Source organism: Burkholderia sp. AU45274 (assembly GCF_030482505.1).
Taxonomy (GTDB): domain Bacteria; phylum Pseudomonadota; class Gammaproteobacteria; order Burkholderiales; family Burkholderiaceae; genus Burkholderia.
In genome coordinates this window covers 111,808-169,478 of the sequence record NZ_JAUJQE010000006.1, presented here as the reverse complement: position 1 = coordinate 169,478, position 57,671 = coordinate 111,808, and the positions used below count along the sequence as shown (strand labels likewise).

45 protein-coding genes and 1 riboswitch (2 of these 46 only partly in view) are annotated in these 57,671 nt (G+C 68.9%); of the genes, 26 read left to right on the top strand and 19 right to left on the bottom strand.

All coding sequences use genetic code 11. The features are described from left to right. From QZM35_RS22655 to QZM35_RS22635, 5 genes are all read left to right on the top strand, one after another. On the top strand, positions 1-312 hold the final stretch of the coding sequence (locus QZM35_RS22655; protein ID WP_089424930.1) for an ABC transporter permease. The gene continues 513 nt to the left of window position 1, outside the view; the window shows 312 of its 825 coding nt (coding positions 514-825); its start codon lies off the left edge, out of view; its stop codon occupies positions 310-312. 10 nt (positions 313-322) lie between these two features. Then, complete coding sequence (locus QZM35_RS22650) at positions 323-1,225, top strand: ABC transporter permease (protein WP_089424929.1); 903 nt, start codon at positions 323-325, stop codon at positions 1,223-1,225. Positions 1,226-1,238: 13 nt separating this feature from the next. Further along, positions 1,239-2,270, top strand: coding sequence for an ABC transporter ATP-binding protein (locus QZM35_RS22645; RefSeq protein WP_301776789.1), 1,032 nt, complete (start codon positions 1,239-1,241; stop codon positions 2,268-2,270). An 84-nt stretch (positions 2,271-2,354) separates the two neighbouring features. Beyond that, positions 2,355-3,179 carry a phosphodiesterase gene (locus QZM35_RS22640; protein ID WP_089424927.1) on the top strand — a complete coding sequence of 275 codons (825 nt, stop codon included), beginning with the start codon at positions 2,355-2,357 and terminating at the stop codon, positions 3,177-3,179. Positions 3,180-3,371: 192 nt separating this feature from the next. After that, the gene (locus tag QZM35_RS22635; protein ID WP_301776788.1) at positions 3,372-4,571 is read left to right on the top strand and encodes an MFS transporter; all 1,200 of its coding nucleotides are present in this window, start codon (positions 3,372-3,374) and stop codon (positions 4,569-4,571) included. Between the two features lie 21 nt (positions 4,572-4,592). Here the strand turns inward: QZM35_RS22635 and QZM35_RS22630 are convergent, their stop codons facing one another. After that, a complete protein-coding gene (locus tag QZM35_RS22630) occupies positions 4,593-5,801 on the bottom strand; it encodes an EamA family transporter (protein ID WP_089425874.1) in 1,209 nt (402 codons plus the stop codon). 505 nt (positions 5,802-6,306) lie between these two features. Between QZM35_RS22630 and QZM35_RS22625 the strand changes: the two genes are divergently transcribed. Continuing rightward, positions 6,307-6,660, top strand: coding sequence for a type II toxin-antitoxin system RelE/ParE family toxin (locus QZM35_RS22625; RefSeq protein WP_089424925.1), 354 nt, complete (start codon positions 6,307-6,309; stop codon positions 6,658-6,660). Then, positions 6,657-6,938, top strand: coding sequence for a helix-turn-helix domain-containing protein (locus tag QZM35_RS22620; RefSeq protein ID WP_301776787.1), 282 nt, complete (start codon positions 6,657-6,659; stop codon positions 6,936-6,938). The genes QZM35_RS22625 and QZM35_RS22620 overlap by 4 nt, the downstream gene beginning before the upstream one ends. Before the next feature lie 80 nt (positions 6,939-7,018). Here the strand turns inward: QZM35_RS22620 and QZM35_RS22615 are convergent, their stop codons facing one another. The 3 genes from QZM35_RS22615 to QZM35_RS22605 form a co-directional block, all read right to left on the bottom strand. Next, positions 7,019-7,807 carry a molybdopterin-dependent oxidoreductase gene (locus tag QZM35_RS22615; protein ID WP_089425873.1) on the bottom strand — a complete coding sequence of 263 codons (789 nt, stop codon included), beginning with the start codon at positions 7,805-7,807 and terminating at the stop codon, positions 7,019-7,021. 29 nt (positions 7,808-7,836) lie between these two features. Next, positions 7,837-8,469 carry a cytochrome b/b6 domain-containing protein gene (locus tag QZM35_RS22610; RefSeq protein ID WP_089430823.1) on the bottom strand — a complete coding sequence of 211 codons (633 nt, stop codon included), beginning with the start codon at positions 8,467-8,469 and terminating at the stop codon, positions 7,837-7,839. A gap of 93 nt (positions 8,470-8,562) precedes the next feature. Further along, positions 8,563-8,838: a pentapeptide MXKDX repeat protein gene (locus tag QZM35_RS22605; protein ID WP_011351498.1), complete on the bottom strand. Its 276-nt coding sequence runs from the start codon at positions 8,836-8,838 to the stop codon at positions 8,563-8,565. Positions 8,839-9,109: 271 nt separating this feature from the next. Beyond that, a riboswitch (TPP riboswitch) is annotated at positions 9,110-9,226 on the top strand. Positions 9,227-9,350: 124 nt separating this feature from the next. Between QZM35_RS22605 and thiC the strand changes: the two genes are divergently transcribed. From thiC to QZM35_RS22580, 5 genes are all read left to right on the top strand, one after another. Continuing rightward, positions 9,351-11,282 carry a phosphomethylpyrimidine synthase ThiC gene (gene thiC / locus QZM35_RS22600; RefSeq protein ID WP_048024440.1) on the top strand — a complete coding sequence of 644 codons (1,932 nt, stop codon included), beginning with the start codon at positions 9,351-9,353 and terminating at the stop codon, positions 11,280-11,282. Between the two features lie 239 nt (positions 11,283-11,521). Next, positions 11,522-11,734, top strand: a complete 213-nt coding sequence (locus QZM35_RS22595) for a glycine zipper 2TM domain-containing protein (RefSeq protein ID WP_069247576.1) — start codon at positions 11,522-11,524, stop codon at positions 11,732-11,734. Between the two features lie 217 nt (positions 11,735-11,951). Beyond that, positions 11,952-12,206 (top strand): hypothetical protein, encoded by a 255-nt coding sequence (locus QZM35_RS22590; protein ID WP_089424922.1) that lies wholly within the window; start codon positions 11,952-11,954, stop codon positions 12,204-12,206. A 152-nt stretch (positions 12,207-12,358) separates the two neighbouring features. Continuing rightward, positions 12,359-13,285, top strand: coding sequence for a DMT family transporter (locus tag QZM35_RS22585; protein ID WP_089424921.1), 927 nt, complete (start codon positions 12,359-12,361; stop codon positions 13,283-13,285). 453 nt (positions 13,286-13,738) lie between these two features. Further along, positions 13,739-15,019, top strand: coding sequence for an EAL domain-containing protein (locus QZM35_RS22580; RefSeq protein WP_089430820.1), 1,281 nt, complete (start codon positions 13,739-13,741; stop codon positions 15,017-15,019). A gap of 58 nt (positions 15,020-15,077) precedes the next feature. Here QZM35_RS22580 and arfB read toward each other — a convergent pair whose 3' ends face one another. The 4 genes from arfB to recC are packed head-to-tail and all read right to left on the bottom strand — an operon-like array spanning position 15,078 to position 24,839. Then, positions 15,078-15,482: an alternative ribosome rescue aminoacyl-tRNA hydrolase ArfB gene (arfB, locus tag QZM35_RS22575; protein ID WP_011351491.1), complete on the bottom strand. Its 405-nt coding sequence runs from the start codon at positions 15,480-15,482 to the stop codon at positions 15,078-15,080. Continuing rightward, positions 15,479-17,797 carry an AAA family ATPase gene (locus QZM35_RS22570; protein WP_174974962.1) on the bottom strand — a complete coding sequence of 773 codons (2,319 nt, stop codon included), beginning with the start codon at positions 17,795-17,797 and terminating at the stop codon, positions 15,479-15,481. Before QZM35_RS22570 ends, arfB begins: the two co-directional genes overlap by 4 nt. Then, a complete protein-coding gene (recB, locus tag QZM35_RS22565; protein WP_301776786.1) occupies positions 17,794-21,504 on the bottom strand; it encodes an exodeoxyribonuclease V subunit beta in 3,711 nt (1,236 codons plus the stop codon). The genes QZM35_RS22570 and recB overlap by 4 nt, the downstream gene beginning before the upstream one ends. Next, a complete protein-coding gene (gene recC / locus QZM35_RS22560) occupies positions 21,501-24,839 on the bottom strand; it encodes an exodeoxyribonuclease V subunit gamma (RefSeq protein ID WP_301776785.1) in 3,339 nt (1,112 codons plus the stop codon). The genes recB and recC overlap by 4 nt, the downstream gene beginning before the upstream one ends. A gap of 182 nt (positions 24,840-25,021) precedes the next feature. On the opposite strand from recC, the gene QZM35_RS22555 reads away from it, so the two are divergent. Further along, positions 25,022-27,313: an FUSC family membrane protein gene (locus QZM35_RS22555; RefSeq protein ID WP_301776784.1), complete on the top strand. Its 2,292-nt coding sequence runs from the start codon at positions 25,022-25,024 to the stop codon at positions 27,311-27,313. A 290-nt stretch (positions 27,314-27,603) separates the two neighbouring features. Further along, positions 27,604-28,971, top strand: coding sequence for an amino acid permease (locus QZM35_RS22550; protein ID WP_089424915.1), 1,368 nt, complete (start codon positions 27,604-27,606; stop codon positions 28,969-28,971). A 146-nt stretch (positions 28,972-29,117) separates the two neighbouring features. Here QZM35_RS22550 and QZM35_RS22545 read toward each other — a convergent pair whose 3' ends face one another. Then, on the bottom strand, positions 29,118-29,279 hold the full coding sequence (locus QZM35_RS22545) for a hypothetical protein (RefSeq protein WP_006476417.1): 162 nt from the start codon (positions 29,277-29,279) through the stop codon (positions 29,118-29,120). 243 nt (positions 29,280-29,522) lie between these two features. On the opposite strand from QZM35_RS22545, the gene QZM35_RS22540 reads away from it, so the two are divergent. Genes QZM35_RS22540 through QZM35_RS22530 form a run of 3 tightly spaced genes read left to right on the top strand, consistent with a single transcriptional unit; the run spans position 29,523 to position 33,010 of the window. Next, positions 29,523-30,566, top strand: coding sequence for a Fe(3+) ABC transporter substrate-binding protein (locus QZM35_RS22540; RefSeq protein ID WP_301776783.1), 1,044 nt, complete (start codon positions 29,523-29,525; stop codon positions 30,564-30,566). 31 nt (positions 30,567-30,597) lie between these two features. Further along, positions 30,598-32,232, top strand: coding sequence for an iron ABC transporter permease (locus tag QZM35_RS22535; RefSeq protein ID WP_301776936.1), 1,635 nt, complete (start codon positions 30,598-30,600; stop codon positions 32,230-32,232). Positions 32,233-32,236: 4 nt separating this feature from the next. Next, the gene (locus QZM35_RS22530; protein WP_089472450.1) at positions 32,237-33,010 is read left to right on the top strand and encodes an ABC transporter ATP-binding protein; all 774 of its coding nucleotides are present in this window, start codon (positions 32,237-32,239) and stop codon (positions 33,008-33,010) included. A 68-nt stretch (positions 33,011-33,078) separates the two neighbouring features. Here the strand turns inward: QZM35_RS22530 and QZM35_RS22525 are convergent, their stop codons facing one another. The 4 genes from QZM35_RS22525 to QZM35_RS22510 form a co-directional block, all read right to left on the bottom strand. Continuing rightward, positions 33,079-33,549: an Lrp/AsnC family transcriptional regulator gene (locus tag QZM35_RS22525; RefSeq protein ID WP_006484401.1), complete on the bottom strand. Its 471-nt coding sequence runs from the start codon at positions 33,547-33,549 to the stop codon at positions 33,079-33,081. A gap of 253 nt (positions 33,550-33,802) precedes the next feature. After that, on the bottom strand, positions 33,803-34,444 hold the full coding sequence (locus tag QZM35_RS22520; RefSeq protein ID WP_174974957.1) for an NAD(P)-dependent oxidoreductase: 642 nt from the start codon (positions 34,442-34,444) through the stop codon (positions 33,803-33,805). 129 nt (positions 34,445-34,573) lie between these two features. Then, positions 34,574-35,029, bottom strand: coding sequence for an Rrf2 family transcriptional regulator (locus tag QZM35_RS22515; protein ID WP_089424909.1), 456 nt, complete (start codon positions 35,027-35,029; stop codon positions 34,574-34,576). Between the two features lie 90 nt (positions 35,030-35,119). Then, positions 35,120-35,548: a hypothetical protein gene (locus QZM35_RS22510; RefSeq protein ID WP_089424908.1), complete on the bottom strand. Its 429-nt coding sequence runs from the start codon at positions 35,546-35,548 to the stop codon at positions 35,120-35,122. 193 nt (positions 35,549-35,741) lie between these two features. Between QZM35_RS22510 and QZM35_RS22505 the strand changes: the two genes are divergently transcribed. The 7 genes from QZM35_RS22505 to QZM35_RS22475 all read left to right on the top strand — a co-directional run bounded on the left by QZM35_RS22505 (position 35,742) and on the right by QZM35_RS22475 (position 49,168). Beyond that, a complete protein-coding gene (locus tag QZM35_RS22505; RefSeq protein ID WP_301776782.1) occupies positions 35,742-36,077 on the top strand; it encodes a hypothetical protein in 336 nt (111 codons plus the stop codon). A gap of 264 nt (positions 36,078-36,341) precedes the next feature. Next, a complete protein-coding gene (locus QZM35_RS22500) occupies positions 36,342-37,535 on the top strand; it encodes an ammonium transporter (protein ID WP_089430812.1) in 1,194 nt (397 codons plus the stop codon). A 190-nt stretch (positions 37,536-37,725) separates the two neighbouring features. After that, positions 37,726-39,690, top strand: coding sequence for a PhoX family phosphatase (locus tag QZM35_RS22495; RefSeq protein WP_301776781.1), 1,965 nt, complete (start codon positions 37,726-37,728; stop codon positions 39,688-39,690). A 586-nt stretch (positions 39,691-40,276) separates the two neighbouring features. After that, positions 40,277-41,101 carry an IclR family transcriptional regulator gene (locus QZM35_RS22490; RefSeq protein ID WP_089424904.1) on the top strand — a complete coding sequence of 275 codons (825 nt, stop codon included), beginning with the start codon at positions 40,277-40,279 and terminating at the stop codon, positions 41,099-41,101. A 252-nt stretch (positions 41,102-41,353) separates the two neighbouring features. Beyond that, positions 41,354-42,724 (top strand): MdtA/MuxA family multidrug efflux RND transporter periplasmic adaptor subunit, encoded by a 1,371-nt coding sequence (locus QZM35_RS22485; RefSeq protein ID WP_089430811.1) that lies wholly within the window; start codon positions 41,354-41,356, stop codon positions 42,722-42,724. A gap of 15 nt (positions 42,725-42,739) precedes the next feature. Further along, positions 42,740-45,853 (top strand): MdtB/MuxB family multidrug efflux RND transporter permease subunit, encoded by a 3,114-nt coding sequence (locus QZM35_RS22480; RefSeq protein WP_089424902.1) that lies wholly within the window; start codon positions 42,740-42,742, stop codon positions 45,851-45,853. Between the two features lie 6 nt (positions 45,854-45,859). Further along, complete coding sequence (locus QZM35_RS22475) at positions 45,860-49,168, top strand: efflux RND transporter permease subunit (RefSeq protein WP_089424901.1); 3,309 nt, start codon at positions 45,860-45,862, stop codon at positions 49,166-49,168. 120 nt (positions 49,169-49,288) lie between these two features. On the opposite strand, the gene QZM35_RS22470 is transcribed toward QZM35_RS22475, so the two are convergent. From QZM35_RS22470 to QZM35_RS22450, 5 genes are all read right to left on the bottom strand, one after another. Further along, on the bottom strand, positions 49,289-49,981 hold the full coding sequence (locus QZM35_RS22470; protein WP_301776780.1) for a helix-turn-helix domain-containing protein: 693 nt from the start codon (positions 49,979-49,981) through the stop codon (positions 49,289-49,291). Further along, the gene (locus QZM35_RS22465; RefSeq protein WP_089424899.1) at positions 49,974-50,936 is read right to left on the bottom strand and encodes an AraC family transcriptional regulator; all 963 of its coding nucleotides are present in this window, start codon (positions 50,934-50,936) and stop codon (positions 49,974-49,976) included. The genes QZM35_RS22470 and QZM35_RS22465 overlap by 8 nt, the downstream gene beginning before the upstream one ends. Before the next feature lie 31 nt (positions 50,937-50,967). Continuing rightward, entirely contained in the window at positions 50,968-52,059 is a 1,092-nt protein-coding gene (locus QZM35_RS22460; RefSeq protein ID WP_301776779.1) for a porin, read from the bottom strand. Positions 52,060-52,147: 88 nt separating this feature from the next. Next, positions 52,148-54,352, bottom strand: a complete 2,205-nt coding sequence (locus QZM35_RS22455) for a xanthine dehydrogenase family protein molybdopterin-binding subunit (protein WP_174974950.1) — start codon at positions 54,350-54,352, stop codon at positions 52,148-52,150. Further along, complete coding sequence (locus QZM35_RS22450) at positions 54,336-54,776, bottom strand: (2Fe-2S)-binding protein (RefSeq protein ID WP_089424896.1); 441 nt, start codon at positions 54,774-54,776, stop codon at positions 54,336-54,338. Before QZM35_RS22450 ends, QZM35_RS22455 begins: the two co-directional genes overlap by 17 nt. A gap of 251 nt (positions 54,777-55,027) precedes the next feature. Between QZM35_RS22450 and QZM35_RS22445 the strand changes: the two genes are divergently transcribed. Then, positions 55,028-55,411: a VOC family protein gene (locus tag QZM35_RS22445; RefSeq protein ID WP_011351471.1), complete on the top strand. Its 384-nt coding sequence runs from the start codon at positions 55,028-55,030 to the stop codon at positions 55,409-55,411. 79 nt (positions 55,412-55,490) lie between these two features. Here the strand turns inward: QZM35_RS22445 and QZM35_RS22440 are convergent, their stop codons facing one another. After that, a complete protein-coding gene (locus QZM35_RS22440; protein WP_301776778.1) occupies positions 55,491-56,999 on the bottom strand; it encodes an NYN domain-containing protein in 1,509 nt (502 codons plus the stop codon). A 283-nt stretch (positions 57,000-57,282) separates the two neighbouring features. On the opposite strand from QZM35_RS22440, the gene QZM35_RS22435 reads away from it, so the two are divergent. Beyond that, positions 57,283-57,671, top strand: partial view of an NAD(P)H-binding protein gene (locus QZM35_RS22435; protein ID WP_089472438.1) — the 5' portion only. It continues 241 nt past the right edge of the window; 389 of the gene's 630 nt are visible here — the first part of the coding sequence; its start codon is at positions 57,283-57,285; the stop codon falls past the right edge of the window.

The following is a 57,671-nucleotide window of genomic DNA, read 5'->3' as shown; positions in this document are numbered from 1 at the left end:
CTCGAGGAAGCCGCGCGTTCGCTCGGCGCATCGCCGTGGCGCATCTTCGTCGACATCGTGCTGCCCGCGCTCGCGCCCGGGCTGATCGCGGCCGGCGCGATCTGCTTCGCGACCGCGATGGGCGCGTTCGGCACCGCGTTCACGCTCGCCACCGACCTGAACGTGCTGCCGATGACGATCTATACCGAGTTCACGCTGAACGCGAACATCGCGACGGCGGCCGGCCTGTCGATCGTGCTCGGCATCGTCACCTGGGCCGTGCTCGCACTCGCGCGCCGCTTCACCGGCCACACCGCCGCCGCCGCGGCCTGAGGATTCCTGCATGCAATCGCTTTCCGGCTCTTCCGCGCCGTCGCCGTCGCCGGCTCCCGCTCCCGTGCAGGCGAGCGGCGTCGCCCGCCGCGCGCCGCGCGTCACCGGCGCGCGCGCGATCGCCGTGCTGCAATGGGGCGTCACGCTGCTGCTGTGCGCGTTCCTGATCGTGCCGGTCGTGATGTCGGTGCTCGCGGGCCTCACCGTCAACTATTTCCGCGGCCTGTCGAGCGGCCTCACGCTGCGCTGGCTCGAACAGGTGTGGCAGCAGTATCACGGCTCGGTCGCACTGTCGCTTTACGTGGCCTTCGCGACGCTCGCGATCGTGCTCGCGGTCGGCGTGCCGGCCGGCTACGCGCTCGCACGCAGCAAGAGCCGCGCCGCGCGCGCGATCGAGGAGGCGCTCGTGCTGCCGGTCGCGCTGCCCGGCCTTGCATCGGCGCTCGCGCTGCTGGTCGTGTACGGCGGCTTCACCGCGTTCCGGATGAGCCTGTGGTTCATCGTCGTCGGCCACGTCGTGTTCACGCTGCCGTTCATGGTGCGCGCGGTGGCGGCCGTCGCGGCCGGCGCCGACCTGCGCACGCTCGAGGAAGGCGCGGCCAGCCTGGGTGCGTCGTTCGTCACGCGCTTCGTCACGATCGTGCTGCCGAACCTGCGCCCCGGCATCGTCGCGGGTGCGCTCGCGGTGCTCACGCTGTCGATCGGCGAATTCAACCTCACGTGGATGCTGCACACGCCCGACACCAAGACGCTGCCGGTCGGGCTCGCCGACACGTATGCGTCGCTGCGCCTCGAAGTCGGCAGCGCGTACACGATCCTGTTCCTGCTGATGACGCTGCCGCTGCTCGTCGCAATGCAGTGGCTCGGCGTCGATCCGTCCGGCACGCGGGCACTCAAGAAGCGCCCGCGCTGAATTTCTCGCAGACATGAAACTCGATTCCACTCCCATCACCCTCACCCGCTGCGCGAAGACGTTCCGCGGCACGCGCGTGCTCGAGCCGCTCGACCTGTCGATCGGCGCGGGCGAAACGCTCGTGCTGCTCGGGCCGTCGGGCTGCGGCAAGACCACGACGCTGCGCCTGATCGCGGGCCTCGATACGCCGGACGCCGGTGGCACGATCGCATTCGGCCATGACGACGTGACCGCGCTGCCGATCGAGCGCCGGCAAGTCGGCATGGTGTTCCAGAACTACGCGCTGTTTCCGAACCTGACGGTGCGCGGCAACGTCGGCTACGGGCTGAAGATCCGCAAGACCGAGCCGCGCGCGCTGCGCGAGCGCGTCGACGAGCTGCTCGCGATGATGCGGCTCGACGCGCATGCGGACAAGCCGATCGACCAGCTGTCGGGCGGCCAGCGCCAGCGCGTCGCACTGGCCCGCGCACTGGCGGTGCGACCGCGCGTGCTGCTGCTCGACGAGCCGCTGACCGCGCTCGACGCGAAGCTGCGCGACACGCTGCGTCGCGAGATGAATGCGCTGCTGCGCGAACTCGGCGTGACGACGGTCTACGTGACGCACGACCAGGCCGAAGCGATGGAGCTCAGCGACCGCATCGTCGTGATGGGCGCGGGCCGCATCGAGCAGATCGGTACGCCGCGCGACATCTACTACCACCCGGCCAACCGCACGGTCGCGCAGTTCATCGGCACGCTGAACCGGCTCGCCGGGCAATGGCGCGACGGCACGCTGGTGACCACGGGCGGCGCGATCGCGACGCCGCACGCCGCCGACGAGTGGTTCTTCCGCCCCGAGGATGCGCAACTGGCCGATCCCGCGCATGCGCCGTTGCGCGGCGCAGTGAGTGCATGCGCGTTCCTCGGCGAGCGCACGCGGCTCACGATCGAGCACGCGGCCCCCGACGCGCTCGTGATCGACGTGCCGGGCCGCATCGCACTCGCACGCGGCACGGCGGTCGGCCTCACGGTCGCGCCCGAAGGCCTGATCGCGCTCGGCGCCTGATCCGTCCTTCCGGCATCATTCATGCAGCACCCCACCGCGGCGCACGACGCCGCGACAACAATCAGACAATTCCGAGGAACGACGATGCTGCTTGCTCAAATCAGCGATCTCCACATCAAGCGTCCGGGACAGCTCGCGTACCGGCGCGTCGACACCGCGGCCGCGCTCACGCGCTGCATCGAAAAACTGAACGCGCTCGTGCCGCGCCCGGATGCGGTGCTCGTCACCGGCGACCTGACCGATTTCGGCCACGACGAGGAGTACGGCAACCTGCGCGGGCTGCTCGCCGCGCTCGAGATTCCGTACTACCTGATGATCGGCAATCACGACGACCGCGCCGGGCTGCGCCGCGCGTTCGCCGATCGCGCCGAGCTGCAGGCGGGCGAATTCGTGCAATACACGCTCGACATCGGCGCGGTGCGCGTGCTCGCGCTCGATTCGCAGGTGCCGGGCGCAAGCTACGGCGACCTGTGTGACGCACGGCTCGCCTGGCTCGCCGCGCAACTCGACGCGGCGCGCGACCGCCCGGTGATCGTCGCGCTGCATCACCCGCCGTTCGCGTCGGGAATCGGCCACATGGACAAGCTGCGCCTCGCGCCGGCCGCCTCCGCGAAACTCGACGCGCTGCTGCGCGGCCATCCGAACGTCGAGCGCGTGCTGTGCGGCCACGTGCATCGCACGATGTTCACGCGCTTCGGCGGCACGCTCGCCGCCGCGGTGCCGTCGCCTGCGCATCAGGTCGCATTCGACCTGCGGCCCGACGGGCCTTCCGCATTCCGGCTCGAACCGCCGGCGTTCGCGGTCCATCACTATGTGCCCGACGCGGGGATGACGTCGCATCACGTGTATGTCGACGAAGGGGCCGGGCCCTATCCGTTCTATGAACCGACGGGTGAGCTGGTCGACTGACGGGTTGACGCACGCACGATGACGGGCAGCGGCCGGCCGGTTACACAGATTTGGCCGGTTTGGCCGATCTGCCCCCGTCCGGCAGGATTCCCGTCGCTCCGGTATGATCGGCAGCCTCGACGGCGCCCCGCCCGCCTGCGCACCCGACGCGTGCGCCGCGCGCTGCGCCGCCCCACTTCCGTTCGCGCAGCCATGTCCACCGCCTCCACCGACCGTCCGGCCGACGCCGCCTCGCCCCACTATTCGCGCAGCCTGCTGTTGCTGCTCGCGACGATCGCGGGGGTGTCCGTCGCGAACATCTACTACAACCAGCCGCTGCTCGACAGCTTCCGCTCGGCGTTTCCCGACGGCGCCTCGTGGATCGGCGCGGTGCCGACCGCGACGCAGCTCGGCTATGCGGCCGGCATGTTCCTGCTCGCGCCGCTCGGCGACCGCTTCGACCGCCGCGGGCTGATCCTGATGCAGATCGCCGGCCTGTCGGTCGCGCTGATCGTCGCGGCCACCGCGCCGTCGCTGGCCGTGCTTGCCGTCGCGAGCCTCGCGATCGGCGTACTCGCGACCATCGCGCAACAGGCCGTGCCGTTCGCCGCCGAGATCGCGCCGCCCGCCGAACGCGGGCATGCGGTCGGCACCGTGATGAGCGGCCTGCTGCTCGGCATCCTGCTCGCGCGGACGGCCGCCGGCTTCGTCGCCGAGTATTTCGGCTGGCGCGCGGTGTTCGCCGCGTCGGTCGCGGCGCTCGTCGCGCTCGCCGCCGTGATCGTGCTGCGGCTGCCGCGCAGCTCGCCGACGTCGACGCTGTCGTACGGCAAGCTGCTCGGCTCGATGTGGCATCTGGCGATCGAATTGCGCGGGCTGCGCGAGGCATCGCTGACGGGTGCCGCGCTGTTCGCGGCATTCAGCGCGTTCTGGCCCGTGCTGACGCTGCTGCTCGCCGGCGCGCCGTTCCATCTCGGCCCGCAGGCCGCCGGCCTGTTCGGGATCGTCGGCGCGGCGGGTGCGCTCGCGGCACCGTACGCGGGCCGCTTCGCGGACAAGCGCGGCCCGCGCGCGATCATCTCGCTCGCGATCGCGCTGCTCGCGCTCTCGTTCGTGATCTTCGCGCTGTCGGGCTCGAGCCTCGTCGGGCTCGTGATCGGCGTGATCGTGCTGGACGTCGGCGTGCAGGCCGCGCAGATCTCGAACCAGTCGCGCATCTATGCGCTGAAGCCCGAGGCGCGCAGCCGCGTCAACACGGTGTACATGGTGTGCTATTTCATCGGCGGCGCGCTCGGCTCGTCGGCCGGCGTCGCCGCATGGCACGCGTTCGGCTGGATCGGCATGTGTGCAACCGGGCTGATGTTCACCGCGCTCGGGGGATGGTTCCACCATCGCGGCGGCCGGCGCGACTGAGCGCGACCGGCCACGGCCGCGTCACGCGTCGGCGCGGGGTGCGGCCGGTTCGGCGGCGGGTGATGGAGCGAACGCCGGTGCCGGTTCGGCGATGGGCGGCGTGGCGAACGCCGGTGCGGGTTCAATGACCGCGGCAGGATCCATCACGGCAGCCGGCGTCGGCACGGCCAGCGGAACGGCGGAAGGCGCCAGGATCGGCGCCGCCTCCGGCACCGCGATCTGTTCGGGCGCCGCTGCAGCCTCCGCCGTCGACGCAGCCGCCACGGCCGCCGAGCTGGCAGCCGCCGCGCGCGCCGCGGGCCGGCGCGCCGGATCGAATACGAACGACAGCCCGACGCTGCCGAGGATCGCGACGGTCGCGACCACCGTCGCCATCGTCACCGGCTCGCCAAGCAGCAGCGCACCGAGCGCGACCGCGACGATCGGGTTCACGTACATGCAGCTGCTCGCGATGATCGGGCTCGTGTGGCGGATCAGGTAGCCGTACGCGACGTACGCGGCCATCGTGCAGAACACCATCAGGTACAGGAACGCGAACACCGGCCCCACCATCAGGTGCTCGACGCGCTCGCCGACCAGCCACGCGACGAGCGTCGAGATCATGCCGCCGAGGCCGATCTGCAGCGACGTCGACAGGAACAGGTCGGACGGCAGCTTGAGCCGCGTCGCGAGATGCGCGCCACCGGCCCAGAACAGGGCGCCGGCCAGCACGCAGATCGTGCCGAGCGCCGAATTGTGCGCGGCCGCGCCGCCCGAGTTCAGCACGACGATGCCGACCATCCCGAGCGCCACGGCCGACCACTCGCCTTTCGTGACCGGCCGCCCGGCAACTGCGGCGATCACGGTCGCGAACAGCGGCACCGTGGCCACCATCACCGCGGCCGAGCCGCTGCTGACCAGACTGATCCCGAGCGCGATCGTGCCGGACGACAGCGCGACGAGCATCGTGCCGACGATCCCCGCATTGCGGATTTCGAGCAGCGTCGGCCATTCGGGCTTGCGCCGCAGCGCGAAGATGAACAGGCCGATCCCGCCGAGCAGGTTGCGCAGCCCCGACAGCAGCAGCGGCGGGAACGACTGCAGCGCGAAATGCAGGCCGCTGTAGGTCGAACCCCAGACGAAATAGATGAAGACGAGCGCCAGCGCGACGCGACCGCCGCGGCTTTGCGGCAGCCGGATCCGGAACGAGAAGCGGGCGAAGAAATCGAGGAGGCGGTCGAGCGGCGTCATCGAGCAGCCTGCCCGCACGTCACGCCGCGTGCTCCGCTGAAAGGCGCCGGCGATGCCGGCAAACGGCCCTGGCGGGACCGGGAAGGCAGAGCGAACGTGCGGAACGACATGGCAGTGCGAACGGCGACGAAAGAGAACCGGCAAGCGGCGGCAGAGGGACAAAAAAAACGCGCGCAACCGTTTCGGCTGCGCACGCTCGGCATTATGGCATCAAGGATTCGAAAGCATCGTCGGACCAGTCTGAAAGGATCGCGAATGATGTTTCCGCGCGACATTTCCCGGCCGGCGGGCGGGTGAAATCGGGGGCCGGATACGCGACGCGCGTGCGTTGCCAGGGTGTCAATCCGACCCGCCATCCACGCCATCCGTCGCGATCGAGTCAGCCATCGGCCGAACGGCCAGTCCTGCACGCCGGCCCGCGCTTCCCCCTTATCGTGACGGTCGGCTCACGCGCGTCATGCGCTGGACGACCTTCCTTCGACACCCGTACCGCCCATACAAAATTTTGTATAATCCAACCATTCTCCCGCCGAAGCCTGTTGTCTTCGTCGGCAGCGCGCTAGCGGATCTTCGCGGCTTTCCGCTGCCCGCACGACGCGAAGCCGGCCACCAGATCGACCAGGTACAACGCGGGTTCGCGCCCGACGACTGGAAGCCGATGCGCACCGTCGGCATCGGCGTGCGGGAAATTCGCCTGCGCGATGCAAGCGGCGCGTTCCGGATCATTTACGTCGCGACATTCGCCGACGCCGTCTACGTGCTGCACCGCTTCCGGAAGCAAGCGGCGCGCACGACCAGGGCCGATATCGAACTGGCCGCCCGGCGCTATCGCGCGCTGACGATGGAGAGGAAACGATGACCAACGACCGTCATTCAAGCGTCTGGGACGCAATCGAGGGCCAGCCGGCTGAAGCCGAGAACATGAAGCTGCGATCCGAACTGATGATCGCGCTCAAGCAGCGCATCGCGCAGCTCGAGCTCAGTCAGGCCCAGGCTGCGGAACAACTGGGCGTCGCGCAGCCGCGCGTCTCCGACCTGATGCGCGGCAAGATCAACCTGTTCGGGCTCGACGCGCTCGTGAACATGGCGGCGGCCGTCGGCCTGCGCGTCGACCTCCAGGTGCGCGAATCCGCGTGACGCGTCACGTGCGATGCCGCGATGCCCGACGCATCGCGGCACGCGCATGCGCCGCCACCTCCCGCCGCCAACCGCACCGCTCACGATCCGCCGAACCAGTTGTACCCCTGGTCGACCCAGTAGCCGCCCGGAAACGTATCGGTCACGAAGATCTCCATGATGTGCTTCGGATTCTTGTAGCCGAGCTTGGTCGGCATCCGCAGCTTCATCGGGAAACCGAACTCCGGCGGCAGCCGCTGGCCGTCGTAGTCGAACGCGAGCAGCGTCTGCGGATGCAGCGCGGTCGGCATGTCGATGCTTTCGTAGTAATCGTCCGCGCACTTGAAGCCGACGTACTTCGCCCGCGTGTCGGCGCCGGCGCGGGCGAGAAACGCGCCGAACGGCGTACCGCCCCAGCGGCCGATCGCACTCCACCCTTCCACGCAGATATGCCGCGTGATCTGTTCCGCGTGCGGCAGCGCATACAGTTCGTCGAGCGTCCACACGCGCTTGCCCGTCACGCGGCCGGACAGCACGAGCCGATACGTCGACGCGTCGACGTGCGGCACGTCGTCGATCCCGTAGTACGCGTTGAACGGGAACGGTCGCGTGATGTCGGCTTCGGTGTAGGTCGGCGCGAGCCGCTCGCCGCTGAACAGCCAGGCCTGCACGCGGTCGTTCATGCGCGACACCGTCTCGAGGAACGTGTTGACCGACGCGTCGTCCTTCAGCGTGCAGCCGGTCAGCATCGTCAGCCCGCCGAGCGTCAGCACGCGCCGGTTGAACAGCCGCCGCGACGGCATCTCGAGCTCGCGGCGCACGTCGAGTTCGAGCGACTTCCGGTCGAGCGTCCAGCGCGAACCGTCGCGCTTGGTTTCGGATTCCGACATGATGATTTCCTTCACCCGAGGTTGACGGGTCAGCGCCCGCGCAGCATCGCGAGCAGCGAGCGCGGCACCAGCAGCGCCATCGCGACGTGAACGGCAATGAATGCGACGAGCAGCGACATCGCCCAGAAGTGCACGACTCGCGCGTTGTCGTAGCCGCCGAACAATTCGCGCAGCAGCGGGAATTGCACGGATTTCCAGATCGTGAGCCCCGACAGCACCAGCACGACGAGATCGACAATCGCGGTCAGGTAGGCGGCGCGCTGCACCGCGTTGTAGACGCTCAGGTCGGCGTGCGACAGCCGCCCGCCCAGCGCGGCACGGATGTCGCGCCAGATCGACGCCGGCGTGACGGGCAGCATCTTGCGCGCGAGGCGCCCCGTCGCGATCGACATCGTCAGGTAGAACAGTCCGTTGAAGACGAGCAGCCACATCGCCGCGAAATGCCATTGCAGCGCGCCGCCGAGCCAGCCGCCGATCGTGATCCCGTGCGGGAACGTGAACGGCGGATAGATCGGCGACGCGTCGTAGATGCGCCAGCCGGACAGCACCATCAGGATCGCCGCGAGCGCGTTGAGCCAGTGGCTCGCGCGCACCCACAGCGGATGGATCGGGCGCGCGGGCGGCGTGGCGGCCGCGCGCCCGGTGGCGGGAACGGTTTGCATGATGAAGACTCCCGGAATGAGTCAACGGGACGGGACGCGATGCGGGCGGCCGCCGTGCGACGCACGCGCCGGCCGCGCCGCGTCCGCCTTTCGTCAGTTCGACGGCGCCATCTTGTCGCCCGACGGCTTGCCCATCTCGTCGTGCGACATCGCGTCCTTCTTCATCGCGTCTTTCTTCATCGCATGCTTCTTCATGCCGTCCTTCTTCATCGCGTCATGGCCCATTGCATCCTTGGCCATCGCGTCGTGGCCCATCGCGTCCTTCGACATCGACGAGCCCGGCTGCGACATCGCATCGTTCTGCGCATACGCGCCCGTGGCGATCGTGGCGAAAGCGGCGACGCAAGCGGCAATCAGTACTTTTTTCATGACATCTCTCCAAAACAACATGGGTTTAAGGAGCCGAATAGACGGACGACGTCGCGGGAAATGACAGCCGCTGCGAAAATTTTTTTTGAAGTTGCGCGAAAGCGCGTCATGCTGCACCGCATTGCGTGGCCGGCCCAGCCGGGAGGCCATGCGGCGGCGACACGCGCTGCCATTTCGACGGGCCACCGTGCCGCCCGCCATGCTGCGGCCGCACCGAGGCAGCCGATCCTCTCCCGGTTGAAACCGCCGCCAAGCCAGTGTATCGTGTGCCCTGCTAACGCGGGGGTCCTGCAATGCGCCCGGTCAAACAGCCGGCATTGCGGGTGAGAAATACCCTTTGAACCTGATCTGGATAATGCCAGCGCAGGGAAGCGTACGGATTTCGCCGCCATCCTTCTGACGAAATCCGCCGCCTCACCAAGCCTCGTCTCCTGCTTAGCTCGAGCCCCACATACGTCAAGGGCTCCGGGCAAGCGCCGAAGCGCCTGTCCGGCGCTCACACAGGAGATTGCATGAACGCCAATCCGAAGTTTCTGTCCGCCGACGCTCATGTCGATGCCGCGGCCGTCGCCCCGCTGCCGAATTCCCGCAAGGTCTATGTCACCGGCTCCCAGCCCGACATCCGCGTGCCGATGCGTGAAATCACGCAGGCCGACACGCCGACCGGCTTCGGCGGCGAAAAGAATCCGCCGATTTACGTGTACGACACATCGGGCCCCTACACCGATCCGGACGCGAAGATCGACATCCGCGCGGGCCTGGCCGCGCTGCGTCAGGGCTGGATCGAGGCACGCGGCGACACCGAAGTGCTCGGCGGCCTGTCGAGCCAGTACGGCCTCGAGCGCGCGGCCGACCCGGCCACCGCCGACCTGCGGTTCCCGGGCCTGCACCGCAACCCGCGCCGTGCCCAGGCCGGCAAGAACGTCACGCAGATGCACTACGCGCGCCAGGGCATCATCACGCCGGAAATGGAATACATCGCGATCCGCGAGAACCAGCGCCGCGCCGAGTACCTCGAGAGCCTGAAGGCGAGCGGCCCGAACGGTGCGAAGCTCGCCGCGATGATGGGCCGCCAGCACCCGGGCCAGGCGTTCGGCGCAGCGGCCTTCGGCGCGAACGCACCGGCCGAGATCACGCCGGAATTCGTGCGCTCGGAAGTGGCGTGCGGCCGCGCGATCATCCCCGCGAACATCAACCACCCGGAATCCGAGCCGATGATCATCGGCCGCAACTTCCTCGTGAAGATCAACGCGAACATCGGCAACTCGGCCGTCACGTCGTCGATCGGCGAGGAAGTCGACAAGATGACGTGGGCGATCCGCTGGGGCGGCGACACGGTGATGGACCTGTCGACCGGCAAGCACATCCATGAAACGCGCGAGTGGATCATCCGCAACAGCCCGGTGCCGATCGGCACGGTGCCGATCTACCAGGCGCTGGAAAAGGTCAACGGCAAGGCCGAGGATCTCACCTGGGAAATCTTCCGCGACACGCTGATCGAACAGGCCGAGCAAGGCGTCGACTACTTCACGATCCATGCGGGCGTGCGCCTGCAATATGTGCCGCTCACCGCGAACCGGATGACCGGCATCGTGTCGCGCGGCGGCTCGATCATGGCGAAGTGGTGCCTCGCGCATCACAAGGAAAGCTTCCTGTACGAACACTTCGAAGAGATCTGCGAGATCATGAAGGCGTACGACGTGAGCTTCTCGCTCGGCGACGGCCTGCGCCCCGGCTCGATCTACGACGCGAACGACGAAGCGCAGCTCGGCGAACTGAAGACGCTCGGCGAGCTCACGCAGATCGCGTGGAAGCACGACGTGCAGGTGATGATCGAAGGCCCCGGCCACGTGCCGATGCAACTGATCAAGGAGAACATGGATCTCCAGCTCGACTGGTGCAAGGAAGCGCCGTTCTACACGCTCGGGCCGCTGACCACCGACATCGCACCGGGCTACGACCACATCACGTCCGGCATCGGCGCCGCGATGATCGGCTGGTTCGGCACCGCGATGCTCTGCTACGTGACGCCGAAGGAGCACCTGGGCCTGCCGAACAAGGACGACGTGAAGGAAGGCATCATCACGTACAAGCTCGCCGCGCACGCCGCCGATCTCGCAAAGGGCCACCCGGGCGCGCAGGTGCGCGACAACGCGCTGTCGAAGGCGCGCTTCGAGTTCCGCTGGGAAGACCAGTTCAACATCGGCCTCGATCCGGACAAGGCGCGCGAATTCCACGACGAAACGCTGCCGAAGGATTCGGCGAAGGTCGCGCACTTCTGCTCGATGTGCGGCCCGCACTTCTGCTCGATGAAGATCACGCAGGACGTGCGCGAGTTCGCGGCGCAGCAGGGCGTGTCGGAAACCGAGGCGCTGAAGAAGGGGATGGAAGTGAAGGCGGTCGAGTTCGTCAAGACCGGCGCCGAAATCTATCACCGTCAGTAAGCGAACGCGCGGTCCGGCGCTCGCCGCCGGATCGCCTCGCCAGGCACGAAGCCCGCTTTCGAGCGGGCTTTTTTGCGCATGTCGCGTGCCTGCCGGCCTATGCGAAACAATTGATTACGAAACCGCGCGAGCCTTAACAAGTCCTTACAGCAGCAGCGCGGGACGGCGCGTAGATTGGGGACATGCACGGCCGCCAGCCGGTCGTGCGCCTTCCGTTCACTACCACAAGGACAACGATCATGAATTCGATTCGGCGTTTTGGGGTATACGCTCTCCTCGTCGCGACAGTGGCCAGCCTGTCGGCCTGCGATTCGATGTCGCGACGCCAGCGTGATACGGCAATCGGTGCGGGCGTCGGCGGCGTCGCCGGCGCGGCGATCGGCGGCAACGCGCTGTCGACGCTGGGCGGCGCGGCGGCCGGCGGCATCATCGGTAACCAGGTCGGCAAGTAAGCAGTCCGACATCGGCCGGCCGGGCGTCGTCGCCCAGCGGCGGGCCGGGCGGTTCAACGGCGTTTCCGCGGGGCGGAAGCGCCGTTTTCGTCTGTCGCGCCGCAACTGGCGCGGCCGCCCCCCCGGAAATGATCGTTACCGTTTCTCATACCGTGTCATCGGGACTCGGCCTAAGCTTCAAGCATCTGCCGATAGCCGGCTCCGCCGGAGACACATCATGAACAGGACCCTCGTCGCCGCGGCGCTTGCCTGCACGACGCTTGCCGGCTGCTATTACCCGTACGGTTACTATCCGGGCGGCTATTACACGGCGGCGCCGGTGCCGGTACAGCCCGCGCCCGTGTATGTCGATCCGGCCCCCGCCTACTACTATCCGGCGCCGGCCTATGCGCCCGCATGGGGCGGTTATTGGGGCCCGGCGCTGTCGCTCAATTTTGGCTTCGGCGGACGCGGCGGCTGGCGTCATCACTGACCTGATCGGCCGCGCCGCACGTGGCGGCGCGGCCGCCGCCCGGCGGCAAACCGGCGGAATGGCCGTTTCTTGTCGTTTCATCCGATCGTGAAACGACGGGGCGGTAACGCGGTGTAAGATTCCTCGCATCCCGTCCCCGCCCTCGCCGATCGATGTCACCCAAGAACGCTCTCCTGCTGACCGTGCTCGCCGCCCTGTGGGGCGCGTCCTTCCTGTTCATCCGAGTCGGCGTGGTCGATTTCGGCGTCGCGCCGCTGATGGCGTTGCGGGTAGGCATCGGCGCGCTGTTTCTCGCCGGCTTCGCGCTGACGCGCTTCAAACCCGCCGATCTCGGCGCCCGGCTGCGCCGTCATGCGTGGCCATTGTTCGTCGTCGGCGCACTGAACTCGGGCATTCCGTTCTGCCTGTTCGCGTTCGCCGAACTGACGCTGTCGGCCGGCGTGACGTCGGTGATCAACGCGACGACGCCGCTGTGGGGCGCGCTCGTGGCCTACCTGTGGCTGAAGGACAAGCTGTCGCTGCCGCGCGCGCTCGGCCTCGTGATCGGTTTCGCCGGCGTGCTCACGCTCGTGTGGAACCAGATCGCGAATGCGCACGGCGAAACGGGCGCCGCCGCGACCGCGCTCGCCGCCGCCGCGGCGCTCGGTGCGACGCTGCTGTACGGCATCGCGGCCAACTACACGAAGCGCAAGTTGACCGGCGTCGATCCGCTCGTCAACGCGACCGGCAGCATGATCGGCTCGACGCTCCTGCTGCTGCCGTTCGCGATCGCCACCTGGCCGGCCGCGCCGGTCAGCGCGCACGCGTGGGGCTCGGTGCTCGCGCTGGGCGTCGCCTGCACCGGCATCGCGTATTTCATCTTCTTTCACCTGATCGCGCACATCGGCCCCGCGCGGGCGATTACCGTGACGTTCGTGATTCCCGTGTTCGGCCTGCTGTGGGGCGCGCTGTTCCTCGGCGAACACGTGTCGGCCGTGATGATCGAAGGCTGCGCGATCGTGCTCGTCGGCACCGCGCTCGCGACCGGCGCGATCAAGCGGATTCCCGGGATCCGGCCGCGCAGCGGCGAAGCGACCTGACGATACATTCGGGTGCACGCGCCGCCATCGCTGCGGCCGTGATGCGTGACGACCGGGCGCAGGCTGTTGATCGCCGCGCCCGCGAATGGTGCCGCGGCGCGACGGCATTCGTCTGACGGCGACCGCCGCTCACTACTTGCCGGCCGCCAGGATTTCCCGCCTCGCCTCGCCTCGCATGGCATGCTGCCGGATTGTCATGTGCGGCGGCGACGCCCGACGCTGCGCGGCGGTCATGCGCGGCGCGCATGCGAGCGGCGCCGGCCGCAGTTCCGTTCCCGCGTGTGTCTGGAGTTTCCCTGATACGCGAGCCGCCGCGTTCCCGTTACACTCCGGACACTTACCCGCAGAAGGCGGCCTCGATGTTCCATGTCCTTTCGCGTCCGCCGGCGCGTGCGACTGCTTCAGCGTGGCGGCGCGCCGTCGTTCTGCCGCTTGGCCCCGGGCACCGTTGACATGAAGCCCGCCCGCGACCTCTCACTCGACTCCCTGCTCGAACGCCTCACGCCGACGCCCGGCGGCTGGGTCGCCACCTATCGCACCACGACATTGCGCAGCGTGTTCCAGCCCGTGCTGTCGATCACGCACAAGCGGGTCGTCGGCTACGAAGCGCTGCTGCGCGTCGTCGATCCGAACGGCGCCCTGATCTCGCCCGCCGCGCTGTTCGACAAGACGCGCGCCGACGCCGACGCGCTGCTGCTCGACCGGCTCGCGCGCTGCCTGCACACGGCCAACTTCGTCGCGCAGGGCATCGGTGACGGCTGGCTGTTCCTGAACGTCAACCCGCGCGTGCTCGACTCGGGCCTCGTGCAGCGCGAATTCGTCGAGGCGCTGTGCCGCCATTTCGCGCTGCCGCCGAACCGCATCGTGCTGGAAGTCGTCGAACAGCCGTCGCGCGACGAAGCCGCGCTCGCCCGCACGATCGACATGATCCAGCATCGCGACTTCCTGATCGCGATCGACGACTTCGGCACGGGATTCTCGAATTTCGACCGCGTGTGGCGCGCGCGCCCCGACATCGTCAAGCTCGATCGCTCGCTCGTCGTCCGCTCGACCGGTTCGGCCGACGATCGCAGGATCATGCATCACCTCGTGTCGATGCTGCATCAGGCCGGTGCGATGGTGCTCGCCGAGGGCGTCGAGAGCGACGACTCGCTGCAGGCGCTGATGGAAGCCGACATCGATTTCGTGCAGGGTTTCCAGTTCGGCCAGCCCGATGCATCGATCGCCCATGCCAGCGCGGCAGCACCCGCGATGCTCGACGCCGCGTGGCAGCGCTTCATCGCGCGCCGGCACGCACCGGTCGCCGCCGAGCAGCCCGGCTTCGACGCGATCGAGCGGCTCGTGCTGTCCGGCGCGGCGGCGTTTTCCGCAAGCGGCAACCTGCAGGACGCCGCGCAGCGCGTGTTCGCGGTGCCGGCCGCGCGCCGCGTGTTCGTCACCGACGAAACCGGCGAGCAGTTCCTGCCGTCGATCGGCGCGCGCGCCGACGACGGCCAGGCGGGCTTCACCCGCCTCTCGCCGCTCTTCCCGGAAACCCACAGCAACTGGTCGCGGCGCCCGTATTTCCAGCGCGCGATCGCCGCGCCCGGACGCGTCGCGCTGATGGGCCCGCACTTCTCGCTGACGGAAGGCCGCGACTGCTATACGGCCGCCGTCGCGATCCGCGCGCAGAACCGGCTGGTCGTGTTCTGCGTCGACTTCGTGCTCGACAGCGCCGGGACCGTGATGCGCTAGCCGGCACGACGGCGAGCGTTCGGCTGTCGCACCCGTCGTTCGTCGGCTCATCCACTCGTCAGTCGGTCACCTTCCCTCTTCCCGACTTCACCACGCTGCGGCGCGACTTGTGCTCGAGCCGCCGCTCCTTCGACGCACGCGTCGGCCGCGTGGCGACCCGCGCACGCGGCGTGAATGCAACGCCGCTGATCAACGCATCGAGTCGCGCCAGCGCGGCTTCGCGATTCTTCTCCTGGGTGCGATATTCCTGCGACTTGATCACGACGATGCCGTCACGCGTGATGCGCTGGTCGGACAGTGCAAGGAGCCGCTCCTTGATGACGGGCGGCAACGACGACGCGCGGATATCGAAGCGCAGGTGGATCGCGCTCGACACCTTGTTCACGTTCTGCCCGCCCGCGCCCTGCGCGCGCACGGCCGTCCATTCGACTTCGGCCGGATCGAGCGTATAGCGGATCATCATCGCGCAGCCTCCTTGCGGCGCCGTGCCAGCGCCTCGTCGACGCGTGCCGCGAGCCCAGAATCGCGCTGCGTACGCGTCGCGACCGCCTGCGCGAGCACGCGCCGCGGCCCGATCACCTGCACGCGCGTGCGGGCACGCGTGACGGCCGTATAGACGAGCTCGCGCGTGAGCACGCGGCCGAACGACGCCGGCAGCACGAGCGCGGCTTCGTCGAATTCCGAGCCCTGCGACTTGTGGACCGTCAGCGCGAACGCGGTTTCGTGCGGCGGCAGCGCGGCCGGCGACACCGCGCGCGCGGTGCCGTCCGCGCGCCTGAACCACACGCGCAGCACGCCGTGCGCGTCGGGCAGCGCAATGCCGATATCGCCGTTGAACAGCCCGAGCGCATAGTCGTTGCGCGTCACCATGATCGGCCGCCCCGTGAACCAGTGCGCGCCGACCGCCAGCGGCACCCGCGCCGCGTGGCGCACGTGCGCGGCCACGAGCGCATTGACGTGCTCCGCGCCGCGCAAGCCGCTGCGGGTCGCGCACAGGATCCGGAACCGGTTGAGCGCGTCGAACAGCGGCAACGGATCGGGCGCCGGCGCGGCCAGCGTGTCGCGCAACGCGTCGAGGTAAGCGCCGAAGCGCCGCGCGAGCCGCTCGACCGTCGACGACGCGAGCGACTCGCCCGCATCGTCGTGGAATGACGCGGCGGCCGAATCGTCGGCGGGCAGCGCGTCGAGCGCGGCCTGCACGTCGCCGCTGCGGATCGCGAGCGACAGCCGCCCGATCGGTGAATCGAGACCGAAGCGGTAATTGCGTTCGAGCCAGACCACGCAGTCGGCGAGCGGTGCGTGTGCGGGTGCGGGTGCAGGTGCGGGCGTGGCGGGCGCGGCGGCGGGTTCGCCCGGCGGTATCGATGTGACCGATGCAAGCGCCCCGTCGTCCGCGTCGAACGGCGGCAGCTCGACGGCGTCGAGCCACGCAAGTTCGTCGACCTCGATCCACGCGGGGGCGTCGCCTGCCGCGCCAGCCTCACCCGGCTCACGGGTTTCGGTCAGCGCCGGACCTGCGGCCGGCGGCGGCGCGACGCTGGACGGCGAACTGTCGTCATCCTGCGGTTCGTCGTCGAAAAGCGATGCCTGTCGCTCATCGACTTTCCGTCGCGACGCTGGTTTGCGCGTAGCGGCCGCGGCAGGCGCCGGCGCCTCGACCGCGACGGAAGCCGGATGCGCAGCGGGAGCGGCGGCGGTCGCGGCGTCGTCCCGCACCGGCAGCGCCGCGACGAATGCCGCCTCGTCGATGCCGAGCGCCTGCGCGATGCGCGTGCGCGCCGCGGCGGTAAACGCCGGCCGCGCGCTCAACTCTGCAAACACGGCACCCGCCTCGACCGCGGCGAGTTGGTCCTTGTCGCCGAGCAGCACGAGCCGCGCACCCGGCGCGAGCGCATCGAGCAGATGCGCGGCGAGCGCGACGTCGATCATCGACGCCTCGTCGACGACGATCAGGTCGTACGGCAGCGGATTGTCGCGATGATGCCGGAATCCGGCCGCCCCGCCGCCGCCGAGCAACCGGTGCAGCGTGTATGACGTATCCGGCAGGCGCGCCGCGAGTTCGGGCGGCAGGTCGCCGGCCCGTGCATGCAGCGCTTCCTGCATCCGCTGCGCGGCCTTGCCGGTCGGCGCGGCCAGCGCGACGCGCAGCCCCGGATGCGCGTCGAGCAGACAGGCCAGCACGCCGACGACGGTCGTCGTCTTGCCCGTGCCCGGGCCGCCGCTGACGATCGTCACGCGGCCCGTCAGCGCGACGATCGCCGCGACGCGCTGCCAGTCGACTTCGCCGGTTGCCGGCCCGAAGTAACGCGCGAGGCTGTCGCGCAACCGGTCAGGCGCGAGACCTTCGTCCGGCGCGGCCACACCGGCTTGCGCGACGAGCGCATCGGCAAGCCGCCGTTCGTAGTCGAAATAGCGCGACAGGTACAGATGGTCGTGGCGGTCGACGATCAGCGGCCGCTCGTCGCCGCGTGCGAGCGTGCCGAACGCGACCACGCCGCTCGCGGCAAGCGCCGCACGGACTTCGTCGAGCGGGGCTTCGTAGCGCTGCGCGAGCGCGCCGAGCGCGACGCACACGTGGCCGCCCGCGGTCGCGCGACTCGTCGCGAACGCGGCTCGCGCCGCCCAGCGCGCGGCCGCGGCCGGCGCACCGGCGCGACGAGCCAGATCGCCGATGCGGCGCGCAAACCCTTCCGCGAGCGCGATGCCGAAATCAGCGGGTTCGGGCAGCCGCGCGACGAGGCCGCCGGTAAATTCGAGCGTGTCGTCCTGCGCGTTCATGCGCGGCCCCCTTCCATCATCCGGTCGAGTGCGTCGACGAGCGCACGCTCGGGCCGCCGCGCATGCACGCCGGCCGGTTCGCCGCCGCTGCGCCAGCCGGGCCGTACACCGCGCACGAACAGGTACAGGTAGCCCGCGATATGCGTGTCGTAGTCATAGTCGGGCAGCCGGCCGCGCAGGTAGCGATGCAGCGCGACCGTATAGAGCAGCGCCTGCAGGTGATACGCGTGATCGGCCATCGCGACGTCGAGCGCGCGCGGGCCATAGGCGTCCGGCGTCGTGCCGAGATGGTTCGACTTCCAGTCGACGATCCAGAAGCGGCCGTCGTGTTCGACGATCATGTCGATGAAACCCTTGATGAAACCGGCGAGCATGCCCGCCTCCAGTGCAACGTCCGGGTAGCCGTGCGCGACCAGCAGCCGGCGCAGCGCCATCAGGTCGAGCGCGGGCGCCGGGAACAGGAAACCCATTTCGTCGAGCCGCTTCGCGGGATCGAGATCGGCGAGCCGCATGCCCGGCACGAGCTCGGTGTGCACGACATCGTCGACCAGCTGCACCATCATCGCCGGCAGGCGCGCGGCCAGCTCGGGCACAGCCTCGACCGGCCGGTCGTGCAGCGCGCCGAGCGCGGCCCTGGGCCACGACTCGGGCTCGGTGAAGCGGCTGAGCTCGAACAGGCGGTGCAGGCACTCGCCGGCCGCCGCGCCGCGCGGGAACACGAGGATATCGTCGTCCGGCGGCTCGGGCGCAACCGGATCGGCCAAGAGCCATTCGCCATCCGGCGCCACCGCGGCCAGTGCGTCATGATCGGGCCGCAGCTCGTCATCGGGCACGGCCGCGACACCCGCCTCCTCACGCGCCATCGACGCGGTCAGCGAACTGAAGCTGGCCATCCGCCACGCATCGCGCAGCACGCGCGTCGCATGGCGCGCCGCGAGCGTCTGTGACGCGTCGTGCCCGGCCGCGAGACGTTCGGGTCGCACGGGCGCCGGTAGCGGCGCGACGCTCACGGGGCCACCCGCGAGCGCCTGCCACGCTGTATCGAGCGCAGCCTCGTCGGGCGGCTCGTCGAGCCACGCATCGAATGACTGGCCGGCGCCCGCGACGAGCCAGTTGAGCACGCTGCGCCGTGATTCACGCGTCGAGCGCGACGACAGGTACGGCCCGGCGACGACATAGCAGCGATAAACCGCGCGCGTGAGCGCCACGTAGACGAGCCGCGCGCGTTCCGCCGCCTGCTCGCGCAGCGCCTGCCGCGCCGCATGCTCGGCCGCCTCGTCGTCGCAGCCGTAATGCAGCACCGCGTCGCCCGCCTCGTCGTGATACTCGCGCGCATCGGGCAATGCGGACGCGGGCGGCTCGCGCAACGCGCCGTCGTTCAGGAACGGACAGAACACGATCGCGTATTCGAGGCCTTTCGACTTGTGCACGGTGACGATCTGCACGAGGTTGCGATCGGATTCGAGCCGCAGCTGCGCTTCCTCGCCGCCGCCGTCGAGCCGTTGCGCGGCGAGCCAGCGCAGCGTCGGCGCGATGCCCGGCTGCGCGGACGCGCGTGCCTGCGTCAGTTCGGCCAGATGGTTGATGTCGGTCACGCGGCGCTCGCCGTCCGCGCCGGCCATCAGGCGCTCGGCAATCCGCAGCTCCCGCGTGAACGTGCGCCACATCACCGCGAAGCCGCGTTCGCGCCACAACAGCCGATACCGCGAGAAGCGCTCGACCCAGCTCATCGCGTCGGCGCTGTCCGCCGCAGAGGCTTCCCGTTGCGCGTCGCCGTCGCCCTGCTCCATCCGCCACAGCGCACCGGCATCGAGGCCGAACCAGTCGGATGCGAGCGCCGCGCGCAAGCGCCGCAGGTCTCCCGGTGCATCGATCGCCGCCAGCACGCGCTCGAGCTGCTCGGCGTCGCCGGTCGAGAACACCGAAGCCTGCGCCAGTTCGACGCTGCCGATGCCCCACGTCGACAGCACGCGCTTCACGAGACTGCCCTGCCGGTGCGTCTGCACGAGCACCGCGATGTCGCCCGGCGACAGCGATGTCTCGCCGAGCCGCACGCGCCCTTCGCGCGCGCCGCGCATCAGCCGTGCGATCTCGGCGGCGCAGGCCTGAGCGGCCTGTGCCTGTGCATCACGCTTGAGCAACGTGCCTTCGCCGCCCGGCAACGCCCACACCCGGAAGTCGCCTGCCGGGCCCGGATCGGTTGCGTCGACGAACGGCGCGCGCGCGCGCGTGCCGGCACGCACCGCGTAGTAGTCGAGCCCGTCGAGCACGAACGCGCGCGGATTCGACATGAAGAAGCGGTTGCATGCATCGACGATCGCGGGCGTCGAACGTTGGTTGACCGCGAGCGTGTAGCACGCGCTCGCCCGTGCGCGCGCGGCGAGATAGGTATGCAGATCGGCCGCGCGGAAGCTGTAGATCGCCTGCTTCGGATCGCCGACCAGAAACAGCGGGCCGCCCGGCGCAAAGATCCGGTCGAAGATCGCGAACTGCAGCGGGTCGGTATCCTGGAACTCGTCGATCAGCGCGGCCGGATAGCGCGCGCGCAGCGTTTCGGCAAGCCACGGATGCGCATGCAGCGCGTGGTACAGGTTCGCGAGCAGATCGTCGAACGAGACGACGCGCCGCGTGCGCTTGCGCTCGGCCAGCTCGCCCGGCGCCATGTCGAGCCATTCGGCGATCAGCGCGAGCCAGCGCGCGCGCTGCGCGGCCTCGGCCGCGGCCACGGCCGCTTCGAGCGCGTCGGCCACGTCGAAGAATGCGTGTTCGGGCGTCGCGCCGCCTTTTTTCGTGGCTTTCACGAGCGCGGTGTGCGTGAGCTTCAGCGCAGCCTTCGGCAGCGCAGCCGTCGCGTCGCCCTGCGCGAAATGCGCGGTCCATGCGGCCAGCGCATCGGCCACGGCCTCGGGTTTGTGCGAGCGCTGGTTGAGCGCGGACTGCGCGGTGCGCAGCAACGCATCGATCGCGTCGCGCTCGGCCGCCCACATCCGCTCGGCCTCGGCGAAGCATTCGGCGGCCGCCGCCTCGGCCGATTCGTCCGGCTCGGTCACGCCGTCCCAGCGCAGCGCGGCGAGCGGCTTCTTCAGCCGCCGCGCGAGCTGCGCATCGAGCGCGGCCGGGCCGGCGCCCGATTCGACGAGCCAGGTCGCGAAGCCCGGCCAGCGCGCGGCTGCCGGCTCGACGCGCGTGCGCCAGAAATCCGCTGCCAGTTCGAAGCGCAGCGACGCATCGTCGGCCTCCATGTCGAACGCGAACGGCATCGCCGCCGCGAACGGCGCTTCCTGCAGCGCGCGCTGGCAGAACGCATGGATCGTATGGATCGCGGCCTGGTCGAACGCGCGCAGCGCACGCCGGATCCGCTTCGCGGCCGTTTCGGGATCGAGCGCGCCGTCTTCGCCGAGCGTGGTTTCCAGCAGACGCTCGATGAACGGATCGCCGCCGTCGTCACCGGTGTCGAGCGCATGCGCGAGCTGCGCGAGGCGACCGCGAATCCGTTCGTGCAGTTCGGCGGTCGCCGCTTTCGTGAAGGTCACGACGAGGATTTCATCCGCACCGAGATCCTTCTCCAGCAGCAGGCGCACATACAGTGCGCAGATGTTCCAGGTCTTGCCGGTGCCGGCCGACGCCTCGATCTGGTTGACACCGTCGAGCGGGCACGCGAACACGTCGAGTTCGAGCGCCTGCTGCGACTGCGACACGGCGCTCATGCGACCTCCTTCAGATGTGCGACGAGCGGATCGAACACGAGCCGCGCGAGGGTGCCGAACGGCTCGTCGAGCGATGCATGCGCACCGCGCCACGCGATCGCGATGGCCGGATCGTCGGCCTCGCTCACGACCCGTTCGTTGATCCAGACGCTCGCGGCCTTCGCCTCGCCGTCGGACACCCTCGCCCACGCGCTGCGCGGAAAAAACCGCAGCGGCATGCGCCGCCCCGCGCGAAACAGCGCGGCCAGCGGCGCGAGCTGCTCGAGCGGCGCCGCGACGGGCGTCAGCTCGAATGCACCGCCGCTGCCGAACCACAGCGTGCGGCGCGGGCCACCGGGCTCCACCGCGCAGTAGACAAGATGCGCGAGCCACGCGGACAGGTAGTCGCGCGCACTCGGCCGTGCATAGCGATAGATGATCTGCCCGGCCGGCGTGAGCCGGTTCAGCGTGCCGTGCAGGTCGAGCGGCGCGCTCACCGCGTCGCCCGACAGCCGCGCGTCGTCGGCGCCGAACAGCGCCTGTTCGGTGTCCGGCCAGGCCGGCACGACGGTGAGCGTGAACGGCCGCCGCTCCATCCCGTCGGCCAGCGCGCGGCGCACGTTCGACGCAAGCTGCGTCATCGATCCGAGCGCCTGGTCGCGCCACACGGCGCCGGTCGCGCCGCCCGGCAGTTCGGGGCTCGCGTCCGCAATGCGCAGCGCGTGATCGTGCACGCCGCCCTCGTCCGACTCGATCAGCAACGGCAGCACGCGCTCGGCGAGTGCATCGCTGCCGGCGAAGTCGAGCGCGAACGGCTCGGTGTCGAGCAGTTCGGCCTGCGCGTCGGCGAGCACGATGCCGAGCCGCGCGCGCAGCAGCGCACGCGCGGGATGGCGCCAGAAGCGTTCGAATTCGCTGAATGCGACAGGCTCGACCGGTTCGGCCGGCAGCGGCTGCGCGAAGAACGGCAACTCGCGCGGCCCGTCGCGCGACGCCTCGGCGGCCAGCAGCGACGCGAGCGTCGCACGCTCGGCGTCGAAGGAAACGAGTTCGCTGCCGGGCTGGAAATAGGCGGCCGCGAACGGTTGCAGCGGATGCTCGACGACGAATGCACGCCGCGCGGCATCGACCGCGTCCGGCGCCGCGTCGGGCCCGGCCGTGACGAGCGCGAGATGGTCGAGCAGTTCGTCGACGAGTGCCGCGGGCGGCAACGGCGCGTTGTCGCGAATGCTGCGGCCCGTGTAGGCAATCATCAACCGGTCGCGCGCGGCGAGCAGCAGGTCGAGAAACAGGTTGCGCTCGTCGTCGCGGCGCTGGCGGTCGCCCAGCTTCGGCAACACGGCCATCAGGTCGAATTCGTCGGCGCGCGCGAGGCTCGGCAGCACGCCATCGTCCATCCCGAGCAGGCAGACGACGCGATACGGCAGGCCGCGCAGGCTCGTCAGCGACGAGAACGTGACGCCGCCCCACGGCACGCCGCCGCGCGCCGGATCGTCGAGCGCGGCGGCCAGCCCCGCCCGGACGACCGCCGCCGGCAACGCTTCGTCCGGCGCGCCCTCCGTCATCGCGGCCAGCATCGCGTCGAGCGCGTCGCGCACGCCCGCGAGCGCGTCCGCATACGCGGCGCCCGAATCGAAGAACCGCGCGAGCGTATCGGCGAACAGCTCGCTCCAGCCTTGCGGCGTATGCGATTCGGCCAGCCGCCGCGAGAAGCCGTCGAGATCGTCGGTGAAGCGTGCCAGCCGGCCGAGCAGTTCGGCCTCGCTGCCGGTGGCCGCCTCGATCGGCAGCCACGCGCCGACCGGCGCCGCGCCCTCAGGCATCGCATAACCGAGAAAGAGCCGCGCGAGCGCATCGGAGAACGTATGGCGCGGCGACGGCACGGCTGCATCGTCGCTCGCGAGCGGCGACAGCCCGCGCCGCGCGCCGGCGGCCGCGAGCCAGGTCTGCACCGTCTCCAGCGCCGCCGCATCGATACCGTAGCGCGCCGCCACCGCGTCGACGCGCAGCCATTCGACCAGTTCGGGCGCACCGACCTGCCGCTCCGGCAACGCGAGCCAGTCGAGCAGCACGCGCGCGACCGGGTTCGCCTGCGACGGCGGCAGGCCGGTGATCCGGTAAGGCACACGCGAGCCGCCGGCGCCGGCCGTGCCGAACACCGCGTCGATCAGCGGCCCGGCCGCGGCGAGATCGGCCACCGCGACGAGCACGTCGGACGGTTGCAGGCTCGCGTCGGCGTCGAACCACGCGAGCAGCCGGTCGTGCAGCACCTCGAGCTGGCGCGCGAGGCTGTGGCACACGTGCACCTCGATCCCGCGCTCGGCCGGCGTGTCGCCGATTTCGGCCTCCGGCTGCAGTTCGAGGATCGCGTTCTGCACGCGCGCGAGCCACGTCGGCGCGGGATTCTCGACGAAACGCGACGCGTCGCCCGACGCGGCGCTTTCAGTCAGCTCGTGCAGCATGTGCAGCTGCGCCTGGGTCTGCCTGCCCCATTCGGCGAGCAGCGGATGGCCGACTTCCTGGTAATCGAGCCGCCCGGCCGCATCGAGCGCCTCGGCATGCGCGGCGGTCACGATGTCGAACCAGAATTCGCGGCACGGGTTCAGCGCATAGACGCGCACGTCGATCCAGCGCGACAGCTCGCGCAGCAACGCGACGTGCAGCGGCGGCATCGTCGGCAGCGCGAACACGCTGACCGATTCCGGCCAGTCCGCGCGCGCGATGGCTTCGGGATCGAGATGGCGCGCCTCGACGAGGAAACGGTGCGCCGGCGGCGTGCCGCTGTCGCTCAGCTCGGCGAGCAGCGCGCGCCACAGCGCGGCCTGCCAGCGTTCGTCGTCGCGTGCGGCGTCGCTGATCCCGCGCGGCGCGCCGTCGCCCGCGAGCACGGACTCGCCGGCCTGCCATGCGGCCAGCCATTCGGGACGATAGGTCAGGTAATGATCGAGCACGGCCGCGACGCGGTGTGCCAGCTCGTAGCGCATCGCATCGTCGGACGCGGACAGATACGCGGCCAGCCGCGGCGACGCGAGCCACGGCGCGCCGTCGGCCGCCTGCGCGAACAGCCGGTAGCAGCGCCACACGAGGCGATCGGGTGCGAACGGCGAACGCGCGGGAACCGTCAGCACGCGGCCGATCTGCGCCCACAGCCATTGCGCGAGATACGTGAACTCGACGTTCGCGCACACGCCGTTGCGCGCGGCGATGTCGAGCTCGAGACGGCGGCGCAGCGCCGCGCTCGGCACGATGACCTGTTGCGGCGCCCACGGGCCATTGCGGGCCGGGAACGCGGCCAGATCCTCGAGCAGCGCATCGGCCAGCGTTTCGTGACGGTTCGAATAGAAGAGATGGAGCATGAAGCAGGCGTCGGAACCTCGCGCCGGCCGGGCCGGGCGAACAGGATCACCAAGGATAGCAAATGGGCCGCCGTCGCGAACCTCGTCCGGAAGGCCAGGTTTTACGGATCGCGAAATACGATAGACTCGTCGCCAGTCAAGATGCCGCCCCCGGGCGTCTTCGTCTGCTATTCAGCCCATCGATGCGCTATTCGGTCGAAATCAGAAAGTTTTTCTACAGCCAGTACTTTTTCGGCGGCCTGCGGATCGCGATCGGCGTTTCGCTGCCGGCCGTGCTGTGCCTGATCGTGTTTCACAACCGGGAGCTCGGCTTCACGATCTCGACGGGCGCGCTCGGCGCCTGCGTCGTCGACATGCCGGGCCCGCTCAAGTACAAGCACAACGAAATGCTCGCTTGCAGCGTGATCGGTTTTCTGGCCGCGCTCGCCACCGGCCTCGCGACACCGAACATCTTCGTGCTGTGGCTCACCATCGTGCCGCTCACCTTCGTGCTGTCGCTGATCGTCGTCTACGGCAACCGCTGGCCGCAGATCAGCTTCGCGACGCTGTTCATGATGGTGATGACGCTCGAGGAGAAGTTCACGCCGCTGCAGGCGTTCATCAACGCCGGCTGGATTCTCGCGGGCGGGCTCTGGTACACGTACTGGGCCACGCTCGTGTCGCAATGGCAGGCGCGCCGGATCGAGCAGCAGGCGCTTGCCGAGAGCCTGTTCGCGTGCGCCGACTACCTGCTCGCGCGCGCGCAGTTCTACGATCTCGATGCCGATCTCGACGAGTGCTACCGCAATCTCGTCGCGAAGCAGATCACGGCGGTCGAAACGCAGGAAACCGCGCGCGACATCGTGCTGCGCAACCTGCCGAAGCTGCGGCGCGGCAAGCTCGACCCCGGCCGCACGACGATGTACAACCTGTTCATCAACAGCGTCGACCTGCACGAGCTGTTCGTCGGCGCCCACACCGATTACCCGCTGGTGCGCAATACGTTCGGCGGCTCCGACCTGATCATTTTCTACCGCGACCTGATCCGCAAGGCAGCCGCCGATCTCGAGGAAATCGGCCTCGCGGTGCTCGAGAACCGCGCACCGCATTCGCGGATCAGCGTGAAGGCCGAGCTGCGCGCGATCGAGTACGAGATCGAGCTGATGCGCAAGAAGAACTTCCCGGCCACCAATGCGGAAGCGTATGCGGCCGTGCTGGCCACGTTCCGGCGCATCTGGAGCGCGACGCGCCTGATCGACCGGATGCGCCGCAACCTGTCGGGCCACGCCGATCCGCAGCAAACCGAACTGAAGATCGACAAGGCGCTCACGCGCTTCCTGCAGCGCCGCCGGATGTCGCCGCTCCTGATCTTCTCGAACCTGAACATGCGCTCGCCGAGCTTCCGCCACGCGCTGCGCGTGACGATCGCGGTGGCGGTCGGGTTCTGGCTCGGCCGGTTGCTGCCGCTCACGAATGCGTACTGGATCGTGATGACGACCATCATCATCCTGAAGCCCGGCTACTCGCTCACCAAGCAGCGCAACGCGGCGCGTATCGTCGGTACGCTGATCGGCTGCGCGGCGAGCGTCGCGCTGATCTACACGGTCAAGGATACGCACCTGCTGATCGCGATCATGTTCGGGTCGATGGTGATGAGCTACAGCCTGCTGCTGTTCAACTACGCGGCGAGCGTCGTGTTCACGTCGTCGTACGTGCTGCTGATGTTCCACCTGCTCGCGCCGGGCAGCATGCGGATCATCGGCGAGCGCGCGATCGACACGGTGGTCGGCTGCATGATCGCGATCGCCGCGAGCCGGCTGTTCCCGTACTGGGAATACCGGCTGATGGGCAAGCAGGTCGCCGACATGCTCACCGCCACCCGCAAGTATTTCGAAGCCGTGTGGCGCGCCGGGCGCGGCATGTCGCCGCCGCCGGTGCCGGCCGCCGACGGCGCGGCCGTCGTGCCGGTCGTCGCCGCGGCCATCGAGACACCGTCCACGGCCCTCGACGACGACTACCGCTACCGCCTCGCGCGCAAGGACGTGCACATCGCGTTCGCGAATCTCGGGCAGGCGTTCCAGCGGATGATGATCGAGCCGAAGGCGCACCAGCGCTTCGTGCCCGAACTGAACGACCTGCTCGTGCAGACGCACGTGCTCGGCGCGCAGATCACGGCCGCCGCGCCGCTGATCCGCACGGCCTGCGCGGCCGACGGCAGCATCCTCCACGATGACGCGCTGCATCGCGGCCTCGCCGCCGTGCTCGACAATCTCGAGAAGGCCGAAGCGGGCGAGCCGCCGCCCGCCGACCAGCTCGACGCGTCGAAGCAGATCACGCGCGACCTCGACGCGATGGTCGTGTCCGCGGAGCAATCCGATGCGGTGGGGGCCGAGCTCACGCACGACCTGAAGGTGCTCGCGCACCAGTGCAAGCAGATGCTCGCGTCGTCGCTGCTGATCCGCAAGGATGCGAGCGTGATCCGCCTGCCCGCCTGACCCAGGCTTGACCCCGCCGGTGGCCGGCCCGCGCCTGCCGCGGATCGGCCCCGGCGCCCCCCGATTCAGCGATCCCCGAAGCATGACCCGCCCGTTCCACGCGGCCCGCGCCCTCGTAGCGCGACCGCCCCGCCCCGCATTGCGCCCGTCGCGCCAGTCAGGGAATACCCGATTCCGGTCACCCGGCCCGGCTTGTTATCATTTGTTCACATTTAAGTTGTCTATACAACTTGAGCCAATCGGACCGGCTCCGCTCGCCCGGTCCGTCGCATAACGATATCGGAGACACGATGAAAAACTTGCAGCGCCACCTGAGCGCGCGGCACATCCGCTTTCTCGCGCTGGGTTCGGCGATCGGCACGGGCCTGTTCTACGGGTCGGCGTCCGCGATCCAGCTCGCGGGCCCGGCCGTGATCCTGGCGTACATCCTGGGCGGCGCGGCCGTCTACATGGTGATGCGCGCGCTCGGCGAGATGGCCGTGCGCGAACCCGTCGCCGGCTCGTTCGGCCACTACGCGACCGAGAACCTCGGCCCGTTCGCCGGGTTCGTCACCGGCTGGACCTACACGCTCGAAATGGTGATCGTCGCGATCGCCGACATCACCGCGTTCGGCATCTACATGGGCTTCTGGTTTCCGGATGTCCCGCAATGGATCTGGGTGCTCGGCGTGGTCGCGATCATCTGCGGGCTGAACCTGTGCCACGTGAAGGTGTTCGGCGAGCTCGAGTTCTGGCTGTCGATCATCAAGGTCGGCGCGATCGTCGCGATGATCGGCGGCGGCGTCGCGATCCTGCTGACCGGCATGCACTTCGGCCATTCGGCCGACGTGCCGACGTTCGCGAACCTGTGGAACCATGGCGGCTTCCTGCCGAACGGCGTCGGCGGGCTGATCGCGTCGCTGTCGGTCGTGATCTTCGCGTACGGCGGGATCGAGGTGATCGGCATGAGCGCCGGCGAGGCGAAGGATCCGGAGCGCGTGATTCCGCGCGCGATCAACGCGGTGCCCGCGCGCATCCTGCTGTTCTACGTGCTGACGATGGTCGTGCTGATGTCGATCAGCCCGTGGACGGGTGTCGGCAACGACGGCAGCCCGTTCGTGCAGATCTTCTCGGCGCTCGGCGTGAAGTCGGCCGCAACCATCCTCAACCTGGTGGTGATCAGCGCGGCGATCTCCGCGATCAACAGCGACATCTTCGGCGCGGGCCGGATGATGTTCGGCATGGCGCGCCAGGGCCAGGCGCCGGCCGTGCTGATGACGACGTCGCGGCACGGTGTGCCGTGGGTCACGGTGCTCGTGATGGCGGTCGCGCTGCTCGTCGGCGTGCTGCTCAATTACCTGATGCCGAAGGACGTGTTCCTGATGGTCGCCGCGATCGCGACGTTCGCCACCGTGTGGGTGTGGCTGATGATCCTGCTGTCGCAGGTCGCGATGCGCCGCCGGCTGTCGAGCGCCGAAGTCGCGGCGCTGAAGTTCAAGGTGCCGTTGTGGCCGGTCGCGCCGGCACTGACGATCGCGTTCATGGGCTTCGTGATCGTGATGCTCGGCTGGTTCGAGGACACGCGCGTCGCGCTGGTCGTCGGCGCGGCCTGGCTCGCGCTGCTCGCGGTCGTGTTCTACGCACGGATCCGCCCGAAATTCGCCGCTGCGTCACGTTGACGCACGACTGACCTGCCTACGCGGCGCGCCGGTTCCGGCGCCCGCTTCTCTCCCGGCTCCGCGCGGCATCCCGCGCGCCAGCAGCCGGGGAGTCCTCCCCTTCGCATGCACCTGCGTGCGCGGCCCGCCGGCCGCGCATCGGTACGTCAGTGCGACGCCGCGCTCGCGGCCTCGGCCGGATGGGCCTCGTCGTACGCGTGCTTCTGCGAAATCGCGTTGTACAGGATCGTCCCGATCACGAGCAGCACGGCCACGACGATCAGGATGCTCACGTTGCGGACAGGGTTCTTCTTGCGCTGATCGTTCATGGTCGGGGCGATTCCGTCAAATTCATCGAAGCGGGCATTCTACGCGCTTGCGCGCCCGCTGCGACGCGCCGTTTCCGATCCCCTTCCCCGTCCTCCGCCCGCCCACCGCAAGCTTTCATTTGATAACCATTCCCATTTCGATCTAGAATCTCAAGTCTTTCATTTTGTAATGTTCCGGGTCGCTCGGGCGGCAGGCGCGCCCCGGAACGCTCCCATCGTCCACCTGCCCCTTCCGGAGTCTTCATGTCGAATCCGCGCACCCGCCTGCTGCCGCTTGCCGGCGCCCTCGCCCTTGCCGCCGCCGCATTCGCGCCGCTGGCCCACGCGGCCGAGGAAGTGAGCCTGTACACCACCCGCGAACCGAAGCTGATCCAGCCGCTCATCGACGCCTTCACGAAGCAGAGCGGCGTCAAGGTCAACACGGTGTTCGTGAAGGACGGCCTGCTCGAGCGCGTGAAGGCGGAAGGCGCGCAGTCGCCGGCCGACGTGCTGATGACGGTCGACGTCGGCAACCTGCTCGACCTCGTCGACGGCGGGCTCACGCAGCCGGTGCGCTCGAAGGCGCTCGACGACGCGATTCCCGCGAACCTGCGCGGCGCGAACGGCGACTGGTACGCGCTGTCGCTGCGCGACCGCGTGCTGTACGTCGAGAAGGACCTGAAGGTCGATGCATTCCGCTACGAGGATCTCGCCGATCCGAAATGGAAGGGCAAGGTCTGCATCCGCTCGGGCCAGCACCCGTACAACACGGCGCTCGTCGCGGCGATGATCGCGCACGACGGCGAAGCGGCGACCGAGAAGTGGTTGCGCGGCGTGAAGGCGAACCTCGCGCGCAAGGCGACGGGCGGCGACCGCGACGTCGCGCGCGACATCCTCGGCGGCATCTGTGACGTCGGCCTCGCGAACGCTTACTACGTCGGCCACATGAAGAACGCGGAGCCCGGCAGCGACGCGCGCAAGTGGGGCGACGCGATCAAGGTCGTGCGGCCGACGTTCGCCAACGCGAAGAGCGGCGGCACGCACGTAAACATCAGCGGCGCGACGGTCGCGAAGCACGCGCCGCACAAGGCCAACGCGGTGAAACTGCTCGAGTACCTCGTATCGCCGGAAGCGCAGGCGCTGTATGCGCAGGCGAACTACGAATACCCGGTGCGCGCGAACGAGAAGCTCGACCCGGTGATCGCCAGCTTCGGCACGCTGAAGATCGACCCGCTGCCGCTGGCGGACATCGCGAAGCATCGCAAGCAGGCGAGCCAGTTGGTCGACAAGGTCGGTTTTGACAACTGACGCAACCACCGGCGGCACGCGCCGGCCGAGCGTGCTGCCGCGCGCGGGCAGCCTGTGGCTGCTCGCGGCGCTGGCGATCGCCGCGGCGGTCGCGGCGCCGCTTGCGGTACTCGTGGCCGCCGCGTTCGACGCCGATCTCGCGCACTGGCGCCATCTCGCCGAATTCGTGCTGCCGCAGGCACTCGTCAATACGCTGCTGCTGCTCGCGGGCGTCGGCGCGATCGTGTCGATCGTCGGCACCGGCTGCGCGTGGCTCGTCACCGCGTACGACTTTCCCGGCCGCCGGATGCTGACGTGGGCGCTGCTGCTGCCGCTCGCGGTTCCCACCTACATCGTCGCGTTCGCCTATCTCGACCTGCTGCACCCGATCGGCCCGGTGCAGGGCGCGATCCGCTGGCTGCTCGGCTTCGACAGCCCGCGCCAGTTCCGCCTGCCCGACCTGCGCTCGCTGCCCGGCGCGATCTTCGTGCTCGGCTTCGTGCTGTATCCGTATGTTTACCTGAGCACGCGCGCGATGTTCGTCACGCAGTCCGCGAGCCTGCTCGAAGCCGCGCGCACGCTCGGCGCGGGACGCATCGCCACGTTCTGGCGCGTCGTCGTGCCACTCGCGCGGCCCGCGATCGCGGTGGGCGTGAGCCTCGCGCTGCTCGAAACACTGAACGATATCGGCGCGTCGGAATTCCTCGGTGTGCAAACGCTGACCGTATCCGTCTATACGACGTGGATCACGCGCTCTGACCTCGCCGGCGCCGCGCAGATCGCACTCGCGATGCTCGCGATCGTCGTCGGCATGATCGTGCTCGAACGCTACGGGCGCCGCCGCCAGCGCTATGCGCATGGCCGGCGCATGCGGCCGATCGCGCCGCGCCACCTGACGGGCACGGCCGCGCTGGGCGCCGCCGTGCTCGGCTGGCTGCCCGTGCTGCTCGGCTTCGGCGCACCGGCCGCGTACCTCGCGGTCGAGACGGCCAAGCGGCTGCATCTGGTCGGCGGCGTATCCGCACAGCTGATGACGGGGCTCGCGAACACGCTGACGATCGCCACCGCCGCCACCGTCGCGACGCTCTTGTGCGGGCTTGTCGTCGCATGGGCCGCGCGCGCGCAACGCGACAGCGCCCGCGCGGGCCCGGCCCGCGTGTGCGCGAGAATCGCCAGCCTCGGCTATGCGGTGCCCGGCACCGTGCTCGCGATCGGCCTGCTGATCCCGTTCGCGGCGGCCGACCGGCTGTTCGGCATGGTGCTGGGCCGCGACGGGCTGCTGCTGATGGGCTCGTCGGCCGCGCTCGTGATCGCCTATACCGTGCGCTTTCTTGCGATCCCGGCCGGCAGCATCGAGGCCGGCCTCGCGCGCATTCCGCCGTCGCTCGAACAGGCGGCGCGCTCGCTCGGCGAGACGGCCGGCGGCACGCTGCGCCGCGTGCACCTGCCGCTGCTGCGGCCCGCGCTCACGACGAGCGCGCTGCTGGTGTTCGTCGACGCGATGAAGGAATTGCCGGCGACGCTGCTGCTGCGTCCGCTGAACTTCGACACGCTCGCGACCTGGCTGTATGCGGAAGCCGCGCGCGGCACCTACGAGGAAGGCGCGGTCGCCGCGCTCGCGATCGTGCTGGCCGGGCTCGTGCCCGTGATCCTGCTCGCCCGCACCCGCCACAAGATCAGAGCCTGACACCGTGAACCTGCTCGAACTCGATGACCTCTGCCTCGCCTACGACACGCCGCACGGCCGCCGCACCGTGGTCGACGGGCTGAGCCTCGCGCTGCCGCGCGGCGACATCGGCTGCCTGCTCGGCGCGTCCGGCTGCGGCAAGACCACCGTGCTGCGCGCGATCGCCGGCTTCGAGCCGGTGCGCATGGGGCGCATCATGCTGGACGGCGTGCCCGTCGCGGCGCCGTCGCTCGACGTGCCGCCCGAGCGGCGGCGCATCGGCATGATGTTCCAGGATTACGCGCTGTTCCCGCACCTGAGCGCGGCGGACAACGTCGCGTTCGGCCTGCGGCGCATGCCGAAGGCCGAACGGCGCGTGCGTGTCGCGGAAATGCTCGAACTCGTCGGCCTCGCCGATTCCGGCGGCGCGTATCCGCACGAGCTGTCGGGCGGCCAGCAGCAGCGCGTCGCACTCGCGCGTGCGCTCGCACCGTCGCCGGAGCTACTGCTGCTCGACGAGCCGTTCTCGAATCTCGATGTCGATACGCGCGAGCGGCTTGCGTTCGAGCTGCGCGACATCCTGAAACGCACGGGCCACACCGCGATCCTCGTCACGCACAACCAGGCCGAAGCGTTCGCGATCGCCGACCGGATCGGCGTGATGAAGGATGGCCAGCTCGCGCAATGGGATACGCCGTACGCGCTGCATCACCATCCGGCCAGCCCGTTCGTCGCGGATTTCGTGCGCCGCGACGCGCTGGCCGACGAACGCGCGCGCGCACTGGCGCGCGGCCGCTGAACCCGCGGGCGCGATGCGCGCCCGGGTCGGTTCATCGCCGCGTTTCGTTGCCGCGCTTCATTGCCGCGTCAGGCCGGCTCGGCAAGATCGCGCACGGGCAGCGCGGTCGAATACTTGATCTGCTCCATCGCGAACGACGAGCTGACGTCGAACAGCGGCACCGTGCGAATCAGCTGCTTGTAGACGCGGTCGTAATCGTCGATGCCGGCCACCACGACGCGCAGCAGGTAATCGGTCTCGCCGCTCATCCGGTACACCTCGACCACTTCCGGCATGTCGCGCACGGCCTGCGTGAAACGCTGCGCCCATTCCTCGGTGTGCTGGTTCGTGCGGATCGCGACGAACACGGTCGTGCCGACCCCGAGCTTGCGCGGATCGCACAGCGCAACCTGCGCGCGAATCGCGCCGGTTTCCTTGAGCCGCTGCACGCGCTTCCAGCACGGCGTCTGCGACAGGTTCACACGCTGCGCCAGTTCCGCGATCGGCAGCGTGGCATCGGCCTGCAACAGCTCCAGCAGCTTGCGATCGATGGCGTCCATTTCTCCAGTCCCTCGTAGATAGAAATTTATTCTATTCATCCTGCACAACGGGGAACAATATGAAAACGGCTTCGCCGCGTCGACCGGTATAAATACCGATCCGGCACGCGCGCGCAGCGAGCGAATCCGCCGCCACACCGCACGCGCCAAATGAAACAGGCGACTCCGCCCGTGAAGGTGGAATCGCCTGGCGTTCCTGCACGTCGCGGCCAGCCCGGCGCTCACGCGCCACGGGCCAGCGTCAGCGCACTGCTCAATACGCGACCGTCGCGATCTCGTGCACGAAGCTGCCTTGCTCGAGCGCGTCGACGAACGCGACCGCGTAGTCTTCCGCCGAGATCTTGCTGTTGCCTTGTGCGTCCGCGATCAGCTTGCCGACGCCCGTGCGGAACGTGCCCGTGCGCTCGCCCGGGGCGATCAGCGCGGCCGGCGCGAAGAACGTCCAGTCGAGATCGCCGACCGTCTTCAGGTAGTCGAGTGCGTCGCGGTGCGCGAGCGCGACCGCCTTGTACGCCTCCGGGAAACCTTCGCTGTCGACCAGCTGCTTGCCCGGCGCAACTTCGAGCGAACCGGCGCCGCCCACCACCACGAGCCGCTTCAGCCCCGCCTGGCGCGTGCCGGCAACCAGCGCCTTCGCAGCTGCGACGACCTTCGCCGCATCATCCTGCTTCGGGCCGTACGCGCTCGCAACGACGTCATGGCCCGGCAGTGCGGCCGCAATGCTGGCCGCGTCGAACAGGTCGGCCGCCTTCGCGGTGATGCCGTCGCCGGCTGCGCCCGGATGGCGCGACAGCGCGGTCACGCGATGGCCGCGTCGTGCCGCTTCCGCGGCGATGCGCGAGCCGATCGTGCCGGTGGCGCCGAACAGCGCGATATTCAAGGTACGTTGCGTCATATCGATTCTCCAGTAAGAAAAATATGTAACGTAGCTAATTACATATAAGACCGAAAAAAACGGGGCAAAGCCCCCCTTGCGCCGGTCGCCACGCCTCTCGCGCCGTCCGGCCTCCTGCCTTGCCGCCACTCACCCGCCGGCGCGTGCCGCCTGCTGCGTGCGCTGCTCCAACTCCAGCACGTCGGCCGTCACGTCGGCCAGCGTGCGCGTGCCAAGCGATGCTTCCATCGCACGCTGCGCGTCGCCGATGTAATCGATCAGCGCGCCCTGGATGTGCCGTCCGACGAGACACGCGGGATTCGGCGCCTCACGGTGCAGCGCGAACAGTTGCGCATCGTCGACCGCGCGATACACGTCGAGCAGCGTGATCGCGCCGGGCTCGCGCGCCAGCAGCGCACCGCCGCCCGCACCCAGTTGCGACGTGGTCAGCCCCGCGGCCGCCAGCATCGACAGCAACCGGCGGATCAGCGCCGGATTCGTGTTCACGCTGCCCGCGATGATGTCGGACGACAACGGCACGCCCTCCTGCATCGACAGCAAGGCAAGCACGTGGACGGCAAACGCGAACCGGCTGCTGGTATTCATTCCTGACTCACTTGACGACGCCGGCCCATCCCGCAGCCGGCGACATGTGTAACCATCATAATTACATTTAGCGGATCATGCAAGCCCGCGTCACTCTCCGCTCGCGGGCTTGGCGCCCGGCGCATTCTGCTGGCTCCACTGCTGGAGCTTCTTGCCGGCTTCGGCGATCTTCGCGCCGGCTTCGGAAGCCGCATGCGCGACGACCGCGGACGCGGCCGCGTCGATCTGTGCCTGCGCGGCGGAGGCGAGGCCGCTCGCGGACAGCGGCGGCACGGCCGACGCCGCGGACGCGATGCCGGCCTTCGCGGCGTTGAGCTGCTGGTTGACGGTGCTCGCCACCTGGTCGAGCGCCTTGGCCGCATTGTTCGCGGCATCGGCGGCCGCGCTCGCGGCCGTATCGGGTTGCGTGACCGGCGCGCCGGACTTCTCGCAGCCCGCGAGCAACAGCAGCGCACCGGCGGTCACGGCCGCCAGTACGGACCCGGGCACGCGACGCGCCCGCGATGTCTTCATGTTCATCAGCAATCTCCGGCCGCGCGTCGCGCGGCCTCGTGGTTGGACCGACGTCGATGATACCGCCTGTGGAACAGGGCCAATCACGCACCGTGATTAAAAATGGCTTTCAATTTCGGACTCGTCTGATTCAATCGCACACGCGAGGACACTAAAGTGGGCACGCTTCAATCCGCTTTGGACGCGCCCCCTTTTTCTCATGGATTTCCTCGTCGACTGGTTCATCGCCCTGGCCGCCGTACTCGCCGCCACCCTTTTCCTGTGCCTGCGCCCGCCGTCGGCGCGCCGCCTGGCCGAATCCGGGCGCCCGCGCCGCGTCGCGTCCGCGCGCCTGCTCACACAGGCCGTGATCGGCTTCTGGACGGCCGCGCTGATCGTCGCGGAAGGCATCCTCGGCCCCACCGCCGGCGGCCAGTCGCTGGCGGGCTTCGCGGCACTCGCGTTTGCCGCCCTCGGGCTGGCGACCGTCGCCGCCTACTGGTCGGCGTGCGCACTGCGGCTGCGCCGGCCGCCGCTGCTGTTCCCGCGCCACTGACGCGCCGAAACGGTGCGCGGCACCGCACCACCACGCACCACGTCGCGCCAATCGGCCCATCACGCGCACCAGTTCCGCACACGTCGCACCACACGCGTGCAATCGGCATCCCGTCGCACCCGCAAGGGCCACGCCCCCTTCCCGTGCACGATTCACCGGATTGCCGCACCACACGGTGTTGAAGCACCAACTCCACGCAGCCGTTCACCAAGTTGGCTCGATACTTGCATTCCTCGCCCGTTTTTTGCGCAAGGAAGCCACGGCATGGATGGTCTGAAATCCGGCGTCGACACACTGTTCCTGTTGATCGGCGCCGTCATGGTGCTCGCGATGCACGCGGGCTTCGCATTTCTCGAACTCGGCACGGTCCGCAAGAAGAACCAGGTCAACGCGCTCGTGAAGATCCTGGTCGACTTCTCGGTGTCGACGCTCGCGTATTTCTTCATCGGCTACACGATCGCGTACGGCGTCGAGTTCTTCGACGACATCGGCACGCTGTCGCAGCACAGCGGCTATGCGCTCGTGCGCTTCTTCTTCCTGCTGACCTTCGCGGCGGCGATCCCGGCGATCGTGTCCGGCGGCATCGCCGAACGCGCGAAGTTCAATCCGCAGCTCGTGGCGACGCTGATCATCGTCGGCTTCATCTATCCGTTCTTCGAAGGGATCGCCTGGAACAACCGCTTCGGCGTGCAGGCCTGGCTCACGCACGCGTTCGGTGCGCCGTTCCATGATTTCGCGGGCTCCGTCGTCGTGCACGCGTTCGGCGGCTGGGTCGCGCTGCCCGCCGTGCTGCTGCTCGGCGCGCGCCACGGCCGCTATGCGAAGGACGGCCGGATCGCCGCGCACCCGCCGTCGAACATCCCGTTCCTCGCGCTCGGCGCGTGGGTACTCGCGGTCGGCTGGTTCGGCTTCAACGTGATGAGCGCGCAGACGCTCGACAAGGTCAGCGGCCTCGTCGCCGTGAACTCGCTGATGGCGATGGTCGGCGGCACGCTCGCCGCGTGGATGGCCGGCCGCAACGACCCGGGCTTCACGTACAACGGGCCGCTCGCGGGCCTCGTCGCGGTGTGCGCGGGCTCCGACGTGATGCACCCGATCGGCGCGCTCGTCACCGGCGCCGCGGCCGGTGCGCTGTTCGTCGCGATGTTCACCTGCGTGCAGAACAAGTGGCGCATCGACGACGTGCTCGGCGTGTGGCCGCTGCACGGCATGTGCGGCGCGCTCGGCGGCCTCGCGGCCGGCGTGTTCGGCCTGCCCGCGCTCGGCGGTCTCGGCGGCGTGTCGTTCATGTCGCAGCTCGTCGGCACGCTCGGCGGCATCGCGATCGCGACCGCCGGCGGCACGCTCGTCTACGGCGCGCTGAAAGCGACCGTCGGGCTGCGCCTCGACCGCGAAGCCGAGTTCGACGGCGCGGACCTGTCGATCCACCGCATCTCGGCGACGCCCGAACGCGATTGAGCGCAAACGCTTGCGACCGGCGGCCGTCCGCTCACCTGACGGCCGCCCGACACATCATTACGTTTTCAATTCAAAAAACTTTCATCTAGCGTCCCTACACTTCCGTCCAGTTTTCAATTTGCCTTCGCCGAGCTTGCCGACCGCCTGCTTCGCAAAGGCCATTCTTCCAACAACTGAAACTGGACTCCACATGCCCGCGTTGCCCAATGCTGCCCGTCGTCAGGCCCTGAAGATCCTCGCCGGCGCGCCGATGCTTCCTCTTTCCGGCCTCGCGCTGCCGGCCCTGCTGACGGGTTGCGGCGGCGACGACAATCCCGCGTCGACGCCGGCCCCGGTCGCCGCTGCATACACGTCGGCGACGTTCTCGGCGATGGCCGCCCCGACGCTCGACAACGCGGCCGCGATGGCCACGACGACGGTCGGCTCGACGCTGTCGGTGTCGTTCTCGGACGGCTCGGCGCGCAACTTCAAGCTCGCGTACCGGCCGTTCTTCGTGACGGGCGACCTGGTGCCGGACGGCAAGGGCGGCACGACGCTCGCGGGCGGCTACTACGACATCAACAACCAGCCGATCATCGATCGCTCGGTGGCCGGCAAGGAGCGCCAGTTCTACTCCGACTGCCCGGACGGTAGCTCGCTGCTGACGCTGAAGAACGCGAACGTGCCCGGCGTGAAGGGCAACACGGTGTTCGCCGTCGTGCAGTTCGAATACACGACGCGCGACCAGGCGAGCGCGTCGCAATACGGCCAGTTGCCGTCGCCGATCGCGGTGATCACGCTCGATCAGGATCCGGCCAACGGCGCGCTGAAGGTCGTCAAGTACCACAACGTCGACACGTCGAAGGCGCACGGCCTGTGGATCACGTGCGGCGCGAGCCTGTCGCCGTGGGGCACGCACCTGTCGAGCGAGGAGTACGAGCCGGACGCGACGAAGGTCGCGACCGACGCGCAGTTCAAGGCGTTCAGCAAGAACACGTTCGGCGACGAGACGAAGGCGAACCCCTACCACTACGGCCACCTGCCCGAGATCACCGTGAATCCGGACGGCACGGGCACCGTGAAGAAGCACTACTGCCTCGGCCGCATCTCGCACGAGCTGATCCAGGTGATGCCGGACCAGCGCACCGTGATGATGGGTGACGACGCCACCAACGGCGGCCTGTTCATGTTCGTCGCCGACAAGGCGGCCGACCTGTCGGCCGGCACGCTGTACGTCGCGAAGTGGACGCAGACGTCGTCGGCCGGCGCGGGCACCGCGACGCTCACGTGGATCAAGATCGGCCACGCAACCAGCAGCGAGATCGAAGCGCTCGCGAACACGCTGAAGGCGTCGGACATCATGGACCTCGCGACCACCGACCCGAACGATGCGAGCTACACGAAGATCCACTTCGGCGGCAAGTTCAACTGGATGCGCGTGAAGCCGGGGATGGAAAAGGCGGCCGCATTCCTCGAGACCCACCGCTACGCGGCGCTGCTCGGCGGCAGCATGGGCTTCACGAAGCTCGAAGGCACGACCGTGAACGCGAAGGACAAGATCGTCTACACGGCGATGTCGCGGATCGAGACGTCGATGGTCAAGGGCAATGCGGTGTCGCGCGACGTCGCGGTCGACAAGAAGATCGCCGCGGGCGCCGTCTATGCACTGAACCTGAAGGGCAGCCAGCGCGACACGACGGGCAGCGCGATCGACAGCGAATGGGTGCCGGTCGACATGGGCGCGCCGGCCGCGCTCGTCGGCGAGGATCTCGCCGCGGCCGACGGGCTCGGCAACCTCGCGAACCCGGACAAGATCGCGAACCCGGACAACCTGAAGTTCTCCGAAAAGCTGCGCACGCTCTTCATCGGCGAAGACTCGGGCATGCACGTGAACAACTTCCTGTGGGCCTACAACGTCGACACGAAGTCGCTGGTACGCGTGCTGTCATGCCCGGCCGGCGCCGAATCGACGGGCCTGCACGCGGTCGACGAGATCAAGGGCTGGACCTACATCATGAGCAACTTCCAGCACGCGGGCGACTGGGAATCGCCGCTGCACGACAAGGTCAAGCCGACGCTCGATCCGCTCGTGCGCACGAACTTCAAGGACCGCTTCGGCGCCAGCGTCGGCTACCTGACGGCCGAGCAGACCAGCATCCAGCTCGCGAAGGCCTGACCGGGTCACGCGAGGAGGTCCGCCCCTGGCGGCCCCTTTCTTCATCACCGTTCATTCGTCGGCGCTCCACGCCGTTTGATGCGCGATGCCCAGGGCGGGCATCGCGCTTTTTTTTGCGCACGCGAATCACGCAAGGCGCGCGCGCAAACAGACGCTGCCCGCGTTCAAACGGGGGGTTGCGACGATCGGGGGATAATACGGGCCTGACGCGTCCGGGCGGACGGGCAGAAAGACAGGCAAAAAAAAGCGCCACGGAGACCGTGGCGCTAAAAAAGTTCTAGCCATTCCGAGGGCCGTGCTAGAACCTGAGAGACTGCGCGAAACATCGTTGCCGGTTAAACTCTTGAAACGATGTTTCGAAAACGTGAGACATTCTTTCCGTTTCCGCCCGACAAGTCAAGCGGTATTTGCACCGGTTCATGCACTTTCTGGCAACGCTCATTTGAGCGTTTTCCTAATAAACCAAGGGTGAACCCGTAAAATCTCATCTAATGACCGGTTCGCCCGCAGAACATGCATCCTTTGACAATAGTCCTACAATACCAACAAAATTGAAATCGAGTTTCGGAATTAGAGAGAATCCCTCGTGTCGACAACTGTAACCCCTCCCGCGTCGCGGGATCGTGAATCGTCGCCCGACGAGATCACCGCCCTTGCCCGCGGCCTCGCCGTGCTGCGCCGCATCGCGGCGGCCGACGCGCCCGTCAGCAACCGCGAACTGACCGAACTGACCGGCATCCCGAAGCCGACCGTCTCGCGCATCACCGCGACGCTCGTCAGCGCCGGCTTCCTGTTCCAGTTGCCCGACAGCGAACGCTTCGTGCTCACCGCGTCGGTGCTCGAACTGAGCCACGGCTTCCTGCGCAACTTCGACATCCGCGCGCGTTCGCGGCCGTTCATGATCGAGCTGGCCGAGCGCACGTCGCTGTCCGTGCACCTCGCGGTGCGCGACCGGCTCGACATGGTCGCGATCGACGTGATCCGTCCGCGTTCGGCCGTACTCGTCACGCGCCTCGAAATCGGCTCGCGGATGGACATCGCGCGCACCGCGGTCGGCCGCGCGTATCTCGCCGCACTCGAGGACGACGAACGCCGCCAGTTGCTCGAGTCGCTGCGCACCACGGCGGGCGACGACTGGCCGCATGTGTCGGCCCGCCTGACCCCCGCGCTGGACGACGCGATGCGCGACGGCCACGCGATCGCGATCGGCGAATGGCGCGAAGGCCTGAATGCCGTCGCGGCCGGTTTCGTCGGCCCGTCGGGCCAGCGCTATTCGGTGAATTGCGGTGGCGCGTCGCACCAGTGCCCGCCCGAGTGGCTGCACGAACACGTGGTGCCCGCGCTGCATGAATGTATCGCGAAAATCACCCGCGAGATCGGCGGCGCACCGGCCCGTCGCATCAGCGTGTAATCGTTTCGTCATCGCACTGTCGCGTTCTGTAACGACCGTAACCCGTTGAAAGATAGGCCACTGGACTGTAACGGGGACGGGACGTAGGATCATGCCCATCGTCGCGCCGCACTCGCGGTGCGCACCGCTCTTTTCCCGCGCAGACCGGCGGGGGCCCGGACCGAGCCGGGCGCCTCCCCCGGCACCGCTTGCCCACGCGCAGCCCGGCAGCCCGATTTCCGGCCCGCCGCGCCGTCTTCCTGACAGATCACGATGGATAACGAACAAAAGCCCACGCCTCCTTCGAAAGACCCCGCGTCCCCCGCCGCGCGGCGCCCGCGCCGCACGCTGATGGCCGGCGCACTCGCGGTCGTCGTCATCGGCGGCCTGCTGTGGTGGCATCCGTGGAACCGCACGCCGGCAGCCGGCAGTGGTGCGAGCGGTGCGGGCGCAAGCGCCGCCGGGGGTGCCGGCGGCCACCGCGGCCGTGGCGGCCCCGCCGCGATGGCGAACGTTCCGCAACCCGTGCAGGTCGCGACCGCGACCCAGGGCGAAATGCCGATCGTGCTGTCCGCGCTCGGCACCGTCACGCCGCTCGCGAACGTGACGGTCAAGACGCAGTTGTCCGGCTACCTGCAGTCGGTCGCGTTCCAGGAAGGCCAGATCGTCAAGAAGGGCGACCTGCTCGCGCAGATCGACCCGCGCCCGTACCAGGTCGCGCTCGAGAACGCCGAAGGCACGCATGCGCGCGACTCGGCGCTGCTCGCGACGGCCCGCCTCGACCTGAAGCGCTACCAGACGCTGCTGTCGCAGGACTCGATCGCGTCGCAGACCGTCGATACGCAGGCCTCCCTCGTCAAGCAATACGAAGGCGCGGTGAAGACCGACCAGGCCGCGATCGACTCCGCGAAGCTGAACCTCACGTATGCGCGCATCACCGCGCCGGTGTCGGGCCGCGTCGGCCTGCGCCAGGTCGACCCCGGCAACTACGTGACGCCCGGTGATACCAACGGCCTCGTCGTGATCACGCAGTTGCAGCCGATGAGCGTGATCTTCACGACGTCGGAAGACAACCTGCCGCAGATCCTCAAGCAGGTGAACGCGGGCCAGAAGCTGTCGGTCACCGCGTACAACCGCAACAACACGGTGCCGCTCGAGACGGGCTCGCTCGCGACGCTCGACAACCAGATCGACACGAGCACGGGCACGGTCAAGCTGCGCGCGAACTTCGATAACAAGGAAGGCATGCTGTTCCCGAATCAGTTCGTGAACACGCGCCTGCTGGTCGACGTGCTGCGCAACGCGACGATCGTGCCGACCTCGGCCGTGCTGACCGGCTCGATAGGCCAGTTCGTCTACGTCGTGAAGCCCGACAACACGGTGACCGTGCGCAAGGTCACGATCGGCCCGGTCGACGGCGAACGCACGAGCATCGTCAGCGGCGTGTCGCTCGGCGAGCGCGTGGTGACCGACGGCTCCGACCGCCTGCGCGAAGGCGCGAAGATCTCGATCCCGGCCGACAAGCCGAAAGGCGCGTCGGGCGCGCGCGGCGCCGGTGCGGCGTCGGGCGCATCGGGCGCCGGCGGCCATCGCGGCGAACGCAAGCACGGCGCGTCGCAGGCAGCGGCCTCCGCGGCCCAGTAACGCGCGGGCCGCTCGATGAATCCATCCCGCCTCTTCATTCTCCGGCCGGTCGGCACCGCCCTCCTGATGGCGGCGATCATGCTGGCCGGTCTCGTCGCGCTGCGCTTCCTGCCGCTCGCCGCGCTGCCGGAAGTCGACTATCCGACGATCCAGGTCCAGACCTTCTACCCGGGCGCGAGCCCGGAGGTGATGACCTCGTCGGTCACCGCGCCGCTCGAACGGCAGTTTGGGCAGATGCCGTCGCTGAACCAGATGTCGTCGCAAAGCTCGGCCGGCTCGTCCGTGATCACGCTGCAGTTCTCGCTCGACCTGCCGCTCGACATCGCCGAACAGGAAGTGCAGGCCGCGATCAACGCGGCCGGCAACCTGCTGCCGTCCGACCTCCCTGCCCCGCCGATCTACGCGAAGGTCAACCCGGCCGATGCGCCGGTGCTGACGCTCGCCGTCAAGTCGAAGACGCTGCCGCTCACGCAGGTGCAGGATCTCGCCGACACGCGCCTCGCGATGAAGATCTCGCAGGTCGCGGGCGTCGGTCTCGTCAGCCTGTCGGGCGGCAACCGCCCGGCCGTGCGGATCCAGGCGAACCCGACCGCGCTCGCGAAGTACGGGATGAACCTCGACGACCTGCGCACGACGATCTCGAACCTGAACGTGAACACGCCGAAGGGCAACTTCGACGGCCCGACGCGCGCGTACACGATCAACGCGAACGACCAGCTGACGAGCGCCGACCAGTACAACAGCGCGGTCGTCGCCTACAAGAACGGCCGCCCGGTGATGCTCACCGACGTCGCGACGGTCGTCGCCGGCTCGGAGAACACCAAGCTCGGCGCGTGGGTGAATGCCGACCCCGCGATCATCCTGAACGTGCAGCGCCAGCCGGGCGCGAACGTGATCGCGACCGTCGACGCGATCAAGGCGCAATTGCCGAAGCTGCAGGAAACGCTGCCGGCCGCGCTCGACGTGGAGATCGTCACCGACCGCACGACGATGATCCGCGCCGCCGTGCGCGACGTGCAGTTCGAACTGATGCTCGCGGTCGCGCTGGTCGTGCTCGTGATGTACCTGTTCCTCGCGAACGTCTACGCGACGATCATCCCGAGCCTGTCGGTGCCGCTGTCGCTGATCGGCACGCTCGCGGTGATGTACATGGCCGGCTTCTCGCTGAACAACCTGTCGCTGATGGCGCTCACCATCGCGACCGGCTTCGTCGTCGACGACGCGATCGTGATGATCGAGAACATCGCGCGCTACGTGGAGGAAGGCGAGACGGGGCTCGAGGCCGCGCTGAAGGGCTCGCGGCAGATCGGCTTCACGATCATCTCGCTGACGGTGTCGCTGATCGCGGTGCTGATCCCGCTGCTGTTCATGGGCGACGTGGTCGGGCGCCTGTTCCATGAATTCGCGATCACGCTCGCGGTGACGATCGTGATCTCGGCGATCGTGTCGCTCACGCTCGTGCCGATGATGTGCGCGAAGCTGCTGCGCCATTCGCCGCCGCCCGAGAGCCATCGCTTCGAGGCGCGCGTGCACCGGGCGATCGACTGGGTGATCGCGCGCTACGCGGTCGCGCTCGAATGGGTGCTGAACCGCCAGCGCTCGACGCTCGTCGTCGCGCTGCTGACGCTCGCGCTGACCGGCCTGCTGTACGTCTACGTGCCGAAGGGCTTCTTCCCCGCGCAGGATACCGGCGTGATCCAGGCGATCACGCAGGCGCCGCAGTCGATCTCGTACGGCGCGATGGCGGAGCGCCAGCAGGCGCTCGCGGCCGAGATCCTGAAGGATCCGAACGTCGAGAGCCTCACGTCGTTCATCGGCGTCGACGGCAGCAACATCACGCTGAACAGCGGCCGGATGCTGATCAACCTGAAGGCGCGCGACGAACGCGCCGAGTCGGCCGCGCAGATCATCCGCGACCTGCAGCACCGCGTCGCGAACATCACCGGCATCTCGCTGTTCATGCAGTCGGTGCAGGACCTGACGATCGACTCGACCGTCAGCCCGACGCAGTACCAGTTCATGCTGACGAGCCCGAACTCGGAAGAATTCGCGACCTGGGTGCCGAAGCTCGTGGCCCGGCTGCAGCAGGAGCCGTCGCTCGCCGACGTCGCGACCGACCTGCAAAGCAACGGCCAGTCCGTCTACATCGAGATCGACCGCCCGAGCGCCGCGCGCTTCGGCATCACGCCGGCGACCGTCGACAACGCGCTGTACGACGCGTTCGGCCAGCGCATCGTGTCGACGATCTTCACGCAGTCGAACCAGTACCGCGTGATTCTCGAGTCCGAGCCGAAGGAGCAGCACTACGCGCAATCGCTGAACGACATCTACCTGCCGTCGGCGGGCGGCGGCCAGGTGCCTCTGTCGTCGATCGCGTCGTTCCACGAGCGGCCGTCGCCGCTGCTGGTCGCGCACCTGTCGCAGTTCCCGTCGACCACCATCTCGTTCAACCTCGCGGCGGGCGCGTCGCTCGGCGAGGCGGTCAAGGCGATCGGCGCCGCCGAGAAGGACATCGGGCTGCCCGCGTCGTTCCAGACGCGCTTCCAGGGCGCGGCGCTCGCGTTCCAGGCATCGCTGTCGAACCAGCTGTTCCTGATCCTGGCCGCGGTCGTCACGATGTACATCGTGCTCGGCGTGCTGTACGAGAGCTACATCCACCCGATCACGATCCTGTCGACGCTGCCGTCGGCCGGCGTCGGCGCGCTGCTCGCGCTGATGATCACCGGGCACGACCTCGACATCATCGGGATCATCGGCATCGTGCTGCTGATCGGCATCGTGAAGAAGAACGCGATCATGATGATCGACTTCGCGCTCGAGGCCGAGCGCGTCGAAGGCAAGCCGCCGCGCGAGGCGATCTACCAGGCGTGCCTGCTGCGCTTCCGGCCGATCCTGATGACGACGCTCGCCGCGCTGCTCGGCGCGGTGCCGCTGATCGTCGGTTCCGGCGCGGGCTCCGAGCTGCGCCAGCCGCTCGGGATCGCGATCGCCGGCGGCCTGATCGTGTCGCAGGTGCTGACGCTGTTCACGACGCCCGTGATCTACCTCGGCTTCGACTCGCTCGCGCGCCGCGTGCGCGGCTGGTTCGAACGCCACGGCCCGCAAGCCGGCCCGCGCACGGATGCGTAGCAAGCAATGAACCTGTCACGCCCCTTCATCACCCGCCCCGTCGCGACGACGCTGCTCGCGATCGGCGTCGCGCTCGCGGGCCTGTTCGCGTTCGTCAAGCTGCCGGTGTCGCCGCTGCCGCAGGTCGACTTCCCGACGATCTCGGTGCAGGCGTCGCTACCCGGCGCGAGCCCGGAAACGGTCGCGACCAGCGTGACGAGCCCGCTCGAGCGGCACCTCGGCTCGATCGCCGACGTGTCCGAAATGACGTCGACGAGCACGGTCGGCAACGCGCGGATCATCCTGCAGTTCGGGCTGAACCGCGACATCGACGGCGCCGCGCGCGACGTGCAGGCCGCGATCAACGCGGCGCGCGCCGACCTGCCCGCCGCGCTGAAGAGCAACCCGACCTACCGCAAGGTCAACCCGGCCGATTCGCCGATCATGATCGTGTCGCTGACGTCGGAGACCTCGTCGCCCGCGAAGCTGTACGACTCCGCGTCGACGGTGCTGCAGCAGTCGCTGTCGCAGATCGACGGGATCGGCCAGGTGACGGTGAGCGGCTCCGCGAACCCGGCCGTGCGCGTCGAGCTCGAACCGCAGGCGCTGTTCCACTACGGGATCGGCCTCGAGGACGTGCGCGCGGCGCTGGCCTCCGCGAACGCCAACGCGCCGAAGGGCGCGATCGAGTTCGGCCCGCGGCACTACCAGCTCTATACGAACGACCAGGCATCCCAGGCGTCGCAATACCGCGACCTCGTCGTGGCCTACCGCAACGGCTCGGCCGTGCGGCTGTCCGACCTGTCGGACGTCGTCGATTCGGTCGAGGATCTCCGCAACCTCGGCCTGTCGAACGGCAAGCGCGCGGTGCTCGTGATCCTCTACCGCTCGCCCGGCGCGAACATCATCGACACGATCGACCGCGTGCGCGCGGCGCTGCCGCAGCTCACCGCGTCGCTGCCGGCCGACATCACCGTCACGCCCGTGCTCGACCGCTCGACCACGATTCGCGCGTCGCTGAAGGACACCGAGCACACGCTGCTGATCGCGGTCAGCCTCGTCGTGATGGTCGTGTTCCTGTTCCTGCGCAACTGGCGCGCCACGCTGATCCCGAGCGTCGCGGTGCCGATCTCGATCATCGGCACGTTCGGCGCGATGTACCTGCTCGGCTTCTCGATCGACAACCTGTCGCTGATGGCGCTGATCGTCGCGACCGGCTTCGTCGTCGACGATGCGATCGTCGTGCTCGAGAACATCTCGCGGCATATCGAGAACGGCAAGTCGCGCATGCAGGCCGCGTTCGACGGCGCGCGCGAGGTCGGCTTCACGGTGTTGTCGATGAGCATTTCGCTCGTCGCGGTGTTCCTGCCGATCCTGCTGATGGGCGGCATCGTCGGGCGACTGTTCCGCGAGTTCGCACTGACGCTGTCGCTCGCGATCGCCGTCTCGCTCGCGGTGTCGCTCACGGTCACGCCGATGATGTGCGCGCGCCTGCTGCCCGAGTCGCACGACCCGCAAAACGAAGGCCGCTTCGGGCGTTTCCTGGAACGTTGTTTCAGCCGCATGCAGCGCGGCTACGAGCGCTCGCTGTCGTGGGCGCTGCGCCGGCCGCTCCTGATCCTGCTGACCCTGTTCGCGACGATCGGGCTGAACGTCTACCTGTACATCGTCGTGCCGAAGGGTTTCTTCCCGCAGCAGGACACCGGGCTGATGATCGGCGGCATCCGGGCCGACCAGTCGACGTCGTTCCAGGCGATGAAGCTGAAATTCTCCGAGATGATGCGCATCGTGCAGAGCAACCCGAACGTGAAGAGCGTCGCGGGCTTCACCGGCGGCACGCAGACCAACTCGGGCTTCATGTTCGTCACGCTGAAGGATCGCACCGAGCGCAAGCTGTCCGCCGACCAGGTGATCCAGCAACTGCGCGTCCCGCTGTCGGATGTCGCCGGCGCAAGCACGTTCCTGCAGGCCGCGCAGGACATTCGCGTCGGGGGCCGGCAGAGCAACGCGCAGTACCAGTTCACGCTGCTCGGCGATTCGAGCGCCGACCTGTACAAGTGGGGGCCGATCCTGACCGAGGCGCTGCAGAAGCGCCCCGAGCTGACCGACGTGAACTCCGACCAGCAGCAAGGCGGCATGGAAGCGATGGTGACGATCGACCGGGCGACGGCCGCGCGGTTCGGCATCAAGCCCGCGCAGATCGACAATACGCTGTACGACGCATTCGGCCAGCGCCAGGTCTCGACGATCTACAACCCGCTGAACCAGTACCACGTGGTGATGGAAGTCGCGCCGAAGTACTGGCAGAGCCCCGAGATGCTGAACCAGGTGTGGATCAGCACGTCGGGCGGCAGCGCGAACGGCTCGCAGACCACCAACGCGGCGGCCGGCACCTACGTCGCGACCTCCGCCGGCACGTCGAGCGCCGGCACGGCCACGCAGAGCGCCGCGGCGATCGCGTCCGACTCCGCGCGCAACCAGGCGCTCAACTCGATCGCGGCGAGCGGCAAGTCGAGCGCGTCGTCGGGTGCGTCGGTATCGACGTCGAAGTCGACGATGATCCCGCTGTCGGCGATCGCGACGTTCGGGCCGAGCACGACGCCGCTGTCGGTCAACCACCAGGGGCTGTTCGTCGCGACGACGATCTCGTTCAACCTGCCGCCCGGCGTGTCGCTGTCGCAGGCGACGCAGGTGATCTACCAGACGATGGCGCAGGTCGGCGTCCCGCCGACCATCGTCGGCAGCTTCCAGGGCACCGCGCAGGCGTTCCAGCAGTCGATGAACGACCAGCCGATCCTGATCCTCGCGGCGCTGCTGGCCGTCTATATCGTGCTCGGGATCCTGTACGAGAGCTACATCCACCCGATCACGATCCTGTCGACGCTGCCGTCGGCCGGCGTCGGCGCGCTGCTCGCGCTGCTGCTGTTCAAGACCGAGTTCAGCATCATCGCGCTGATCGGCGTGATCCTGTTGATCGGGATCGTGAAGAAGAACGCGATCATGATGGTCGACTTCGCGATCGACCAGACGCGCAACAACCAGAAGTCGTCGTTCGACGCGATCCACGAGGCGTGCCTGCTGCGCTTCCGCCCGATCATGATGACGACGATGGCCGCGCTGCTCGGCGCGCTGCCGCTCGCGTTCGGCCACGGCGACGGCGCCGAGCTGCGCGCGCCGCTCGGGATCGCGATCGCCGGCGGGCTGATCGTGTCGCAGGTGCTGACGCTCTATACGACGCCGGTCGTCTACCTGTACATGGACCGCTTCCGCGTGTGGGCCGAGAAACGGCGCAACCGCCGCGGGAACAACGGCGGGCCGGCCGTCGCCGGGGAGTGATGAAGCGGCCCGCGGGCGGGACATGTCGTACCGCCCGCTCCGTTCGTCGGCCCGCGTCGCCGCGAACGTGGCGCGCGGCCGGCGCCCGCGCCGGTGGACCGCGACGACGGCCGATGGCGCTCAGCGGTGGGCGGCCTCGGCCGGATCGGCCAGCGCGTCCGACAGGCGCCGCGCCGCGTCGCCGATCATTTCCGGTATCTGCCGCCATCGCGCGTCGTCCGGCACATCGAGCGCGACGCCGATCGCGAGCGCACCGCCCGCAACCACCGGCGTCGCGACGATGCCGGCCGCCTGCCGGGACGCGCCCTGCCGGCCCAACCGCCGGATGGGCTGGCCGTCGGGCACGGCCGCATCGTTTTCGCCATCCACATCCACATTCACATCCGCCACCGCCCGCCCCGCGAACCGCGCGCCGACGCGCGTGATGAGGCAGGCGGCCCCGTCGGGCGCCGCCTGCGCGAGCACGACGACTTCCGCGCCATCCCGTCCGAGCAACTGCGCGGCGAGCCCGCTGCGCGCGCACAACGCGTCCAGCACCGGCTGCGCATGCGCGACTTCAGGCCGCGCGCCGAGATACGCGGCCGCGACCCGCGCGGCAGCCGGCCCGGGTCGATAGCGGCCGTGCGGATCGACGACGAGAAACGCGTACCGAACCAGCGTTCTCAGCAGCCGGGCGATCGAGTTGCGCGGCACGCCGAGCCGCGACGCGAGGTCCGCGGCGGTCGCGGACGACGACCCGGCCGCAACCGCTTCGAGAATCGCGAGCCCGCGCGCGAGCGCCGGCACCCGATGGCGCGCTGCGCGGTCATCCATGTCGTGCAAGGTCATACAGGTCCCGTGCGTTGCGCGCATAGCGGCGCGGCGCCATCCCCGACCAGCGATGGAACGCGCGCGCGAACGCCTTCTCCGACGTGTAGCCGACCCGCTCGGCGATCTCGATCAGCCGCAGCTTGCCGTTCGCGAGCTCGCCGCTCGCCAGATACATCCGGTAGGCGGTCAGATGACCGATCGGTGTCTCGCCGACGAGTTCGGCGAAATGCGTGCAAAAGCGCGACCGCGACATGCCGGCCTCGGCCGCGAGGCTCGCGAGCTGCCAGTTGCGCCGCGGATCGCGATGCATCAGCGCCATCGCGCGGCCGATCTGCGGATCGGTGAGGCCACGCAGCCAGCCCGTGTGATTCGCCGACGATTGCAGATGCGCGCGCAGCAACTGCACGAACAGCACGTCGGCCAGGCGCGTCGCGGCGATCGCCCAGCCCGGCTGGCACGCCATCGATTCCTGGATGAAGCTCTGCAGCGTGCTCGCGAGCCACGGCGCGACGGCCGCATCGTTGGCGCGCACGTGGATCAGCGTCGGCAACACCGAGAACAGCGGACTGCGCACGATGTCGCGATACACGACGATCCCCGTATAGAGTTCGCTGGTCGCGCCACCGCCGCCCGCGGCAAACGCGAGCGGCGTGTCGAAGCGCGGCCGGATGCCCTTGTCGGCCATCAGCGTATCGAACGGCACGGGCGGCACGTCGAGCGACGACGCCATCACGTGCTCGTCGCCGTGCGGCAGCAGCACGAAGTCGCCCGGCTCGACGTGCACGGGCGCGGCGCCGGCGACCGACAGGAAGAACGGGCTGCCCGCGCAGGTGCGAAATGGCGCGCCCGCGACGGCCGGCTTGCGGATCGCCCACGGTGCGCTCAGTGTGAAGCGTCCCGTGACCACTGCACCGGCCCGCAGGTCGGTCAGCACGTCGCTGAGAAGATCGGTCGTCATCGTCGAAATCTCCGTGGAGCGCGCCGCCGCGTCAGAAGCGCTGCTGGATGCCCGCCATCGCACCGACCTGGTCGCGGCCGGTGCGGACCGTGCCGCCTGCCGCCACCGCCGACGTGCCGAGCGCGCTGTTCATCATGTAACCGACGGACGTATAGACCAGCGTGCGCTTCGACAGGCTGTAGTTGGCCCGCCCGACGAACAGGTTCGAGTCGTAGCGGCCACGCAGCAGATAGCGCACGGCCTGTGCGTCGAATGATAGCGCCGGCGTCGCGTTGACCGTGCCGCCCGCGAAAAACAGGTCCGACTGGCCGTGGGCCGCGGCCGCCGTGTTGCGGCGGATCCAGCCCGCGCCGAGTTTCGCGACGCCGAACTTGACGTACGCATCGACGATCGTGCGCGTGTCGGTATAGCCGGGGTTCGACAGCGGCGCCGACGCGCCCGTGCCGCCGTGCATTACGTCGTACGAAGCGGCCACGCCGAACTGCGGCGCGTCGTACGCGACCATCATCGTGTATTGCCGGCAGGCGACAGGGTCGCCCGGCACGTTGCCCGCGCAGTTCGTGGCCGACGGGCCGGCCGGGCCCGCCGCATCGCGCCCGGTGCTGTACGTGCCGCCGAGCGTCACGCCGCCGAAGTGACCGAGATAGCCGATCGCGCTGTCGCTGCGCGCGTTCGGCAGATAGCTGTCGAAGCTCGCCATCGAATGAATCGACGGGCCGATCACGTCGGCGTTGAGCAGCACGAGCATCGACATGTTCATCTGCCGCCCGAGCGTGAGCGTGCCATACGGCGAATCGACGCCGACGTTCGCCTGTCGGCCGAACAGGCGGCCGCCGTAGTTCAGCGCGCCCGAGTTCAGCGCGAAGCCGTTTTCGAGCACGAAGAACGTGCGGAAGCCGCCGCCGAGATCCTCGACGCCGCGCAACCCGAAGCGCGACGGCACTTCGCCGGTCAGCGACGGCATGCCGGCGACCGCGCCACCGCCGGCTGCATGGTTGTAGTACTGCACGCCGGTGTCGACGATGCCGTACAGCGTCACGCTGCCCTGCGCCTGCGCGTCCGGCGATGCGGCGGCGGCGGCCGCGAACGAGATGGCCGTCGCGGCCGTGCGAAAGGTTTTCATCGAAGTCTCCAGACCAATCGTGTAGTTATGCTTTCTATCGACCGGCGACGCACTCGGCGCCGCCGGCCGGTGGGGGATATCGGGTCGTTCAGGTCGCGAGCGGCGTATCGAACGGCATCGCGCGCGGCCGCTCGCCGGTCGCGCGCCAGATCGCATCCGCCACCGCCGGTGCGACGGGCGGCAACGCGACCTCGCCGCAGCCTTGCGGATCGCGGTCGCTGTCGACGATCACCACTTCGATCTTTGGCATCGCGGCCAGGCCGAGCAGCGGATAGTCGGCGAAATTGCGCTGCACGACCGCGCCATGCTCGAACGTGATTTCGCTCCTGAACGTGTTGGTGAGCGCAAAGCCGACGCCGCCCTCGACCATCTCGCGAATCAGCAGCGGATTGATCGCGCGGCCGCAGTCGATCCCGCACACGATCCGTTCGAGCTTCACGTTGCCGCGCGTGACGCGCACCTCGGCAATCGCCGCGACGTACGTGCTGAATGCGCCGCCGCGCCCGGTGTACAGCGAATACGCGACCCCGCGCGACAGGCCGGCCGGCGCGCGGCCGAACCAGTTCGCGCGCGCGGCCGTCGCCTCGAGCACGCGCAACGCGAGCGCATCGTGCTTCAGCAACGCGCGCCGGTATTGCACCGGGTCGGCCCGCACCGTATGCGCGAGCTCGTTCACGAAGCTTTCGAGGAAGAACACGGTCGACGTGCTGCCGACGCTGCGCATGAAGCTGACCGGGATCGGCTGCATCACCGTGACCGAATCGACCAGCAGGTTCGGCACGTCGTAGCAAAGGTCGTACAGGCCGTCGAGCATCGTCTCGTCCCAGCCGCCCGCCTTGTTGTAGCGGTCGCGCTTGATTGCCGCATACAGCGAATGACCGGCGACGCGCGCATGCAGCGCGACCGGCAGGCCGTCGCGGCCGAGCGCCGCGCGAAACCGCGCGGACGCGCACGGCCGGTAGAAACCGTGACGGATATCGTCCTCGCGCGAGCGGATCACCTTCACGGGCCGCCCGACCGCCTTCGACGCGACGGCCGCATGCACGACGAAATCCGGCACGTACTTGCGGCCGAAGCTGCCGCCGAGAAACGTCGTGTTGACGATCACGCGCTCGGCCGGCACGCCGAACAGCGCCGACAGCGTCCAGCGCACCTTGTCCTGCCCCTGGATCGGCCCCCAGACCTCGATCTCGCCGGCCCGCACGTGCACGGTCGCGTTGACGGGCTCCATCGTCGCGTGAACGATGTACGGCGTGTGGTAGTCGGCCTCGACGACGCTGCCGGACTCGGCAAGATGGCGCCCGGGCTCGCCGATCTGCGTCGCGACCACCGCGTGCTCCGCCTGCAGCGCGCCCTTGCGCTGCGCGAGGATCGTCGCACTGTCGAATGCCGGCGTCGGGCCCGCGTCCCACACGATGTCCGCCGCATCGCACGCCTTCTTCGCCTGCCAATAGGTCTGCGCGACGACGATCACCGCGTCCTTCGCGAGCACGACGTCCGTCACGCCCGCCATGGCGCGCAGCGCGTCGCGGTTCTTCACGGCGGTCGGCTTGCCGTTCAGCGTGGGCGCCATCGTCAGCGCGCCGACCAGCATGTCGGGCACCTGCACGTCGATGCCGAAGATCGCGCTGCCGTCGACCTTCGCGGGCACGTCGAGCTTGTGCAGCGGACGGCCGATCAGCGTGTACGCGGAGGCCGGTTTCAGGCGCGGCTGCAGATCGTGCGGCAGCCTGGCCGCATCGTCGACGAGCACGCCGTACGACAGCGAACGACCACTCGGCGGATGGACGACGCGGCCGTCGCGCGTCACGCACTGCGTGTCGCGCACGCCGAGCCGCGCGGCGCCGGCCCGCAGGAACGCCGAGCGCGCCTGCGCACCCGCGATCCGCAAGCGCGTGTAGAACATCGTCGCCGACATCGACGCGCCGACGAATTGCTGCGGCGCCTCGTTCGCGGCATCGATCCGGTACGCATCGCGCCCCGTGACGAACTCGACCGTCACGCTGCGCCAGTCCGCATCCATCTCGTCAGCCAGCACCTGCGGCAGCCCGGTATAGACGCCCTGCCCGACTTCCGCCTGCGACAGCCCGATGATCGTCCTGCCGTCCGTATCGACGCGCACCCAGTCGTTGATCTCGCGAAAGCGCGCACCGTCGCCGTCCGCCTGAACGACGTCGCCGAACGCCAGGGGCAGCAGCAGGCTGCCCGCCAGCGCGACGCCGCCCTTCAGGAACACGCGCCGCGCCACGTTCGGCACCGGCTGTACCCGCACCGCGTCAGCCGGCCGCGACATGGATCGCCTCGCGAATGCGTTGATAGGTCGCGCAGCGGCACAGGTTCGTGACGGCCGCGTCGATCTGCGCGTCGGTCGGCTTGCGGTGGCGCACGAGCAGCGCGGCCGTCGCCATCACCATCCCCGACTGGCAATAGCCGCATTGCGGCACGTCCTTCTCGATCCACGCGCGCTGCACCGGATGCGAGCGATCGTGCGACAGCCCCTCGATCGTCGTGACCGCGCGGCCCGCGACGCTCGCCGCCGGCAGCACGCACGCACGCGCGGCTTCGCCGTCGAGGTGCACGGTGCAGGCGCCGCACGCGCCGATGCCACAGCCGTACTTGGTGCCCGTCAGTCTGGCCGAGTCGCGAATGACCCACAGGAGCGGCGTATCGGGATCGCCGTCGAAATCGAACGGCTGGCCGTTCAGCATGAAGCGCATCGTCTGTCTCCCTGTTGCGCATCGCCCGTTCGTCATCCGGCGGATGACGGCGATGGCCTGACAGGAATTCTTGGCGGCGCAAAAAGCGGCGCCAATGACCTTTGCTCCCGAAAAAGTAGCCGTTCGTCCAGATCGTTTCAGTCGACGAATGGCGCGTGCCGCCCGGCTCGCCGCAGCCCCGGCTTGCGGACGGGCCGCAATCGGCTATCGTGTGTCCATGCCCACCGCCGTCCCCTTCCCGGGAACCCGCCATGAACGTCCAGCTCAACCACACGATCGTCTGGTGCCGCGACAAGCGCGCGTCGAGCCGCTTCCTCACCGAGCTGCTGGAATTGCCGCCGCCGACGCCGTTCGGCGCGATGCTGGTCGTCCCGCTCGGCAACGGCGTGTCGCTCGATTTTTATGAACAGTCGGGAGAGATCGCGTCGCAGCATTACGCGTTCCTGCTCGACGAAGCAGGCTTCGATCGCGTGCTCGCGCGCATTCGCGAGCGCGGGCTGCCGCACTGGGCCGACCCGGCGAAGCGGCAACCCGATGACATCTACCGCCACAACGGCGGCCGAGGCGTGTACTTCGACGATCCGGACGGCCACTTCCTCGAAGTGATGACGCAGCCTTATGTGCTGAACGGCTAGTTCGACGGGCCGGCGTTGCACCGGCCGAACCCGTGGCGCGGCTGCCGCCCCGCTCGGGACGGCATCCGGCCGATCGGTGTTACTCGGCAGCGTCCGCCGCCGTCTTGCGCGGACGACGCGCGCGCGGTGCGGCCTTGCGGGCCGGCTTCTTCGGCTTGGCAGCGGCCGGCGCTTGCGCAACCGCGTCGGCATGGGCTTCAGCCGGCGCCGCGTCGTGCGATGGCTGCGCAGCGGCACGCTCGCCGCCGGCATCGCCTGCCGCCGGCCCGGCGTGCGTCATCGTGACATGCCGCTCGTCGCCCTGCGCCGCGTCGCGATGCGCGTCGTCGGCATGCTTGCCGTGCGCGTGCTGGTCGCCGCCGTGCATCGGCGCGCCATGCCCGGCAGCGTCCGGCTTCCCGGCTGCCTGACGGCCTGCGCTCTTCGCGGCGGCGCCCTTCTTCGCGCCGGCCTTCTTCGCCGCGGTCTTGCGCGCGCGCTTGCGGCCATCCTTCGCATCGCCATGCGCATCGGCCACTTCGGCCACTCCGGCCGTTTCCGCCGGCGACATCAGCGGTGCCGCCTCGGCCGCCTCGGCGACCTCGGCCACTTCCGTCTCGTCCGCGTCGACCTGCACGCTTTCGTGCATGACCGCTTCCGCCCGCTGCCCGCGACGTTGCGCATTGCGCCCGGCCCGCGCCGGCTCGGCCGCACGCGTGCCGTGGTGCGCGCCGCCGTGCCCGCCGCCTTCACCGCCCGCTGTGACATGCTCCACAGCCGCCGACTGGCGTGCCCGCGACACGAACGCGCCCGACTTGTCGTCACGCCCCACTTCGAGCAGGCCGCGCGCCTGCGCCTCGTCGAGCAGGTTGCCGAACGCGCGGAATCCGTAGTACGACTCGTTGAAATCCGGCTTGCGACGCTTGATCGCGCTCTTGAGCACCGACGCCCAGATCTTGCCGACGTCGTCCCGCTCCGACGCGAGCGCGTCGAACGTCTCGACCGCCAGCGCGATCGCCTCGGCCTTGCGCGCGTCCATGTCGTGCTTGCGCGACGACGGCTCGTCGGGCCGCTTCGCGCCGCCGTTGCCCGCACGCTGCTGCTGTTCGCGCTTCGCGAGCGCGCGCTGCTGCTCGCGCACCAGGTCGTCGTAGAAGATGAATTCGTCGCAGTTCGCGACCAGCAGGTCCGACGTCGATTTCTTCACGCCGACGCCGATCACCTTCTTCGCGTTCTCGCGCAGCTTCGACACCAGCGGCGAAAAATCCGAGTCGCCGCTGATGATCACGAACGTATCGACGTGCGACTTCGTGTAGCAGAGGTCGAGCGCATCGACGACGAGCCGGATGTCGGCCGAGTTCTTGCCCGACTGGCGCACGTGCGGAATCTCGATCAGCTCGAAGCTCGCCTCGTGCATCGACGCCTTGAAGCCCTTGTAGCGATCCCAGTCGCAATAGGCCTTCTTCACGACGATGCTGCCCTTCAGCAGCAGGCGCTCCAGCACGGGCTTGATGTCGAACTTCTCGTACTTCGCGTCGCGCACGCCGAGCGCGACGTTCTCGAAGTCGCAGAACACGGCCATGCTGACGTTGTCCAGGGGTATTGCCATGTGTACTCCAACCAGTGGGCCGATGCGTTGTATGACGTAACGGCGAAAAATGCATCGCGCACATGATAGCCGGTCGGCGCGTCATTCCCGCATCCGTGTGAATGAATGGCGACCGGAATGTCGGTGTCGGTACGCCCGCAGCCGGTATGCCCGATGCCGGTATGCCCGATGCCGGTATGCCCCTTAATACACACCCGCCGCATCGGCAAATCGACATTACACTTGAGTTATCGGTCGTCCGTCCCTATCTGGAAGGATGACGCATCGAGCAAGGAGCGGTTTCATGACGACGAAGGTACTGCTGATTGGCGCGACCGGTCGAACGGGCCAGGCCTGCGCGGATCTGCTGCTCAAGCAGCCGGAGTTCGAGGTCACGGCGCTCGTGCGCCGGCACGGCTATGCGCTGGCGGGCGCACGGGTGGTCGAAGCCGACCTGAAGAACGATTTCTCGCACGCATTCCAGGGCATCTCGCACGTGATCTACGCGGCCGGCTCGGCCGAATCGGAGGGCGCGGCCGAAGAGGAGCAGGTCGACCGCGACGCGGTCGCCCGCGCGGCCGAATACGCGCTGGCTTACAACGCGCAGAAGCTGGTGGTGATCAGCTCGCTGTCCGCGTACCGGCCCGAGCTCGGCCCGGACGCGCTGCGCCACTATTCGCAGATGAAGCGCGA

Excerpts from the sequence above, each read along its gene's own strand:
- QZM35_RS22630 (WP_089425874.1), bottom strand. The coding sequence starts at position 5,801 with ATGACGCCGCTCGACCGCCTCCTCGATTTCTTCGCCCGCTTCTCGTTC.
- QZM35_RS22525 (WP_006484401.1), bottom strand. The coding sequence starts at position 33,549 with ATGGACGCCATCGATCGCAAGCTGCTGGAGCTGTTGCAGGCCGATGCC.
- QZM35_RS22620 (WP_301776787.1), top strand. The coding sequence starts at position 6,657 with ATGACCAACGACCGTCATTCAAGCGTCTGGGACGCAATCGAGGGCCAG.
- QZM35_RS22495 (WP_301776781.1), top strand. The coding sequence starts at position 37,726 with ATGCCCGCGTTGCCCAATGCTGCCCGTCGTCAGGCCCTGAAGATCCTC.
- QZM35_RS22635 (WP_301776788.1), top strand. The coding sequence starts at position 3,372 with ATGTCCACCGCCTCCACCGACCGTCCGGCCGACGCCGCCTCGCCCCAC.
- QZM35_RS22500 (WP_089430812.1), top strand. The coding sequence starts at position 36,342 with ATGGATGGTCTGAAATCCGGCGTCGACACACTGTTCCTGTTGATCGGC.
- QZM35_RS22580 (WP_089430820.1), top strand. The coding sequence starts at position 13,739 with ATGAAGCCCGCCCGCGACCTCTCACTCGACTCCCTGCTCGAACGCCTC.
- QZM35_RS22520 (WP_174974957.1), bottom strand. The coding sequence starts at position 34,444 with ATGACGCAACGTACCTTGAATATCGCGCTGTTCGGCGCCACCGGCACG.
- arfB (WP_011351491.1), bottom strand. The coding sequence starts at position 15,482 with ATGATGATCCGCTATACGCTCGATCCGGCCGAAGTCGAATGGACGGCC.
- QZM35_RS22645 (WP_301776789.1), top strand. The coding sequence starts at position 1,239 with ATGAAACTCGATTCCACTCCCATCACCCTCACCCGCTGCGCGAAGACG.
- QZM35_RS22475 (WP_089424901.1), top strand. The coding sequence starts at position 45,860 with ATGAACCTGTCACGCCCCTTCATCACCCGCCCCGTCGCGACGACGCTG.
- QZM35_RS22640 (WP_089424927.1), top strand. The coding sequence starts at position 2,355 with ATGCTGCTTGCTCAAATCAGCGATCTCCACATCAAGCGTCCGGGACAG.
- QZM35_RS22550 (WP_089424915.1), top strand. The coding sequence starts at position 27,604 with ATGAAAAACTTGCAGCGCCACCTGAGCGCGCGGCACATCCGCTTTCTC.
- QZM35_RS22585 (WP_089424921.1), top strand. The coding sequence starts at position 12,359 with ATGTCACCCAAGAACGCTCTCCTGCTGACCGTGCTCGCCGCCCTGTGG.
- QZM35_RS22440 (WP_301776778.1), bottom strand. The coding sequence starts at position 56,999 with ATGGCAATACCCCTGGACAACGTCAGCATGGCCGTGTTCTGCGACTTC.
- QZM35_RS22505 (WP_301776782.1), top strand. The coding sequence starts at position 35,742 with ATGGATTTCCTCGTCGACTGGTTCATCGCCCTGGCCGCCGTACTCGCC.
- QZM35_RS22650 (WP_089424929.1), top strand. The coding sequence starts at position 323 with ATGCAATCGCTTTCCGGCTCTTCCGCGCCGTCGCCGTCGCCGGCTCCC.
- QZM35_RS22510 (WP_089424908.1), bottom strand. The coding sequence starts at position 35,548 with ATGAACATGAAGACATCGCGGGCGCGTCGCGTGCCCGGGTCCGTACTG.
- thiC (WP_048024440.1), top strand. The coding sequence starts at position 9,351 with ATGAACGCCAATCCGAAGTTTCTGTCCGCCGACGCTCATGTCGATGCC.
- QZM35_RS22590 (WP_089424922.1), top strand. The coding sequence starts at position 11,952 with ATGAACAGGACCCTCGTCGCCGCGGCGCTTGCCTGCACGACGCTTGCC.
- QZM35_RS22570 (WP_174974962.1), bottom strand. The coding sequence starts at position 17,797 with ATGAACGCGCAGGACGACACGCTCGAATTTACCGGCGGCCTCGTCGCG.
- recC (WP_301776785.1), bottom strand. The coding sequence starts at position 24,839 with ATGCTCCATCTCTTCTATTCGAACCGTCACGAAACGCTGGCCGATGCG.
- QZM35_RS22455 (WP_174974950.1), bottom strand. The coding sequence starts at position 54,352 with ATGTCGCGGCCGGCTGACGCGGTGCGGGTACAGCCGGTGCCGAACGTG.
- QZM35_RS22615 (WP_089425873.1), bottom strand. The coding sequence starts at position 7,807 with ATGTCGGAATCCGAAACCAAGCGCGACGGTTCGCGCTGGACGCTCGAC.
- QZM35_RS22445 (WP_011351471.1), top strand. The coding sequence starts at position 55,028 with ATGAACGTCCAGCTCAACCACACGATCGTCTGGTGCCGCGACAAGCGC.
- recB (WP_301776786.1), bottom strand. The coding sequence starts at position 21,504 with ATGAGCGCCGTGTCGCAGTCGCAGCAGGCGCTCGAACTCGACGTGTTC.
- QZM35_RS22515 (WP_089424909.1), bottom strand. The coding sequence starts at position 35,029 with ATGAATACCAGCAGCCGGTTCGCGTTTGCCGTCCACGTGCTTGCCTTG.
- QZM35_RS22460 (WP_301776779.1), bottom strand. The coding sequence starts at position 52,059 with ATGAAAACCTTTCGCACGGCCGCGACGGCCATCTCGTTCGCGGCCGCC.
- QZM35_RS22450 (WP_089424896.1), bottom strand. The coding sequence starts at position 54,776 with ATGCGCTTCATGCTGAACGGCCAGCCGTTCGATTTCGACGGCGATCCC.
- QZM35_RS22540 (WP_301776783.1), top strand. The coding sequence starts at position 29,523 with ATGTCGAATCCGCGCACCCGCCTGCTGCCGCTTGCCGGCGCCCTCGCC.
- QZM35_RS22465 (WP_089424899.1), bottom strand. The coding sequence starts at position 50,936 with ATGACGACCGATCTTCTCAGCGACGTGCTGACCGACCTGCGGGCCGGT.
- QZM35_RS22595 (WP_069247576.1), top strand. The coding sequence starts at position 11,522 with ATGAATTCGATTCGGCGTTTTGGGGTATACGCTCTCCTCGTCGCGACA.
- QZM35_RS22485 (WP_089430811.1), top strand. The coding sequence starts at position 41,354 with ATGGATAACGAACAAAAGCCCACGCCTCCTTCGAAAGACCCCGCGTCC.
- QZM35_RS22610 (WP_089430823.1), bottom strand. The coding sequence starts at position 8,469 with ATGCAAACCGTTCCCGCCACCGGGCGCGCGGCCGCCACGCCGCCCGCG.
- QZM35_RS22555 (WP_301776784.1), top strand. The coding sequence starts at position 25,022 with ATGCGCTATTCGGTCGAAATCAGAAAGTTTTTCTACAGCCAGTACTTT.
- QZM35_RS22545 (WP_006476417.1), bottom strand. The coding sequence starts at position 29,279 with ATGAACGATCAGCGCAAGAAGAACCCTGTCCGCAACGTGAGCATCCTG.
- QZM35_RS22480 (WP_089424902.1), top strand. The coding sequence starts at position 42,740 with ATGAATCCATCCCGCCTCTTCATTCTCCGGCCGGTCGGCACCGCCCTC.
- QZM35_RS22605 (WP_011351498.1), bottom strand. The coding sequence starts at position 8,838 with ATGAAAAAAGTACTGATTGCCGCTTGCGTCGCCGCTTTCGCCACGATC.
- QZM35_RS22470 (WP_301776780.1), bottom strand. The coding sequence starts at position 49,981 with ATGGATGACCGCGCAGCGCGCCATCGGGTGCCGGCGCTCGCGCGCGGG.